The following is a 56178-nucleotide window of genomic DNA, read 5'->3' on the forward strand; positions in this document are numbered from 1 at the left end:
TCACCGGGGTATGCAAGCACAACACGACCGACAACGCACTTCTGCGACCAGCACTTTCGCAACAGACCCTAGGCGGGGAAGCGGCGGTCCACCAGGCGCCAGGCCAGCTCCAGGACCGCCGCTGCGGCCGCCGCGATGGCCACCGCTGCCCAGGGCATGGTCGTGCCCACCAGCTTCAGGGCGAAGAAGTCCTGCAGCCAGGGCACGATCAGCACGATCAGGAAGCCCGCACCCATCGTCGCGACCAGGCAGATCCGCCACCAGGTGTACGGGCGGGCGATGATCGCCAGGACCCACATGGAGACCAGGAACAGCGTGAGGGTGGCGGCGCTGGTCTCGGCGTCGAGCGCGCCCGGACCGCTGTAGTGGGAGCGGGACAGCAGATACGTGCCGAAGGTGGCCGTCGCCGCGATGGTGCCGGCCGGGATGGCGTACCGCATGACCCGGCGTACGAAGTTGGGCTTGGCGCGCTCCTTGTTGGGGGCCAGCGCGAGGAAGAAGGCCGGCACGCCGATGGTGAGGGTGGAGAGCAGGGTGAGGTGGCGGGGGAGGAAGGGGTACTCCACCTGGGAGCAGACCACCAGGATGGCGAGGAGGACGGAGTAGACCGTCTTCGTCAGGAAGAGGGTGGCCACCCGGGTGATGTTGCCGATGACCCGGCGGCCCTCCGCGACGACCGAAGGCAGCGTCGCGAAGCTGTTGTTGAGCAGGACGATCTGGGCGACGGCCTTCGTCGCCTCCGAGCCGGAGCCCATCGAGACGCCGATGTCGGCGTCCTTGAGCGCGAGGACGTCGTTGACGCCGTCGCCGGTCATCGCGACCGTGTGGCCGTGTGACTGAAGCGCGCCGACCATGTCCCGTTTCTGCTGCGGGGTGACCCGGCCGAAGACGGCGTTGGTGGCGAGGGCCTGGGCCATGTCGGCCTGCTCGGAGGGGAGGTGGCGGGCGTCGACCGTGTTTGCGGCGCCGGGCAGACCGAGTTTTCCGGCCACCGCGCTGACTGACACCGCGTTGTCGCCGGAGATGACCTTGGCGTGGACGTTCTGCTCGTCGAAGTAGCGCAGGGTGTCGGCCGCGTCGGGCCGCAGCCGCTGTTCGAGGACGACCAGGGCGGTGGCCCGCGCGCCGGTCACGACCTGCGGATCGTCGAGTTCACGGACGGTGCGGGCGAGGAGCAGTACGCGCAGGCCCTGCTCGTTGAGGTGGTCGATCTCGGTGAGGGTGGGGTCGTCCGCCGGCAGGAGTACGTCGGGGGCGCCGAGCAGCCAGGTGGAATTCTCGCCGTTGCCCTCGCTGAAGCTGGCGCCGCTGTACTTGCGGGCGGAGGAGAAGGGCAGCGACTCGGTGCACCGCCAGGTCTCGCTGTCGGGGTAGGCGTCGATGATCGCCTGGAGGCTGGCGTTGGGGCGCGGGTCGGACTCGCCGAGGGCGCCCAGCACCTGACGTACGTATGACTCGTCCGAGCCATTGCGCTGTGCGGCGGGGGCGGCCGCTCTGGCCTGGTCCGTGGCCGGCTCCGTGGCCGCGTCCGTGGCCTGCTGATGCTGGTCGGTGGCCTGGTCCGTGGCCTGGTCCCGGCCTTCGGCCGTGAGTGTGAGCACCCGCAGCTCGGTGACGTCCATACCGCCCTCGGTGAGCGTGCCGGTCTTGTCCAGGCAGACCACGTCCACCCGGGCCAGGCCCTCGATCGCGGGCAGCTCCTGCACGAGGCACTGCTTGCGGCCCAGCCGGATGACGCCGATCGCGAAGGCGACCGAGGTGAGGAGGACCAGGCCCTCGGGGATCATCGGGACGATGCCGCCGACGGTCCGCGCGACGGACTCCTTGAAGTGGGTGTCCTTCACCACGAGCTGGCTGATGATCAGGCCGATCGCGGTCGGGACCATCATCCACGTCACGTACTTGAGGATGGTGCTGATACCGCTGCGCAGCTCGGAGCTGACGAGCGTGAAGCGGGACGCCTCCTCGGCCAGCTGGGCGGCGTACGCCTCGCGGCCGACCTTGGTGGCGGTGAACCCGCCGCCCCCCGCCACGACGAAACTGCCCGACATGACCTGGTCGCCGCGTTGTTTCAGCACCGGGTCGGCCTCGCCGGTGAGGAGTGACTCGTCGATCTCCAGGCCGTCGGCCTCGGCGATCTCGCCGTCCACGACGACCTTGTCACCGGGCCCGAGTTCGACGAGGTCACCGAGCACGATCTCGGAGGTGGAGACCTCGGCGGCCACCCCGTCGCGGCGGACGGTGGGTCTGGCCTCGCCGATGAGGGCGAGACTGTCCAGGGTCTTCTTGGCGCGCAGCTCCTGGATGATGCCGATGCCCGTGTTGGCGATGATGACGAAGCCGAAGAGGCTGTCCTGGATCGGCGCGACGATCAGCATGATTACCCAGAGGACGCCGATGATCGCGTTGAAGCGGGTGAAGACGTTGCCGCGGATGATGTCGGCCGTGGAGCGGGAGGAGCGGACGGGGACGTCGTTGACCTCGCCGCGGGCGACTCGTTCGGCGACCTCCGCGGCGGTGAGCCCGGCGGGCCGGTGCCGTACCGGTAGCCGGACGGGATGCACCGGGTCCAGCTCGGATCCGGCGTCGATGGCCGGGCCGCCCGACTGCGGGCCGCCCGACTTGGATCCGCCAGGCTCCGGTCCGTCCGTGTCGATCTTCGCCCGCTGCGTCATGACTTCGACGGTACGGCGGGAGGCCGTGCTTCACCCGCCGAGTGCGACAGGAGGTCTGGCCGAGGTCTAGGCCGAGTTGGCGGCTTCCGTCGCCTTTGCGCGCTTGATCGCGGCGTCGCGCTTGCGGACGTACCAGATGCCGATCAGGCCAAGACCGCCGCCGGCCGCGCAGGTCCACACCCACCACAGCAGATCGCGGTCCTCGAACCAGCCGTAGAAGGGGAGCTGGACGACGAAGAGGACGAACCAGAGGATCGTGCCGCCGGTGATCGTGCCGACGACGGGCCCTTCCAGGGGCTCCGGCGCCTCGTGCTTGGGGGTCCACTTCGCCATGCGGACAGTGTAGGCGGCGGGCCTGCCGGCTCTCCGTGGTCCTTCCGTGGTCCTTCCGTGGGCCCTCCGTGGGCCTTCAGCCGCCGGTCTACGCGCGGAGATACCGATCTTCCCCTTTATATGTTCATACTGAAACGGTTTGCGTCCGACCGGTTTTGTTCGTATGAACACCCAAGAAATACCGACGAGGTTTCGCATGACCCCCACGGCCACCGCTCCTGTGGACGTCCAGCAGCCGCAGCGGCCCGACGGTCCCGGCGGCCTCGACCGCTTCTTCAAGATCTCCGAGCGCGGCTCCACCATCGCCCGTGAGGTCCGCGGCGGTTTCGCCACCTTCTTCGCGATGGCCTACATCATCGTGCTGAACCCGATCATCCTCGGCAGCGCGAAGGACATGTACGGCCACCAGCTCGACGGCGACCAGCTGGTCACCGCCACCGTGCTCACCGCGGCCTTCTCCACCCTCCTGATGGGCGTCATCGGCAATGTGCCGATCGCCCTGGCTGCGGGCCTCGGTGTGAACACGGTCGTCGCTCTGCAACTCGCGCCCCGGATGAGCTGGGCGGATGCCATGGGCATGGTGGTCCTCGCCGGATTCGTGGTGATCCTGCTGGTCGCCACCGGTCTGCGGGAGCGCGTGATGAACGCGGTACCGCTCGGGCTGCGCAAGGGCATCGCCATCGGTATCGGCCTCTTCATCATGCTGATCGGCCTGGTGGACTCCGGCTTCGTCTCCCGTATCCCGGACGCCGCCCACACCACCGTGCCGCTGCAACTCGGCGCGTCCGGGCATCTGGGCGGCTGGCCGGTGCTGGTCTTCGTCCTCGGCGCGCTGCTGACTCTGGCGCTGATCATCCGCAAGGGGCCGGGCGCGATCCTGATCTCCATCGTCGTGATGACACTGGTCGCCGTCCTGATCCAGCTGGTGGCCGGTCTGCCGGGCGAGGCCTGGGGCCTGACCGTGCCGGAGTGGCCGGGCAACCCGGTCGCCGCCCCCGACTTCGGGCTGGTCGGTGAGGTCAGCCTGTTCGGCGGCTTCGCGAAGGTCGGCTATCTGACCGGCGCGCTGTTCGTCTTCACCGTGCTGCTGTCCTGCTTCTTCGACGCGATGGGCACGATCCTCGGCGTCGGCGACGAGGCCAAGCTGATGCGCAAGGACGGCAGCTTCCCCGGCATCAACAAGGTCCTGATCGTGGACGGCATCGCGGTCGCGGCCGGTGGCGCCACCTCGTCCTCCGCCAACACCTGCTTCGTGGAGTCCACGGCGGGCGTGGGCGAAGGGGCCCGTACGGGTCTCTCAAGCGTCGTGACGGGCGGTCTCTTCGCGGCGGCGCTGTTCCTCACGCCGCTGGCCACGATGGTCCCGTCCCAGGCGGCGACCCCCGCCCTGCTGGCCGTGGGCTTCCTGATCCTGGCCGGTTCGGTCCGTGACATCGACTGGAGCGACTTCACGATCGCCGTGCCGGCCTTCCTGGCGATGGTGATGATGCCGTTCACGTACTCGATCACCAACGGCATCGGCATCGGCTTCATCAGCTTCTGCGTGCTGAGGCTCGCGGCGGGGCGCGGGCGCGAGGTGCCGACGGCGATGTACGCGGTGTCGGCGGTGTTCGTCTTCTTCTACGCGATGCCTGCGCTCGGCCTCACGTAGGTTTCGCGCATGCCTCGCGCAAGCCTCGGGCATGCCTCGCGCAAGCCATCAGGTGCGCCCGTAGAACTTCTCCGTCTCGTCGACGGCCGTCTTGAAACGTTCGTCGAAGTCATCGCGAATGAGCGTCCGGAGCACATAGTCCTGGACGCTCATTCCGCGTTTCGCGGCATGCTGCCGGAGGCGGTCGAGCAGGTCACCGTCTATCCGCAGGCTGAGCACGTCTGTCCCCATGCCCACAGGGTCGGGGGAGCGACGCGGCCGGTGCGTCACTTTCCGGCGCCGTCTCACTCATACGGGTGACACGTGCCGCATCACGGTTTGAGTGGTGGTATTTAGCATGGGTAATGAGTTACGCTAAGGAACATGCGTGACCTCTCCCATGGCGACGACGCTGCCGCCGTGAACTCCCTGCGCTCCGCCGTCATGCGGCTGGGGCGCCGCCTCAAGCACCAGCGCGTCGACGAATCGCTGAGCCCGACCGAGATGTCGGTGCTCGGCACCCTCGCTCGCTGCGGCTCGGCCACCCCCGGTGAGCTGGCCCGCAAGGAGCATGTCCAGCCGCCGTCGATGACCCGCATCGTGGCGCTGCTCGAGGCCAAGGGGCTGGTCCGGCTGGAGCCGCACCCCGACGACCGCCGGCAGAAGGTGGTCACCCAGACCGAGACGGCCGAGGCGATGCTCGAACAGAGCCGCCGCAAGCGCAACGCCTGGCTGGCGGGGCTCGCGGCCGAGCTCGATGACGAGGAATGGGCCAAGCTGCGCGCGGCCGCCCCCGTGCTGGAGAAGCTCGCACACCTGTAATCAACCTGATCGCCCGATCGTCCGATCACGTGATCTTCTGATCCCCTGATCACTCCATCACCGAACGCCTGCAAGGAGGCGAACGCTCTTGCGTACGGGACACGGAGCAGACTCCGCACCCGCACCCGCCCCTACCACCATGTTCAGCTCGCTGAAGATCCGTAACTACCGGCTCTTCGCCACCGGCCAGGTCGTCTCCAACACCGGCACCTGGATGCAGCGCATCGCGCAGGACTGGCTCGTGCTGAGCCTGACCGGATCCGCGTCCGCCGTCGGTATCACCATCGCGCTGCAGTTCCTGCCGATGCTGCTCTTCGGGCTGTACGGCGGAGTCCTCGCCGACCGCCTGCCCAAGCGGCGGCTGCTGCTGGCCACCCAGTCCGCGATGGGCCTGACCGGCCTCGCGCTGGCCGTCCTCACCCTCAGTGGACACGTCCAGGTCTGGCACGTCTATCTCACCGCCTTCGTCCTCGGCCTGGTCACGGTCGTCGACAACCCGGCCCGCCAGTCCTTCGTCTCCGAGATGGTCGGACCGGCCCAGCTCGCCAACGCGGTCAGCCTCAATTCGGCCAACTTCCAGTCCGCCCGGCTGGTCGGGCCCGCCGTCGCCGGTGTGCTCATCACGGCCGTCGGCAGCGGCTACGCCTTCCTGCTCAACGGACTCTCCTTCCTCGCGCCCCTCGCGGGCCTGCTGATGATGCGTACGTCCGAGCTGCACAAGGTGGAGCGCGCGCCGCGCGGCAAGGGCCAGCTGCGGGAAGGGCTGCGCTATGTCGCCGGCCGTCCCGAACTGATCTGGCCGATCGTCCTGGTCGGCTTCGTCGGCACCTTCGGCTTCAACTTCCCGATCTGGCTGTCCGCGTTCGTCGACGACGTCTTCCACGGCGACGCCGGCACATACGGCCTGCTCAACACCCTGATGGCGGCCGGCTCCCTGGCCGGAGCCCTGCTCGCCGCCCGGCGCGGCACCTCCCGGCTGCGGCTGCTCGTCGGCGCGGCCGTGCTCTTCGGCGTGCTGGAGATGGTGACGGCCGTCGCGCCGTCCTTCTGGCTGTTCGCGGCGCTGCTGGTGCCGATCGGGATGTTCGGCCTGACGGTCAACGTCACGGCCAACTCCAGCGTCCAGATGGCGACCGATCCCGCGATGCGGGGCCGGGTGATGAGCCTGTTCATGATGGTCTTCACCGGCGGCACGCCGCTGGGCGCCCCGCTCGTCGGCTGGATCACGGACACGTACGGGGCGCGGACCGGATTCGCCGCGGGCGGCGCGGTCTCCGCGCTGGCCGCGATCGGCGTCGGCGTGATGCTCTGCCGCGTGGGCGGCCTACGACTGCGGATCGACCTGCGCCGCGGGCGCCGGCACGTGGCGTTCGTACCGAGGGAGCAGCTGGCGACGGCGGCCTGACCGCGCCGACGGTTCCGCCGCCCGTGCCGGGCGGCGGGACGCGCGCGCACACTCGCGCGCATACTCGCGCCATGAGACTCTTCGCTGCCGTACTGCCGCCGGATGCGGCGCTGGCTGAACTCGGAGCGGCCGTCGCGCCACTGCACGCTCTTCCCGGCGCGGACCGGCTGCGCTGGACGGGGCGGGGAGGCGGACCCGGGGGCGGAGCCACTCACTGGCACTGCACCCTGGCCTTCATGGGCGAGGTCGAGGACCGGCTGCTGCCCGAGCTGCGGGAGCGGCTCGGCCGGGCCGCCCACCGGACCGATCCGTTCACGCTGCGCATCCACGGCGGCGGACGCTTCGACGGCAAGGTGCTCTGGGCCGGGACAGCGGGCAACCTCGACATGCTCCGACTGCTGGCGGAGCGCGCGGACGCGGCGGCGCGCCGCTCCGGGGTGCCGATGAGCGAGCACCGGAAATACTCCGCCCACCTGACCCTCGCGCGCAGCCGGGTGACGGCGGACCTGCGGCCGTTCGCCGAGGCGCTGGGCGCCTTCGAGGGGACGCCGTGGGAGGTGGCCGAGCTCAGTCTCGTACGCAGCAACCTGCCGGTGAGCGGGATGCGGGGCGAGCAGCCGCGGTACGAGGTGGTGGAGGCGTGGCCGCTGGGCGGCTGAGGTTACGCTCAATGGATGGACCCGAAGACCAGGAACCGGATCATGGCCGGTGTGCTTGTGCTGATGTTCGCCGTGATCGCCGTGGCGGCCGCGGTCGGGTAGCCGGGTCGGTTGCCGGTTGCTGATTGCCGGTACGCCCCCGCCGCGGCCGCGCCGGTGTGTCCGGCTGTCACGTCACCAGGCGAATGCCTCCGGGGACGGGCCCGGGCCCGGGAAGATCTCGTCCAGCGACGACAGCACCTCGTCCGACAGCTCCAGCTCCGCCGCGCGCAGCGCCGACGCCAGCTGGTCCGTCGTGCGCGGCCCGACGATCGGGCCCGTCACTCCGGGACGCGTGAGCAGCCAGGCCAGGGCGACCTCGCCGGGCGCCAGGCCGTGCTTGTCGAGCAGGTCCTCGTACGACTGGATCTGCGCGCGCACCGAGGTGTTCGCCAGCGCGTCCGCCGAGCGGCCGGTCGTACGGCGGGACCCCTCACTCTCCTTCTTGATCACACCGCCCAGCAGCCCGCCGTGCAGCGGCGACCACGGGATGACCCCGAGGCCGTATTCCTGCGCGGCCGGGATGACCTCCATCTCGGCGCGCCGCTCGGCGAGGTTGTACAGGCACTGCTCGCTGACCAGGCCGACCATGCCGCGCCGGGCGGCGGTCTCGTTGGCCTGGGCGATCTTGTAGCCGGGGAAGTTCGAGGAGCCGGCGTAGAGGATCTTGCCCTGCTGGATCAGTACGTGGACGGCCTGCCAGATCTCCTCGAACGGGGTCCGGCGGTCGATGTGGTGGAACTGGTAGACGTCGATGTAGTCGGTCTGGAGGCGGCGCAGGCTGGCCTCGACCGCCCGGCGGATGTTCAGCGCAGAGAGGCGGTCGTAGTTGGGCCAGGTCTCGCTCTCGCGGGACATGGAGCCGTAGACCTTGGTGGCGAGGACCGTCTTCTCGCGCCGGCCGCCGCCCTGGGCGAACCAGGTGCCGATGATCTCCTCGGTGCGGCCCTTGTTGTCGCCCCAGCCGTAGACGTTGGCGGTGTCGAAGACGTTGATGCCCGCGCCGAGCGCGGCGTCCATGATCGTGTGACTTGCGGCCTCGTCTGTCTGCGGCCCGAAGTTCATCGTCCCGAGGACGAGCCGGCTGACCTTGAGTCCTGTGCGTCCGAGCTGCGTGTACTTCATGAGTACACAGCCAACTTGTTGGAGCGCGCTCTAGGCAAGAGCGCCAGGCCCGGCCCGGTCAGCCGCGCGGGAATTCGTCGGTCTTCAGGGTGATGTCGACGATCGTGCCGGTGAGGTCGAGCTCGCCGCCGAAGGCAATGGCCAGGTCGCTCTTGTAGTCGCCGTCCTTGGGCTGGGTGTAGACGTGGCACTTGCCGACGTACGGGTCGGCGATCAGGTAGACGGGGACCCCGGCTGTGGCGTACGCGGTCTTCTTCGGCCCGTAGTCGTTGGGACCGGTGCCTCTGGAGATCACCTCGGCGACAAACTCCACGTCCTCGTAACGCCACAGGCCCTTGGGCGTCTTGGTGGCGTTCTCCGCGAACGCCGCCACGTCGGCGGCGAAGCCGTTGAGATGGCCGGGGAAGTCGATGCGGACGTCCGACGCGATGCGCTTCCGGGGATACCGGGCTCGCAGCTGCTCGACGATGTCCAGGATGATCTCCCAGTGGGTTTGCCTTTGCGGCGACATGTATACGGTCCCCTCGACGATCTCGACCTTGTATCCCTCGGGGACGGGCATGCGCTCGAGCGCCTCGAACATCTCGTCCAGGGTCAGCTCGTCGCTCGTGTCGCTCGTGTCGGCCATGTCGGTCCTGTCGTCGTCAAGTGCGATGGTCACCGTGCCGCTCCTCCCCGCTGCCGCTCAGTCGCATGCAGCCGCCAGTACAACGATACGCACGGTCAACCAGGACACGCCGTGGTGTTCGGGGTTGTTCAGGGGGCGCGAAGCTAGGAGGCGGCGGCGCGGTACGGCCCGCCCACGCCCCACGCCTGGTGCAGCGCGTCGGCGAAGGCGCCCGCGAGGCGGTGTTCGCCGGAGGCGTTGGGGTGGGTGCCGTCGTAGGTGTCGCGGTGGATGTCGTACGCCTCGGGTCGCGACGCCAGCAGCAGGGGCGCGGAGGGGCTGTCGAGGTCGGCGACCGCCTTCGCGAGCAGCACATTGAAGCGGTCGCACTCGGCGGCGAAGGGCGCGTCCGACTCGGCCCGTACGTTCGGTATCACCGGCAGGAGTACGGCGCGGATGTGCGGGTTCGCCTCGCGGGCCGCGGTGATGAAACGGCGGGCGTTGGCGGCGGTCTCGGTGCTGTCCGTGTAGAAGCCGAGGTCGATCAGGCCGAGGGAGACGAGGAGGATGTCGGCCCTGTGGGTTGCCACCGTCTCGCCGATGACCGGGGCCATGTGCTGCCAGCCTTCGCCCCAGCCGGCCAGATGTCTGCGGGCGTCCGGCGGGAAGCCGGGGTCCGCGTAGTCGTGCGAGACGGGTGCGTCGGGTGCCTCGGGTGCCTCGGCGAAGGTGTCGTACACCGCCGTGCGCGGCCCGACGATCTCGAACGGGCCGCCGAAGGACGCGCACAGGTGCTGCCACATCCGGTAGCGCCAGGTGTAGTCGCCGGCGCGTCCGATGGTCATGGAATCGCCGACGAACATGAAACGCATCCGGTCATCATCGCTGATCGTCTGTGCGGCCCGCCCTGTGACGCTGAACACGCGGGCGGGGTGGCAGGCTTGGGGCATGCGTTCGCTTCTGGGTGTGTCAGGTGCTGTTGCCGTGGCTGCTGCCGCGTCGGCCGTCGTGCTCGTGACGGCTGGTCCGGTGGCCGCGGCCGACGACTCCTTCACGATCAAGGATCCGCGGGTCACCGAGTCCAGCGGCCTGGCCGCCAGCCGCGCCCATCCCGGCGTCTACTGGACGCACAACGACAGCGACGATGGCCCGTACATCTACGCGGTCGACTCGAAGACGGGTCAGACGGTCGCGAGGATCACGATGACGGGCGTGGGCACGCCGCGCGATGTCGAGGGGATCTCCGTGGGCCCCGACGGCCAGGTGTACGTCGGCGACATAGGGGACAACCTCGACGGGTCCTGGGACCATGTGTGGATCTACCGTTTCCCGGAGCCGGAGGCGTTGGGCGACGCCACCGTGCGGGCGACCCAGTTCACCGTCCGGTACGCCGACGGGGCACGTAACGCCGAAGCGCTGATGGTCCACCCGAAGACGGGCCGGGTCTACATCGCCAGCAAGAACGAGGACAAGGGCGGCCTGTACGAAGGGCCGGCTCAGCTGACTGCCTCGGGCTCCAACACCTTCCGGCGGGTCGCGGACGTGCCGTGGGTGACCGACGGGGCCTTCTCCCCGGACGGAAAGCGGCTCGTGCTGCGGAGTTACTTCAGCGCCCGTACGTACGCGTGGCAGGGCGACGGCACGCTCGACGGCGGCGAGCGGGTGGACGCCCCGTTGCAGGGCCAGTCGGAGTCCGTCTCGTACACGGCGGACGGAACGGCCCTGATGTTCGGCTCGGAGGGCGCGAACAGCCGGGTGGTGCGGGTCGCGGTGGAGGGGGCGGGGGCGGCGGCGGGGGCAGACGGTGGCAAGGCGCCCTCGAAGGACGGCGGTTCGTCCTCGGCCGGGGGTGGCGGGGGTGCCGGGGGTGGCGCCGCGGCCGACGGGGACGGCCAGAACCTCACCGTCGGTGCGATTGCCCTGGGGGTCGCCACGGCGCTCGTACTCGGACTGAAGCGGCTGCTACGGCGAAGGTGAGGCCGACGCCGGCGCCCGCCGCGACCCGGCTACGGCCGGTCGATGCCGAACTCGTGGGCGACTTCCCACTGACTGCGCGATCCGGACGCGGGTGACATGGCAACGGGCGCCGGCCCACCAAGTCGGCCGCGCGCTGCTCGACGCCCGCGGCGGCAGTCGGAGAGACCTACGGCCATGTGCTCTGCATCACTACGGTGGGATCGAGTGGGCGCGATGATTTTGGGGCGGCGCGACAGTCTCTATTGCCGTACACCCGACGTGAGGAAGAGGAGCGAGTCCCATGCGCATCGTGATCAGTGAGTTCATGAGCTTGGACGGCGTCGTGCAGGCGCCGGGCGGACCCGAGGAGGACACCGACGGTGGCTTTGCCAACGGCGGCTGGACGCACCCGTTCTTCGATCCGGAGGTGGTGGGTGGTGCCTTCGACGACGCGCTGAGCAAGGCCGAGGCGCTGCTGTTCGGGCGCCGCACGTGGAAGGCGATGGCCGGGGCGTGGCCCGAGCGAGCCGGCGACCCGTTCGCCGACCGGATGAACGCCATCCCGAAGTACGTCGTGTCCCAGACGCTGCGCGACGACGAGCTGACGTGGAACAACACCACGCGCATTCCCGGCGACAAGGCCGTCGCCCGTGTCCGGGAGCTGCACGAGACCGACGGCGGCGACCTGTTGGTCATGGGGAGTCCCACGCTCGTGCGCACCCTCCTGAGCGAGGGCCTGGTCGACGAGCTCCGGCTCATGGTCATGCCGGTGCTCCTCGGCGGCGGCAAGACGATCTTCCCCGACGACGGTGCGCTGCGCACGCTCGAGCTGGTCTCGACCGTCATCAGCGGCACCGGCGTGCACGTGTGCACCTACCGGCCGGTCGCCAAGGGGTAGGAGCACGTGGCAGTCCCTGGACGACGAGTGAAGGGGACACCTCGAAAATCGGCGGGCGCTGGAAATGTCTTCCGCAGTACGGTCTGGCGATGGACGACGAGGACGGCTACTTCGGAGACCGTGTTGCCGCGACGTACGACGAGTCGTCTGCGGACATGTTCGAGCCGAGCGTCGTAGACGCGGCGGTCGACGTTCTGGCACGGCTCGCCGGCGGTGGCCGGGCCCTTGAGCTCGGCATCGGGACGGGGCGCATCGCGTTGCCGCTGGCACGCCGCGGTGTCCCGGTCCACGGCATCGATTTGTCACAGGCGATGGTTGCCCGGCTGCGTGCCAAGCCGGGCGGCGAGGCGATTGGCGTGACGATCGGCGACTTCGCGACGACGGGGGTGGACGGGCCGTTCTCCGTCGCGTATTTGGTCTTCAACACGATTATGAATCTGACGACGCAGGCGACGCAGGTGGCGTGCTTCCGCAACGTCGCGGCCCACCTCGAACCCGGAGGCTGTTTCGTCATCGAGGTCATGGTCCCCGAACTGAGAAAACTCCCTGCTGGGCAGAACGTCGTGCCGTTCCACGTGAGCCCGACGCGGTGGGCGTTTGACGCCTACGACGTCGCCACCCAGGCGATGAGTTCGAACTACGTCGAGGTCAGCGACGGTCGCGCTGAGTACAGATCAATCCCGTTCCGGTACGTGTGGCCGGCGGAACTCGACCTGATGGCCCAGATCGCCGGGCTGCGGCTGCGTGAGCGGTGGGACGGATGGGCGCGGGAACCTTTCACGAGCGAGAGCCGCCGGCATGTCTCGATCTGGGAGAAACCCGCCGACCTACCACCGATCAGCGCCGCGCTGCCCCCTGACGCAGTCGCTCGTAGACTTCTCGTGAGCCGAACCGGCATTGCCCGAGGAGGAGAGACTCATGACCACACCGAGTCCGGGAGCGGTGCCGGTCTTCCGCCGCCGGCCCGATCCGGCCGACAGCGTGATCTGGGAGCTCAGCGAGCGCTGGGTGCGCGGGACGAAGGGTGATGTCACGGTCGTCGACAGCCGTCGGCCGGTTCTGGTGTGGGAGCCGGGCCGTCCGGTACCCCTGTACGGCTTTCCCGCCGACGACGTCCGCACGGACCTGTTGCGAAAGACCGAGCGGGGCGCCACCCGGCGTCACGCGGGAGCGACGGTCTTCTACGACCTCGAGGCCGGCGATCAGACCGTCCCTGCGGCGGCATGGACCTATCCGGGCGAGGAGCTGGCCGGATACATCTGCTTCGAGTGGTTCGGGCGGGACGTGCTCGACCACTGGTACGAAGAGGACGAGGAGATTTTCGTCCACCCGCGTGATCCGCACAAGCGGGTGGACGCGCTGCCCAGCACCCGGCACGTCCAGGTCGAGATCCAGGGCACGGTCGTGGCGGACACGCACACACCCGTGCTGCTGTTCGAGACCCATCTGCCGGTCCGGTACTACATCCCGCGCGAGGACGTCCGCCTCGACCTGTTCACCCCCACCGATGCGCGGACGCGCTGCCCGTACAAGGGCGTGGCGACCGAGTACTGGTCGTGGGCGGGCGGCGGTGACGTGCGGCCCGATATCGCCTGGAGCTACCCCGACCCGCTGCCGGCCGTGAGTGTCATCAAGGACCGGGTGGCCTTCTACAACGAGTCCGTCGACATCATCGTCGACGGCGAGCCGCAGCGGCGGCCGGCCACCGTCTTCAGTATCCCGACGCGGTAGGCCCCCGCCAGGGCGGCCCCCTTCCCGAACCATCCGGCCCCGGCCCAGTCCGCCCCCCCTCCCGCCCAACTACCCCTCGTACGGGTACGGGTTCCTCAGGCGCAGCGGCCGGCGGGCCGGTTCGAGAACCTCTTCCGGAAAGCGTGGCCCGGGTACGTAGTAACGCGCCTTGGTGTTGCCCACCGGCTTGAGCAGGTCCGCCTCAACGAGGAAGCGGATGTCGCGTACAGCCTGCTGATTGCTCAGATTCTCGGCTCGCTGGTAGCGCGCCCTCCGCACGCGGCCCGCCAGCGCGGCGTCATGCAGCGCAGTCACCTGGCGTTCGTCGACGCCGCTGCGCTCCGCGTACGCGGCCAACTCGACCCAGCAGCGGGTGGAGCGGTCGATCCGGTGCTGCACCGACTGGGTCTGCTGGTGGTAGGCGAGCAGGTTGAAGCTGATCCACGCGGCGGTATCGCGGTCCGGGGACCAGACGGGTCCGCCGACCTGCTTGAGGACCTTGTAGTACTCCCACGTGTTGCCCGGCTTGCCGAGCCACGCCTCGATGGACGAGAACTCGGGAGCCAGGACACCACCGCGGGCGATCATCAGCGTCTGCAGGGAGCGGGACATGCGGCCGTTTCCGTCCGACCACGGATGGATCTTCACCAGGTTCAGATGTGCCATCGCCGCGCGGATCAGAACATGCGCATCCAGATCCCCTTCGTTGAGCCAGGCGACCAGTTCCGCGGTCAGCTCAGGGAGTACATCTGCGTCGGGCGCGACGTGGGCGGCAGAAGACGGATCCCCCGGTTCATTGATCCAGACGCCGCGCCGCCTCCACTGACCGGCGAGCCGGTCGGGATGGTGGTGGCCCTGGAGCATCCAGTGGAGCCCGTTGAGCAGCGACTTCTCGTAGACGAAGTCCTTGGCGTCGTGGATCGACTGGATATACGTCATGGCGTGCTGGTAGGCGAGCGTCTCCGCCTTGTTCTCGTCGGAGGCCGCGACCTCCTGCTCGCCGTCGATGAGATCCTCGACGTCGACAGGGTCGACGGTGTAACCCTCGATGGTGTTCGATCCCGCGATCGCCTGCGCGGTCAGCGTCTTCCGCAGGTCGGCTGTCCACTTGGCGGGGGTCCGCTGGACCTGGTGCCGCAGGGCCTCACGCATCGCGTCCACGTCGGCGAGGACTTCGTGATCCTCGGGCGTGAGCGCCGGGGTCTGATAGAGCATGACTCGATGATACCCACTGGGTGTCGTCTCGCGTCGCCCACGCGCCCGAGGCCCGAACGAAGCGGGCCCCTGGGTGGTCTCTCGTGGTCTCTCGCTGGGGGCCAGACTCGTTTACGTATCTACAGCTTCTCGATCACGTAGTCGACGCAGGCCGTCAGCGCCTGTACGTCCGACGGGTCGATCGCCGGGAACATCGCGACGCGCAGCTGGTTGCGGCCCAGCTTGCGGTACGGCTCCGTGTCCACGATCCCGTTCGCGCGCAGCACCTTCGCCACCGCCGAAGCGTCGATCTCGTCCGCGAAGTCGATCGTGCCGATGACCTGCGAGCGCTTGGCCGGGTCCGTCACGAACGGGGTCGCGTACTTCGACTCCTCCGCCCAGGTGTAGAGGCGGGACGAGGAGTCACCCGTGCGGCGCACCGCCCAGTCCAGGCCGCCCTGGCTGTTGATCCACTCGAGCTGCTCGTTGAGCAGGAAGAGGGTGGCCAGCGCCGGGGTGTTGTACGTCTGGTTCTTCAGGGAGTTGTCGATCGCCGTCGGCAGCGAGAAGAACTCCGGGATGTGCCGGCCGGACGCGTGGATCCGTGCCGCGCGCTCCAGGGCCGCGGGCGAGAACGCCGCGAGCCACAGGCCGCCGTCCGCCGCGAAGGACTTCTGCGGGGCGAAGTAGTAGACGTCCGACTCGGTGATGTCGACCGGCAGGCCGCCGGCGCCCGAGGTGGCGTCCACCAGGACGAGGGAGCCGGCGTCGGCGCCCTGCACCCGCTTGACCGGGGCGGCGACGCCCGTCGAGGTCTCGTTGTGGGTGTACGCGTAGACGTCCACGCCCGCCTCGGCCCGCGGGTCCGGGTGCGTACCCGGGTCGGAGGAGATCACGGTCGGCTCGGACAGCCAGGGCGCGAGCTTCGCCGCCTTGGCGAACTTGGAGGAGAACTCACCGAACGCAAGGTGCTGCGACTTCCGCTCGATGAGCCCGTGGGTCGCGATGTCCCAGAAAGCGGTGGAGCCGCCGTTGCCCAGGATCACTTCGTAGCCCTCGGGGAGGGAGAAGAGGTCGCGTACGCCTTCGCGTACCTTGCCGACCAGGTTCTTGACCGGAGCCTGGCGGTGAGAGGTGCCGAGGAGGGAGGAGCCGGTTGCGGCCAGGGCGTCCAGCGCCTCCGTACGCACCTTGGAGGGGCCCGCGCCGAAACGGCCGTCGGCGGGCTTGATGTCAGCGGGAATCTGGATCTCAGCCACGTCCGCAGCCTAGTCCGTCCCCAGGGGGCCTTCCGCCCGGCGTCCACCGGATGAGACGCGGGGCGGCGGTGTCCTGCGCGCCTGGCAGTCACGACGGTGTCGTGCGTGCCTGGCAGTCCGGACGCCGGAGTGGGCAGGCTGGGGCCATGGCGACTACGGCGTTGACTACGGCGGACGTACGGGACCTGGCGGCCGGCCTGCGGGCGGCCGTCCGGGGCGATGTGGACTTCGGGGCCGGCGCGCGGGCCCTGGTGACCATGGACGCCTCCAACTACCGGCGCGTGCCGCTCGGCGTGGTCGCGCCGCGCGAAGCGGAGGATGTGGCGCAGGCGCTGCGGGTGTGCCGGGAGGCCGGGGTGCCGGTGGTGCCGCGCGGCGGCGGGACCAGCATCGCCGGGCAGGCGACGGGCACGGGTGTCGTCCTCGACTTCACCCGCCATATGAGGGGTGTGGTGTCCGTGGATCCGGCCGCCCGTACGGCTGTGGTCCAGCCCGGGGTGGTGCTGGATGTGCTGCGGGACGCCGTACGCCCGTACGGGCTGACCTTCGGGCCCGATCCGTCCACCCACGGCCGCTGCACGCTCGGCGGGATGATCGCGAACAACTCGTGCGGCCCGCATTCCGTGGCCTGGGGGACGACGGCCGACAACGTGCGGGAGCTGTCCGTCGTCACCTACGGCGGCGCCTCGCTGCGGCTCGGGCAGGGGTGGGCAGGAGCGCCCGAAGGACTGCGGGAGCTGGTGGATGAGAATCTGGCGCTGCTGCGGACCGGCTTTCCCACCGGGCTGCCGCGCCGGATCTCCGGGTACGCGCTGGACGCGCTGCTGCCGGAGCGGGGGGTGGACCTGGCCCGCGCGTTCTGCGGCAGCGAGGGAACGCTCGGGGTGGTGAACGAGGCAGTCGTACGCCTGGTGGAAGCGCCGCGTGCGCGGGCGCTCGCCGTACTCGGGTACGCCGACGAGAGCGCGGCGGCGGACGCGGCCGCAGGGCTGCTGCCGTACGGGCCGCTGACCGTGGAGGGCATGGCCCAGGACCTGGTGCCGGACCCGGGCGGACTGCCGCGCGGGGGCGCCTGGCTGTTCGTCGAGATGGGCGGCCGGAGCGCGGACGAAGCGCGGGCGCGCGCCGAAGAGCTGGTGCGGGCGGCCGATGCGTTGGACGGGACGGTGGTCACGGATACGGCGGCGCAGCGGGTGCTGTGGCGCGTACGGGAGGACGCGGCCGGCACCGCGACCCGCATGGCCGACGGCAGCGAGGCCTGGCCGGGGTGGGAGGACTGCGCCGTGCCGCCGGCCCGGCTCGGCGCGTATCTGCGGGAGTTCCGGGGGCTGCTGGCGGCCCATGGGCTGCGCGGCACGCCGTACGGGCACTTCGGTGACGGCTGTATCCATGTGCGGATCGACTTCGATCTGCTGAGCGCGGCGGGGGTGGGCCGCTTCCGCCGGTTCTCGGAGGAGGTGGCGGAGCTGGTCGTGGCGCACGGCGGGTCGCTGTCGGGCGAGCACGGCGACGGGCAGGCGCGCGCCGAGCTGCTGCCGAAGATGTACGGCGAGGATGTGGTGCGGCTCTTCGGGCGGTTCAAGGACGTGTGGGACCCGGCCGGCGGGATGAATCCGGGGATGCTCGCCCGGCCCGCGCGGCTGGACGAGAACCTGCGCTTCGAGGTGCTCCCGAAACGGAAGGTGGACGTCGAGTTCGGCTATCCGCAGGACGGCGGCGACTTCACGGCGGCGGTGCGGCGGTGCGTCGGCGTCGCCAAGTGCCGTAATACGGACGCCGGGGCGGGGGTGATGTGCCCGTCCTTCCGGGCCACGGGGGAGGAGCAGCACTCGACGCGCGGGCGCGCACGGCTGCTGCACGAGATGCTCGCGGGCGAGGTCGTCACGGACGGCTGGCGCTCGACGGAGGTGCGGGACGCGCTGGATCTGTGCCTGTCCTGCAAGGGGTGCCGCAGCGACTGCCCGGTGGGCGTGGACATGGCGACGTACAAGGCGGAGTTCCTGCATCACCACTACGCGGGCCGGCTACGGCCCGCCGCCCATTACGCGATGGGCCGGCTGCCGCAGTGGCTGCGGGCGGCTTCCGCGTTGCGGCTCGCGCGTGTGCTGAACGCGGCGGGGCGGGTGGGGCCGCTGGCCGCCCTCGCGAAGCGGGTGGGCGGGATCGCGCCGGAGCGGCGGATTCCGGAGCTGGCGCGGGTGCCGTTCAGCCGTTGGTGGCGGCGCGGTGCGGCGGGGCGGCGCGGCACGGCGGGGGAGGGGCGGCCGGTGGTGCTCTGGCCGGACACGTTCACCAACTACCTGAGCCCCGCCGTGGGCCGCGCGGCGGTGGCGGTGCTGGACGATGCCGGGCTGCGTGCGGAGCTGCCGGCGGGGCGGGTCTGCTGTGGGCTGACGTACGTGTCCACCGGGCAGCTGGACCTGGCCCGTACGGTCATGCGCCGCACACTCGATGCGCTGGAGCCGGCCCTGGCCTCGGACGATCCCGTCGTCGTACTGGAGCCGAGCTGTGCGGCCGCGCTGCGGACCGACCTGCCGGAGCTCCTCGCCGATGACCCGCGCGCGGGGCGGCTGGCGGACCGGGTGCGGACCTTCGCGCAGGTACTGGAGGAGTACGCGCCCGAGTGGCAGCCGCCGGTCATCGGCCGGGCGGTGGCCGGCCAGACCCACTGCCACCAGCACGCCGTGCTGGGCGAGGCGGCCGAGCGCAGGCTGCGCGGCAAGGCCGGGCTCACGGGCGAGCTGAGCGGCGGCTGCTGCGGACTCGCGGGGAACTTCGGCTTCGAGCGAGGCGGCGGCCACTACGAGGTGTCCGTGGCCTGCGCGGAGGAACAACTGCTGCCGGCGGTACGGGCCGCGGGCGAGGAAGCGGAGCTCCTGGCGGACGGCTTCTCCTGCCGCACACAACTGGACGAGCTGGCGGGCCGCCCAGCCAGGCACCTGGCGGAGGTACTGGCGGAAGGCTTGGGGGAGGGGCCGTCGGAAAGGCCGCCGGAGGGCCTGGGCCTGGGGCGGGGGTGAGTCGTGGGGACTGGGGGCCCCAGCCGTGGGGCGGAAGGGCGAGCCCCGCCGCCGCAGCTCGCCGGTCGCGTCGAGTTCGGCGTAGAGCGCGAGGCTCGCCGTTGGCGTCCATGGCGTGCCCGCCGGTCCTGCACACGGGCTCGGCGCGGCGCGCGGGCGTGGGCCGCCGGGTGGCGGCGGCTGTGGCTTGGACGCCTTGTAAGGGAGAGCGGGCGTTCGGACCCCTTACTGTGGAGAGATGAGCAAGCCCACCCCTTCCGCCTCCCCCACCGCTCCCACCGGCTCCGTCCGCCCCGCTCCCGGCGGCACCGGCGGCACCGGCGACACCGGCGGGACAGGCGACACCGACGGCCACCCCGCCGCCTCGCGTGCGACGCGCCTCGGGCCGGTCGCGCTGGTGGTCGCGGCCGGGGTGTCCGTGCAGTTCGGCGCGGCCATCGCGGTGCTGCTCATGCCCCGCGCCGGGGCGGCCGGTGTGGTGGCGCTGCGGCTCGCCGCCGCCGCGCTGGTGCTGCTCGTACTGTGCCGGCCCAAGCTGCGCGGGCACTCGCGGTCCGACTGGGGCACCGTATGCGCCTTCGGCGTCGCGATGGCCGGCATGAACGGCCTCTTCTACCAGGCCGTCGACCGGATTCCGCTGGGCGCGGCCGTCACCCTGGAGGTACTGGGCCCGCTCGTCCTGTCGGTGATCGTGTCGCGGCGGCTGGTGAACCTGCTCTGGGCCGGGCTGGCACTCGCGGGTGTGGCCCTGCTGGGCTGGGGCGGCTTCGGCGGACTGGACCCCGTGGGTGCGGCGTTCGCGCTGGGGGCGGGTGCCATGTGGGCGGCGTACATCGTGTTCAGCGCCAGGACCGGACGGCGCTTCCCACAGGCCGACGGGCTCGCGCTCGCGATGGCGGTCGCGGCGGTGCTCAGCCTGCCGCTGGGTATCGCGGAGGCGGGCGGCAAGCTGCTGGTGCCGGGCACGCTCGCGCTGGGGGTCGCGGTCGCGGTGCTGTCGTCCGTCCTTCCGTACACGCTGGAACTGCTCGCGCTGCGCCGGCTTCCGGCCTCCACCTTCGCCGTCATGATGAGCCTGGAACCGGCGATCGCGGCGACCGCCGGATTCCTGGTGCTGCACCAAGCCCTCTCGCTGACCGACGCGTTGGCGATCGCGCTGGTCATCGCGGCCAGCATGGGCGCGGTCCGGTCGCAGACGTCGCAGACGAGGAAGCTCGCGCCGGAATCTCTCCTCAACGAATAATGCAAGCACGCTTGCTTGTTTCTCTTGGCGGTGCCACGCTTCGGTCCACGCCGTGGTACCCCGAGGGGAGCGCACCGTGTCCGATCCGTCCGCCGTGCTCGACGATCTGCGCAGCGAAGGGGATGAACTCGACCGCCTCGTAGGCGAGTTGAGTTCCGACGACTGGGCGCGGGGCACACCCGCCGCGGGCTGGACCATCGCCCACCAGATCGCCCACCTCGCCTGGACGGACACGGCCGCGCTGCTCGCCGTCACCGATGCCGACCGGTTCGCGGGCATGGTCGAGCAGGCCCTCGCCAACCCCGACTCCTTCGTCGACGAGGGTGCCGAGGCGGGCGCGGTGCTGCCGCCCGTCGAGCTGCTGGTCCGCTGGCGGACCGGGCGCGAGGAGCTGCAGCGCGCGCTGCGCGCCGCCCCGGAGGGCGCGCGATTCCCCTGGTACGGGCCGCCGATGAGTACCGCCTCCATGGCGACCGGGCGGCTGATGGAGACCTGGGCGCACGGTCAGGATGTCGCGGACGCGCTCGGTGTGCGCCGCACACCCACCGACCGGCTCCGGCATGTCGTGCGCATCGGGGTCCGGGCGCGTGACTACGCGTACTTCGTACGGGGCGAGGTCCCGCCCGCCGAGGAGTTCCGGGTGGAGCTCACCGGACCCGGTGGGGACCTCTGGACGTACGGGCCGCAGGACGCCGCACAACGGGTGACCGGGACCGCGCTGGACTTCTGCCTGCTGGTGACCCAGCGGGCGCACCGCGACGACGTGGCCGTACGGGCGAAGGGCCTGGACGCGGACCACTGGCTGGACATCGCGCAGGCCTTCGCCGGGCCGGCGGGTACGGGCCGCCCGCCCAAGGGAGACGCGTGACGGCCGGTACGGACGGCGGCGCGCGCGCGGGCGTGCTGCGGATCGGGAACGCCTCCGGCTTCTACGGCGACCGTTTCGAGGCCGTACGGGAGATGCTCACCGGCGGCCCCCTCGACGTCCTCACCGGGGACTATCTCGCCGAACTGACCATGCTCATCCTCGGCCGGGACCGGCTGAAGGACCCCCGCCTCGGCTACGCCAAGACGTTCCTGCGCCAGCTCGAGGAGGGGCTCGGGCTCGCACACGACCGCGGGGTGAAGATCGTCGCCAACGCGGGCGGGCTGAACCCGGCGGGACTCGCCGACGCGGTACGGGAGCTTGCCGACCGGGTCGGCGTACCGGTGGCCGTCGCCCATGTGGAGGGCGACGCCGTGCCCGTACCGGAGGGTGCGCTGACGGCCAACGCGTATCTCGGCGGAGCCGGGATCGCCGGGTGCCTGCGGGCCGGCGCGGATGTGGTCGTGACCGGACGGGTGACGGACGCCGCCCTGGTCACCGGGCCGGCGAGCGCGCGCTTCGGCTGGGGCGCGGACGACTTCGACCAGTTCGCCGGGGCAGTCGTCGCCGGGCACGTGCTGGAGTGCGGGACCCAGGCGACGGGCGGCAACTACGCGTTCTTCGCCGACCTTGGCCACGGGCACGACGTTCGCCGTCCCGGCTTCCCGATCGCCGAAATCCACGCCGACGGGTCGTCGGTCATCACCAAGCACGACGGGACGGGCGGCGTCGTCGACGTCGGAACGGTCACCGCGCAGCTCCTGTACGAGACGGGCGGCGCCCGGTACGCCGGGCCCGATGTCACGGCGCGGCTCGACTCCGTACGGCTGGATCAGGCCGGGCCCGACCGGGTGCGGATCAGCGGAGTGCGGGGCGAGGCCCCGCCGCCCACCCTCAAGACCGGGGTCACCAGGATCGGCGGCTGGCGCAACGAGGTCGTGTTCGTACTGACCGGGCTGGACATCGAGGCCAAGGCGGCACTGGTCCGCGGTCAGCTGGAGGACGCGCTGGGGCGTGCGAAGCGGCGCCCGGCGGAGGTCCGCTGGGAGCTCGCCCGCACCGACCGGCCCGACGCGGACACGGAGGAGACGGCGAGCGCGTTGCTGCGGCTGGTGGTACGCGACAGCGACCCGGACGCGGTCGGGCGCGCGCTCAGCGGGGCCGCCGTCGAGCTGGCGCTGGGCAGCTACCCCGGCTTCCATGTGACGGCCCCGCCCGGGAAGGGCGCGCCGTACGGGGTTTTCGAGGCGGCGTACGTGGACGCGTCGGAGGTCGCGCACACGGCGGTGCTTCCGGACGGGCGGCGGGAGGCGGTACCGGCTCCGGCCCGTACGCGCGTACTGGAGCCCGTCCCGCAGCCGCAGTTGCCCGAGCCGCTGCCGCCGGGGCCGGTGCGGCGGGTGCCGCTGGGGCGGGTGGCCGGCGCGCGCAGTGGCGACAAGGGCGGCAGCGCGAACGTCGGCGTGTGGGCGCGCACGGACGACGCGTGGCGCTGGCTCGCCCACGCGCTGACCACCGACCGGCTGCGCGAACTGCTGCCGGAGACGCGGGGCCTGGCGGTCACGCGCGAGGTTCTGCCGAACCTGCGGGCGCTCAACTTCGTCGTGGAGGGACTGCTGGGAGAAGGGGTCGCGGCGCAGCACCGGTTCGACCCACAGGCGAAGGGCCTGGGGGAGTGGCTGCGCTCCCGCCACATCGACGTCCCGGAAAGCGTGCTGGACGGCCGGCCGTCGGGCGGTGACCCGTTGGGCCCTGGACCGGCTGACGGGCGGTGACCGGAATGGCGGCCCACCCGAAGCGATCGCCGCGCGATGAACAACAGCCCAGGAAGGAACGCACCGTGCGACAAGAACGCCCCCCAGGCGCCGACCCCGGCGGCAACCCCGGACACGCGCGACACACCGCCCCCGGCGGCGACACCGGAGTACGACCCGCCGGCACCGGCGTCGGCAGCGGCAGCGGCAGCGGAACGTGCCTCGTCAGCGCCACCGGCGCGGGCGTGCGGCACACCGGGAGCGGCACCCGCGGCGCCACCGCCGGCGCCCGCACAGGCACCCGCCCCGGTGTACGCCACACCGGCGCCCGCGCGAGCAGCGGGACCTGCACCCGCACCGTCAGCGGCATCGGCGCGGGCGGGTGGCACACCGGCACCGGCACCTGCGTCGGCAGCGGCACCTGCACCCGCGTCGGCAGCGGCATCGGCGCGGGCGGGTGGCACACCGGCACCGGCACCCGCAGTGCCACCCGCACGTGCACGGGCACCGGCACCAGCACCGGGGTGCGACACACCGGCGCCCGCGCGGGCGCGCACGCGTGCACCGCCACCAGCACCGGGGAGGCGTTGTGACCGTCGTCGCCACGGCCGTTGATTCGCAGAGCCCCGAGTACGTCTCCCACCGCGAGGCGATGCTCGCCAGGCTCGCCGACCTCTCCGCCGAGCACGCCAAGGCGCTCGCCGGCGGAGGCGAGAAGTACACCGCCCGGCACCGCGCACGCGGCAAGCTGCTCGCCCGCGAGCGGGTCGAGCTGCTGCTCGACCCCGACACCCCGTTCCTCGAACTGTCGCCGCTCGCCGCCTGGGGCAGCGACTACCGGGTCGGCGCCTCGATGGTCACCGGCATCGGCACCGTCGAGGGCGTCGAGTGCCTGATCACCGCCAACGACCCGACCGTGCGCGGCGGCGCCAGCAACCCGTGGACGCTGAAGAAGGCGCTGCGCGCCAACGAGATCGCGTACGCCAACCGCCTGCCCTGCATCAGCCTGGTCGAGTCCGGCGGCGCCGATCTCCCCTCCCAGAAGGAGATCTTCATCCCCGGCGGGGCGATCTTCCGCGACATCACCCGCCTCTCGGCGGCCGGCATCCCGACCATCGCCGTGGTCTTCGGCAACTCCACGGCGGGCGGGGCGTACGTACCCGGCATGTCCGACCACACCATCATGATCAAGGAGCGTTCGAAGGTCTTCCTCGGCGGCCCGCCGCTCGTGAAGATGGCCACGGGCGAGGAGAGCGACGACGAGTCCCTCGGCGGAGCCGAGATGCACGCCCGCACCTCCGGCCTCGCCGACTACTTCGCCCTCGACGAGGAGGACGCCCTGCGCCAGGCGCGTCGCGTCGTCGCCCGCCTCAACTGGCGCAAGGCGCACACGCAGGCGCACGCGCACGCGCACGCGCACGCCGATCCCGGCCCCGCCGAACCGCCCAAGTACGACGAGGAGGAACTCCTCGGCATCGTCCCCGGCGACCTGAAGACCCCCTTCGACCCCCGCGAGGTCATCGCCCGGATCGTCGACGGCTCCGACTTCGACGAGTTCAAGCCGCTCTACGGGACGAGCCTCGCCACCGGATGGGCGCGGCTGCACGGCTACCCGGTGGGCATCCTCGCCAACGCGCAGGGCGTCCTCTTCTCCCCCGAGTCCCAGAAGGCCGCCCAGTTCATCCAGTTGGCCAACCAGCGCGACATCCCGCTGCTCTTCCTCCACAACACCACCGGCTACATGGTCGGCAAGGAGTACGAGCAGGGCGGGATCATCAAGCACGGCGCGATGATGATCAACGCCGTCTCGAACTCGAAGGTCCCGCACCTGTCGGTCCTGATGGGCGCGTCGTACGGCGCCGGCCACTACGGCATGTGCGGCCGCGCCTTCGACCCGCGCTTCCTCTTCGCCTGGCCCAGCGCCAAGTCCGCGGTGATGGGCCCGCAGCAGCTCGCCGGCGTGCTCTCGATCGTGGCCCGCGCCTCGGCGACGGCCAAGGGACAGCCGTACGACGACGAGGCCGACGCGGCGCTGCGCGCCATGGTCGAGCAGCAGATCGAGTCCGAGTCCCTGCCGATGTTCCTGTCCGGGCGGCTGTACGACGACGGGGTCATCGACCCCCGCGACACCCGCACCGTGCTCGGCCTGTGCCTGTCGGCCCTCCACAACGCGCCCGTCGAGGGCGCGCGTGGCGGCTTCGGCGTCTTCCGGATGTGAGGCGGAAATGACCACGGAATTGACTCCGGACATGACCCCGCACACGCCCCCGGAAATGATCGGCTCCGTTCTTGTCGCCAACCGGGGCGAGATCGCCTGCCGGGTCTTCCGCACCTGTCGCGAACTGGGCCTGGCCACCGTCGCCGTGTACTCCGACCCGGACGCGCGCGCCCTGCACGTACGGGAGGCGGACGCGGCGGTACGGCTGCCGGGAGCCGCGCCCGCGGACACGTACCTGCGTGGCGATCTGATCGTCAAGGCGGCCCTCGCGGCGGGCGCGGACGCCGTACACCCCGGCTACGGATTCCTCTCCGAGAACGCCGAGTTCGCGCGCGCGGTACAGGACGCGGGCCTGGTCTGGATCGGCCCTCCGCCGGAGGCGATCGAGGCCATGGCCTCGAAGACGCGCGCCAAGGAACTCATGGCGGCGGCCGGGGTCCCCCTGCTGGCCCCGGTGGATCCGGAGGGGGCCACCGAGGCCGACCTCCCGCTCCTCCTCAAGGCCGCCGCGGGCGGCGGCGGCCGCGGTATGCGGGTCGTCCGCGACCTCGCCGCGTTGCGCGCGGAACTGACCGCCGCCGCCGCCGAGGCGCGGTCCGCCTTCGGCGACGGCGAGGTCTTCGCGGAGCCGTACGTCGAACGCGGCCGCCATGTCGAGATCCAGATCCTCGCGGACGCGCACGGCACGGTGTGGGCCCTCGGCACCCGCGACTGCTCGCTCCAGCGCCGGCACCAGAAGGTCATCGAGGAGGCCCCGGCGCCCGGCCTGCCCGGTGAACTCCGGGCGGCTCTCCACGAGTCCGCCGTGGAGGCGGCGCGGGCCATCGGCTACCGGGGCGCGGGAACGGTCGAGTTCCTCGTCGCCGAGGACGGCCGCCCGTACTTCCTGGAGATGAACACCCGCCTCCAGGTCGAACACCCGGTGACGGAAGCGGTGTTCGGCCTCGATCTCGTCGCGCTCCAGATCCGGGTCGCCGAGGGCGTCCCGCTGCCGCCGCTGCCGCCCGACCCGGTGGGCCACGCGGTGGAGGCACGGCTGTACGCGGAAGACCCGGCCCGCGACTGGCAGCCCCAGACGGGCCCACTGCACCACTTGTCGGTGCCGGGCGCGTCGAACGCGGTCGCGGCCCCTCGCCCCCCGGCCTGGCGCTCGGCTCCGCCGCCGCCGGCGGGCCGGCCGGAGTCCGCTGGGCCGTGGCTGCGGCTCGACGCCGGGTACGGCGACGGGGACGTCATCGGCGTGCACTACGACTCCATGGTGGCCAAGGTCATCGCCTGGGCGCCCACCCGCGCCGAGGCCATCCGCAAGCTGGCCCACGCCCTGGAACGGGCCCGCGTCCACGGGCCGGTCACCAACCGCGACCTGCTGGTACGGTCCCTGCGCCACCCGGACTTCGTGGCCGGGCGCCTGGACACGGGCTTCTACGACCGGCACCTGCCGGCCCTCACGCAGGCAGACGCCACGCCGGCTCCCACCGACGGCCGGCCGCAGCCGGTGGCGCTCGCCGCGCTCGCCGCCGCTCTCGCGGACGCCGCCGCGCGGCGCGCCGGAGGTGACGCGCTGCCCGCCCGTATCGGCGGCTGGCGCAACGTCCCTTCCCAGCCCCAGGTCAAGCGCTACCGCGCCGAGCCCGACGGCACCGAGCACGAGGTCCGCTACCGCCTGACCCGCGACGGGCTGGACGCCGAGGGGTTCCCGGGCGTACGGCTCATCGAGGCGTGGCCCACCCGCGTGACGCTCGAAGTCGACGGCGTACTACGCCGGTTCGACGTGACGACGTACGCCAACCCGGCCGCCCACGGCGGTGGCCCGTACGCGGGCACCGCGCCCGCCACCAGCCCGTACGCGGGCACCGCGCCGGGCGTCGCGTCGCCCACCGTGTACGTCGACACCCTTACCGGCGCCAACGACACCCACCGCGCCGCCAACGACACCCACCGCGCCGCCAACGACACCCACCGCACCCGCCCCACCCACCCCGCGCACGCCACCCTCACCGCACTCCCCCGCTTCCCCGACCCGCAGGACCGCGCCGAACCCGGGTCCCTTCTCGCGCCCATGCCCGGCGTCGTCGTGCGGGTCGCCGACGGGCTTGTGCCCGGCGACCGCGTCACCGCCGGGCAGACCTTGCTGTGGCTGGAGGCCATGAAGATGGAGCACCGCATTTCCGCTCCCGCCTCCGGCACGCTCACCGCACTCCACGCCGCCCCCGGCCGCCAGGTCGAGGTCGGTGCCCTGCTCGCCGTCGTCAACGAAGTAATGGCGGAAGCCACACAGGAGGAACCGCAGTCATGAGCACCGTCCTCGAAACCGAAGAGCACCAGGCCCTGCGTGCCGCCGTCGCCGCCCTCGGCCGACGCTACGGACGCGACTACCTCACCCGCGTCGTACGCGACGGGGGCCACCCGGAGGAGCTGTGGGCCGAGGCCGCCAAGCTCGGCTACCTCGGCGTCAACCTCCCCGAGGAGTACGGCGGCGGAGGCGGCGGCATCGCCGAACTCTCCATCGTGCTGGAGGAGTTGGGCGCCGCCGGCTGCCCCCTCCTCATGATGGTCGTCTCGCCCGCGATCTGCGGCACGGTCATCGCCCGCTTCGGCACCGAGCAGCAGAAGCGGCAGTGGCTGCCGGGTCTCGCCGACGGCACCCTCACCATGGCCTTCGGTATCACCGAGCCCGACGCCGGCTCGAACTCCCACCGGATCACCACCACCGCCCGCCGCGACGGCGGCGACTGGCTGCTCACCGGCCGCAAGGTCTTCATCTCCGGCGTGGACATCGCGGACGCGACCCTGATCGTCGGACGCACGGAAGATGCCCGGACCGGACGCCTCAAGCCGTGCCTGTTCATCGTCCCGCGCGAGACCCCCGGCTTCAGCCGCTCGCAGATCGACATGGAACTCGCCGCCGCCGAGAAGCAGTTCGGGCTCCTTCTCGACGACGTACGCCTGCCCGCCGACGCGCTCGTCGGTGGGGGCACCTCCCACGCCGAAGGCTGTGGGGGAGAGGACGCCGGCCTGCTCCAGCTCTTCGCCGGCCTCAACCCCGAGCGCATCATGACCGCCGCGTTCGCCCTCGGCATGGGCCGGTACGCCGTCGGCAGGGCCGTCGAGTACGCCAAGACCCGCGAGGTGTGGAAGCAGCCCATCGGCGGGCACCAGGCCATCGCCCACCCCCTGGCCCAGGCGCACATCGAGCTCGAACTCGCCCGCCTGATGATGCAGAAGGCCGCGCACCTCTACGACGCGGGCGACGACCTCGGCGCGGGCGAGGCGGCCAACATGGCCAAGTACGCGGCCGCCGAGGCGTGCGTGAGGGCCGTCGACCAGTCCGTACACACCCTCGGCGGCAACGGCCTCACCCGCGAGTACGGCCTCGCCTCCCTCATCACCGCCGCCCGCGTCGCCAGGATCGCCCCGGTCAGCCGGGAAATGATCCTGAACTTCGTCTCACACCAGTCCCTGGGTCTCCCCAAGTCGTACTAGCAGGAGGGATTCTGGGCCGTCAGCACGTACGCCGTCGAAGGGATCGTGGTCATGGTGTTCCACAGCGAGTACCCGGCAGTGCCCGTCGTCGATCTGCCCATCCACGACGCCGTACTCGGCCGGGCCGCCGAGTACGGCGACGCCGTCGCCCTGGTGGACGGAGTCGACGGCGCCACCCTCACGTACGCACAACTGGACGGCTTCACCCGCAAGATCGCCGCCGCGCTCGCCGAGTCGGGGCTGCGCAAGGGGGACGTACTCGCCCTGCACAGCCCCAACACGATCGCCTACCCGGCCGTCTTCTACGGTGCGACGCGGGCCGGCGCGTCCGTCACCACCGTGCATCCGCTGTCCACGCCGGAGGAGTTCGCCAAGCAGCTGCGGGACTCCGCGTCCCGCTGGATCGTGACCGTCTCCCCGCTGCTCGAAGTGGCCCGCAGGGCGGCCGAACTGGCCGGCGGGGTGGACGAGATCTTCGTCTGCGACCAGGCCGACGGCCATCGGTCCGTCCTCGAGATGCTCGCGACGACCGCCACCGCACCGGACGTCGTGATCGACCCCGGCGAGGACGTCGCCGCCCTGCCCTACTCCTCGGGCACCACCGCAAGCCCCAAGGGCGTGATGCTCACCCACCGCAGCATCGCCACCAACCTCGACCAGCTCTACCCGCTCCTGCCGATGGGCCCCGGCGACCGGATCCTCGCCGTACTGCCCTTCTTCCACATCTACGGCCTCACGGCCCTGATGAACGCACCCCTGAAACGCGGGGCCACGGTCGTCGTCCTGCCCCGCTTCGACCTCGACCAGTTCCTGTCGGCGATCGAGAAGCACCGCATCACCGGCCTGTACGTCGCCCCGCCGATCGTCCTCGCGCTCGCCAAGCACCCGGCGGTCGCCGGACACGACCTGTCCTCGCTGCGGTACATCGTCAGCGCCGCCGCCCCGCTGGACGCCGCCCTCGCCCAGGCCTGCTCGCGCCGGCTGGGCCTGCCGCCGGTCATGCAGGCGTACGGGATGACCGAACTGTCCCCCGGTACGCATGTGACCCCGCTGGACGCGGCCGGCTCCCCGCCCGGAGCGGTCGGCAAGCTCCTGCCCAACACCGAGATGCGGATCCTCTCCCTCGCGGAGCCCGGCAAGGAGCTGGGTGTGGGGGAGGAGGGCGAGGTCGCGATCCGCGGACCGCAGGTGATGAAGGGCTACCTCGGCCGCCCGGACGAAACCGCCGCGATGATCGACAGGGACGGCTGGGTGCACACGGGCGACATCGGCCGGGTGGACGCCGACGGCTGGCTCTTCGTTGTCGACCGGGTGAAAGAACTGATCAAATACAAGGGGTACCAGGTCGCCCCGGCCGACCTCGAAGCGCTCCTCCTCACCCACGAGGGGATAGCGGACGCGGCGGTCGTCGGCGTGAACGACGCGGAGGGCAACGAGATACCGAAGGCGTACGTCGTCCGCCAGCCGGCGACGGACGGCCTGACGGAGGAGGACGTGATGGCGTACGTCGCCGAACGCGTCGCCCCGTACAAGAAGGTGCGTCGTGTCGAATTCACCTCCCAGGTGCCACGCGCGGCATCCGGCAAGATCCTCAGGCGCGAACTGCGCGCGAGGGAAAGGAACTCCGACAGCGCATGACGCCCGTACAACTGGTACAGACCGCGCACGAGCGCGGCATCACCACCCTCACGCTGAACTCGCCGGCGAACCGCAACGCGCTCTCGGCGGCCCTGGTCGCCGAGCTGACCGAGGCACTGTCCGCCTGCGCGGAGGACCCGGCGGTCAGGGCGGTGGTCCTGACCCACACGGGCGCGACGTTCTGCGCGGGAGCAGACCTGAAGGAAGCCACCGGCGTGCCGCCCGCTGCGGAGGGATCGGCACCCGGCCCGGCGGGCTCGGGCGTGGGGTCCGCTGCCGGGGCCGCTCAGGTGGCTTCCGGGACCGGCCCGGCGGGCGACTCCGCCGCCGCGGGCCGCGACGGTGCGGGCGCCTCCGGCGTGGGGTCCGCAGCTGCGGGCGCTCCCGGTTCCGTCGGCCCGGCGGGCTGGGGCGCGGGGTCCGCTGCCGAGGGGCAGCCTGCCGGGGCCGCCCACGCGGCCGCCGGTGGCACCGGCCCGGCGGGCGGCTTTGCCGCCGTGGGCCGCGACGGTGCGGGCGCCTCCGTGGGGTCCGCCGCTTACGTCCTCGTTCGGCTCATGCGTGCCATCGTTGAGCTGCCCAAGCCCGTCGTCGCCCGGGTGAGTGGGCATGTGCGGGCCGGGGGGCTCGGGTTGCTTGGGGCTTGCGACATATCCGTTGCCGGGCCCGGCGCGAGTTTCGCCCTTACCGAGGCCCGGCTCGGGCTCGCGCCCGCCGTGATCTCGCTGCCGCTCCTGCCCCGGCTGGACCCCCGCGCCGCCGCCCGCTACTACCTCACCGCCGAACGCTTCGACGCGCCCGAAGCCGCCCGCATCGGGCTCATCACCCTCGCCGCGGACGACCCCGACGCCGCCCTCGCCCCCGTACTCGACGCGCTGCGCGCCGGATCCCCGCAGGGCCTCGCCGAGACCAAGCGGCTGCTCACCGCCGAGGTGCTGCGCGTCTTCGACCGCGACACCGACGACCTCGCCGCCCTCTCCGCCCGCCTCTTCGCTTCCGACGAGGCCCGCGAGGGCATGACCGCGTTCCTCCAGCGCCGGGACCCCGTATGGGCTCGGTGACTGCCCCCAAGCAGGACCGCAGCCGCGCCACCCGGCAGCGCCTCCTCGAAGCCGCCGTCTCCTGCCTCGCCGAACACGGCTGGGCCGGCTCCACCGTCTCCGTCGTCGCCGAACGCGCCGGCGTCTCGCGCGGCGCCGCCCAGCACCACTTCCCCACCCGCGAGGACCTGTTCACCGCCGCCGTCGAATACGTCGCCGAGGAGCGCTCCACCGCCCTGCGCGCCCTGCCCGTGCAGGACCGCACCGCCGTCGTCGGCGCCCTCGTCGACCTCTACACCGGCCCGCTGTTCCGGGCCGCACTCCAACTCTGGGTCGCCGCGTCCAACGAGGACCAACTACGCCCCCGCGTCACCGAACTCGAAACTCGCGTCGGACGCGAAACCCACCGCATCGCGGTCGCCCTCCTCCGCGCCGACGAATCCGCCACCGGCGTCCGCGAAACCGTCCAGGGCCTCCTCGACATGGCCCGCGGCCTCGGCCTCGCCAACGTCCTCACCGACGACACCGCCCGCCGCGCGCGCGTCGTCGCCCAGTGGGCCCGGCTGCTGGACGACGCCCTCGGGGTACCGGTGTGAGCCCCGTCACTTCCCTCGCGGCCCGGTCGGCGTAGCCTTGGCGCATGCTTGCGCTCGTACGACGCCGCCACGTGGACTACGTCCGCGTAACGAGCATGGGCTGTCGGCGCTCCGCCTGATCCCCGCCCCCGCCGCCCCCCTCTCCACCCCGCCCGGTCACCGGCGCGCACCGCCCCACCCAGGCTGCCGCCGCGGCGCACGTACCCCGGCCCACACCGGCGGTACGCGACCGGGCCCACACACCCGCGGATGCACCCATGTCGTACCTGCAGCTCCCCGTCATCGACCTCTCCGCCGCCGACCGCGGCCCCCAGGCACGGGCCCTTCTGCACGCCCAGCTCCACAGCGCCGCCCACGACGTCGGCTTCTTCCAGCTGACCGGCCACGGCATCACGGAGACCGAGACGGACACCCTGATGTCCGCCATGCGCGCCTTCTTCGCCCTCCCCGAGGCCGACCGGCTCGCCATCGGCAACATCAACTCCCCGCACTTCCGCGGCTACACCCGAACCGGTGACGAACACACCGGCGGCAGCCGCGACTGGCGCGACCAGCTCGACATCGGCGCCGAACGGCCCCCGCACGTCCCCGGACCGGGCGAGCCTGCCTACTGGTGGCTGGAAGGCCCCAACCAGTGGCCCGCCGGCCTCCCCGTCCTGCGCGCCGCCGCCCTCGGCTGGATCGACCGGCTCAGCGAGGTCGCCGCCCGGCTGCTGCACGAACTGCTCACCGCCATCGGCGCGCCGCCCGACTTCTACGACGACATCTTCGCCGACCACCCCCACCTGCACCTCAAGCTGGTCCGCTACCCCGGCAGCGCCCCGGACGCAGCGGCCGAAAGCCCCGGCCAGGGCGTCGGCGCGCACCAGGACTACGGCTTCCTCACCCTGCTCCTCCAGGACCAGGTGGGCGGCCTCCAGGTCCAGCGCGGCGACGGCGAGTTCCACGAGGTCCCGCCGATCCCCGGCGCGTTCGTCGTCAACCTCGGCGAACTCCTCGAAGTCGCCACCAACGGCTACCTCAAGGCCACCAACCACCGCGTCGTCAGCCCGCCCGGCGCGACCGAGCGCTACTCGGTGCCTTTCTTCTACAACCCGCGCCTCGACGCCCGCATCGAACCGCTGCCCTTCCCGTACGCGGCCCAGGCACCCGGTGTCACCAGCGACCCGGCCAACCCGCTCTTCGCCGAGTACGGCCGAAACGAACTCAAGGGCTGGCTGCGCGCCCACCCCAAGGCCGCCGCCCGGCACCACGCCGACCTGGTCGAGCAGCCACTCGTACCGGCCCGCTGACGCACCCGCCCCACCACACGACTGCGCGCGGCGCCGCACCCGGAAGAAAACGGGTGCGGCGCCGCGCGCAGTCGCGTCGCGTACGTCAGTCGTTACGTCAGCCGGCGATGTCGCCGTAACCCACGATGTCCTGCGGGCTCCGCGACCCCGGACCCACGTACCGCGCGGACGGCCGCACCAGGCGCCCCGTCCGCTTCTGCTCCAGGATGTGCGCCGACCAGCCGGCCGTACGCGCACAGGTGAACATCGACGTGAACATGTGCGCCGGCACCTCCGCGAAGTCCAGCATGATCGCCGCCCAGAACTCCACGTTCGTGGCCAGCACCCGGTCCGGACGGCGCGCGTGAAGCTCCTCCAGCGCCGCCTTCTCCAGTGCCTCCGCCACCTCGAAACGCGGCGCCCCCAGCTCCTTCGCGGTACGCCGCAGCACCCGCGCCCGCGGGTCCTCCGCCCGGTACACCCGGTGGCCGAAGCCCATCAGACGCTCGCCCTTGTCCAGCGCCTGCCTCACATACGCGGTCGCGTCACCCGTGCGCTCGATCTCCTCGATCATCCCGAGCACACGGGACGGCGCACCACCGTGCAGCGGCCCCGACATGGCACCCACGGCCCCGGACAGGGCGGCAGCCACATCGGCCCCCGTCGAAGCGATCACCCGCGCCGTGAAGGTGGAGGCGTTCATGCCGTGCTCGGCGGCCGACGTCCAGTACGCGTCGACGGCCTTGACGTGCTTCGGGTCCGGCTCCCCGCGCCAGCGGATCATGAACCGTTCGACCACCGACTGCGCCTTGTCGATCTCCCGCTGCGGCACCATCGGCAGCCCCTGCCCGCGCGCCGACTGGGCGACGTACGACAGCGCCATCACGGCGGCGCGCGCCAGGTCGTCACGCGCGGTCTGCTCATCGATGTCGAGCAGCGGTTTCAGGCCCCACACGGGCGCGAGCATCGCCAGCGCCGACTGCACGTCGACCCGGATGTCACCCGAGTGCACCGGGATCGGGAACGGCTCCGCGGGCGGCAGACCGGGGTTGAACGCCCCGTCGACGAGCAGGCCCCACACATTCCCGAAGGACACGTGCCCGACCAGGTCTTCGATATCGACACCCCGATAGCGGAGAGATCCGCCCTCCTTGTCGGGTTCGGCGATCTCCGTCTCGAACGCGACGACCCCTTCGAGGCCGGGTACGAAGTCGGACATCAGGCGGCTCCTCATGATGTGTGCGACAAGCGGCGTGAAAACCGGGTGTCAAAGCAGGTGGCGAAATCTCTCGGCGCCGGCACGGATCCGCGGTCGTATGCGCACGACTCGCGGTCCGGACCCGTCACCCCGTGGCTGCCCCGTACGGCCGGTGGTCACCCAACCGCCCGTGGAGCAGGCACGATATCCCGTCATGTACGGAGGCCACAGAGGCCCAGCCCAAGATTTTGGCGGGTTCGGCCGATGCGGGGAAGCGTGATGTCCGGCACACTGGCCCATTTCGTTCGGGAAGGATTAACGGCACTCCGTGCCGGGCAGACTGGGGCCTGCGGCAGGATGGGCCCTGTGGAGAACCAGGACCTCGACCTTGACCCCGCCGACTTCGATCCCGCCGTCATGCGCAAGCAGTACCGCGCCGAGATCGTCACGGAGGACTCTTTCGCCGCCGAGCCGATGGCACAGTTCGCCCGCTGGTTCCAGCAGGCGGTGAACAGCGGCCTCTTCGAACCGAACGCGATGGTGGTCGCCACCGCCACCCCCGACGGCCGGCCCAGCACCCGCACGGTGCTGCTGAAGGCGTTCGACGCCCGCGGCTTCGTCTTCTTCACCAACTACGGCTCCCGCAAGGGCCTCGAAATCGCCGCGAACCCGCACGTCTCGCTGCTCTTCCCCTGGCACCCGATCGCCCGCCAGATCATCGTCACGGGCACCGCGGCCCGTATCGGCCGCGACGAGACGGCGTCGTACTTCCGCTCCCGTCCGCACGGCTCCCAGCTCGGCGCCTGGGCGAGCGACCAGTCCGAGGTGATCGCCTCCCGCGAGGAACTCGACCGCCGCTACGCGGCCCTGGCGGCGCGCTACCCGGAAAACGAACAGGTCCCGGTCCCCCCGGAGTGGGGCGGCTACCGGATCGCACCCGAGGAGATGGAGTTCTGGCAGGGCCACGAAAACCGTCTGCACGACCGGCTGCGGTATGTGACGGAGGGCGCGGGCGACGGCGCCTGGCGCCTTGAGCGCCTGTGCCCGTAGGGCCCTGACGCGCAGACGACCCGCGGGCTCGGGTCCCTCCTGGCGGAGGGAGCCGGCCGGACGCACCGGCGAGCCCACGGGTCGGGTGACTGCTTGGGATTGGCCGGCGTTCCGCCGGCACCGCACTGGGTGCGACAACGGGCGCTAGCCCGCAGTCACCTCACGAGTCCGAAATGAAATCACTTCGGGAACACCTCCTTTCGCGTGTGCCCACACCCTAGGAATCGCCTCGGCGTCCCGACAAGCGATTTATTCTGGGGAAAGTGGTGTGTGCTGCGTCACGTTCCAGTTGAATGATCTGACGTGCAGCACACGCGAACACCTGCAGGGGGTGCCAGGTGAGTGCTTCCCGAAGTAGTGAGACCGCCGATGCCGTGGGGCCACAGGAACCGGAGCGGGAGGGTCCCGGGTCCGATCTGCTGGCCGCGCTTCTCGATGGGATGGATGCCGCGCTGTGCGCGTTCGACGCGGATGGTGTGGTCACTCATTGGAATCGTGAGGCCGAGCGGATTCTGGGCTGGTCCGCGGCCGAGGCCGTGGGGCGGAGCGGGTTTGCCGGGTGGGCCGTGCGGACCGCCGATGCCGAGGACGTGCAGCGGCGGCTGATGGCCGCCATGGACACGCCTGGCCGCCAGGTGCACGAGTTCGCGCTGGTGACGAAGGACGGCGGGCGGGTGCTCGTACGGACGCAGTCCGCCGGGGTGCGGGGTGCGGACGGGAAGCCGGCCGGGGTGTACTGCGCGTTCAGCGAGGTGCATGCGCAGATCGACCTCGAGCGGTCGATCGCGCTCAGCGAGGCGCTGCTGGAGGACGCCTCCTGGGGCGTGGTCCTGGTGGATGTCGATCTGCGCCCTGCGGTCGTCAACGCGCATGCGGCGCGCGCGCTCGGCTCGGGGCGTACGGCGTTGCTCGGGCGCCCGCTGGGTGAGCTGATCACGCAGGGAGTGGAGGAGCTGGAGGGTGCGCTGCAGCATGTGCTGGCGGAGGGTGCGCCGCCGGCGCCGGTCGAGCTGTGGGTGACGCTGCGGACGGGGGAGGGAGAGCGCAGGCGGTGCTGGCGCTGCGGTTTCCTGCGGCTTGCCTCGCCGCTTGCGGAGGAGCCGGTTCCGCTGGGGGTGGGCTGGCTGTTCCAGGACATCACGGAGGCGCGGCAGGCCGAGTCGGACACGGCCCAGCTGCGGTTCCGTACGAATCAGCTGCATCGGGCGGCCCGGGCGGCGGGGGAGTGCGACGACCCGCTCGAAGCGGCGACGGTCCATCTGGACTTCGCGCTGGCCGGTTTCGCCGACCATGCGCTGCTGGACCTCGCGATGGGTGATCCGCCCCATCTCGTACGGTCGGCCTCGACGCCGTCCGGGTCGCCCGGCCCGAGCCTGCCGGCGCCGGGGTCCATTCCGGTGCGGTACGTGGAGGGGCATCCGGCGCTGCAGTCGATGGACCGGATCGGCTCGGTCCGGGCGAGCGCGCCGTCCAGCGCGCAGGCCGGGGCGGCGGCGTCGTGGGCGGCGCCCCGCCAGTGGCCGGAGGGCACGGTGCACGCCCTGTGCACGGTGCTGCGCAGCCGCGGCCGCACGCTGGGGGTGGTGACGTTCCTGCGCGGCTCCAGCCGCCCCGCGTTCGAGCGCCCGGACGCGGTGTACGCGGAGGATGTGGCGGCCCGGGTGGCGGCGGCGCTGGACCTGGCCCTGGTGCTGGGCGGTCGGTGACCGAAAGCCCGCGACCGGAGTCAGTGGGCGACCGGAGTCAGTGGCGGAAGAAGATGCGGTCGCGGTATTCCGTCATCACGCGGCCGTTCCACTCGTGCCCGCCGTCGACGTTGCCGGACCGCAGCAGCGGCGGTTCGATGCCGCGCTGGGCGAGCTCGCCGGCTGCGGCTGCCATGACGGCCTGCATCACCGCGCTGGTGACGACGGTGGAGGCGGGGGCGAAGGGTGCCTCGATTCCGTCGGCGGTCAGCTCCGCGTCGCCGACCGCGATCTTGCTGTCGAGGACGACGTCGCAGTGGTCCTTGAGGAAGGTGCCGGAGGCGTGCCGCGGCTTGGTCTCGGTCGCGTAGGCCACCGAGGTCAACCCGATGACCTTCAGGCCGAGCGCGCGGGCGTTCATCGCCATCTCCACCGGCAGTGCGTTGCGCCCGGACAGCGAGATGATCACCAGCGTGTCGCCTTCGGTGGCGGGGCTGCTGTCGAGTACGGCGCCCGCGAGGCCGTCGACGCGTTCCAGGGCGCTGCCGAGGGTGGCGGGCATGACGTCGACGCCCACCGTGCCGGGGACCGCGAGCAGGTTCATCAGGGCGAGGCCGCCGGCCCGGTAGACGACGTCCTGGGCGGCGAGCGAGGAGTGGCCGGCGCCGAACGCGAAGAGCCGGCCGCCGGCGGCGACGGTGTCGGCGATCAGGGTGCCGGCCGCGGCGATGTTCCCGGACTCCTCGTCCCGTACGCGCTGCAGCAGTGCGATGGCGGCGTCGAAGAACTGACCGGCCAGCTTGCTCTCGCTCATCGCGGGGGCCCTTTCCAGTGGGGGGTGTGTCCGGGTTCCGCCGATCACGGTGCGGTCTGGACCACACGCCTGTCAATACGCGGCATCCCTGGTACGGCACGGTTGTCGGCGCTATGCGTCAGAATTGGGGTCAGGGCCAGCGCACGACAATCGAGGGGCACGTATGTCCGGACTGATCGACACCACGGAGATGTATCTCCGCACCATCCTCGAGCTGGAAGAGGAAGGCGTGGTCCCCATGCGCGCCCGGATCGCGGAGCGGCTCGATCAGAGCGGTCCGACGGTCAGCCAGACGGTGGCGCGGATGGAGCGTGACGGGCTGGTGACCGTCGCGGGCGACCGGCATCTCGAGCTGACCGAAGAGGGCCGCCGGCTGGCGACGCGCGTGATGCGCAAGCACCGGCTGGCCGAGTGTCTGCTGGTCGACGTGATCGGCCTGGAGTGGGAGCAGGTGCACGCGGAGGCCTGCCGCTGGGAGCACGTGATGAGCGAGGCGGTGGAGCGGCGGGTGCTGGAGCTGCTGCGCCACCCGACCGAGTCGCCGTACGGGAACCCGATTCCGGGCCTGGAGGAGCTGGGCGAGAAGGCCGAGGCGGACCCGTTCCTGGACGACAGCATGGTGAGCCTGGCCGATCTGCACGCGGGCGCGGAGGGCAAGACGGTGGTCGTCCGGCGGATCGGCGAGCCGATCCAGACGGATGCCCAGCTGATGTACACGCTGCGGCGCGCGGGTGTGCAGCCCGGTTCGGTGGTGAGTGTCACGGAGTCGCCGGGCGGCGTGCTGGTGGGCAGCAGCGGGGAGGCCGCGGAGCTGGACGCGGAGGTCGCTTCGCACGTCTTCGTCGCCAAGCGCTGACTTCCCGCGGAATGACAGCCTCCGCCCAGGGTCGCGTGCGAGGCTGTCGCTGAGGCATATGACCCGAGGGTCCGGCTGTGTGCGCACAGCGGGTCGGGGAGGGGCAGGGGAATGCGCCCGTCGCGCTGGTCTTTTCGTTCTGATCGTTCGGACGGTTCTGCCGGTACATGTTCCGCCGGTGCGGAGGGTCCCGGCGCCCTGGGGCGCCGGGACCTGTCCTCCCCTTCGCTGACCCGGAGCCCCGAGCTCCCAGGGTCAATCCCCTCGGACCGTCTTCCCCGAGCGGCCCGCCTCCCGTTGAAGATCTCCCCTCGGCTGCGGCCGTCAATCCTTGAGCGGCGTCACTCGAACGAGGGGTCTTGCCGGGGAGAACCCCGTTTTCGAATACGGGTTCGATAGTCTGGCCGAGCCCAACCGCTCGGGACGGATGGACGGACCGAAGACGACTGAAGGGGGTGCCAGGACATTGGTGCGGCGCATCGACGTGACACGGGCCGACGGAGTGCGGCTCGCCGCCTGGGAGTTCGCCGACCCGCCCAAGGGCGGGACGGACACCGAGGACGCCCCCGGCGTGCTCTTACTGCACGGGCTCATGGGCCGCGCCTCGCACTGGGCGCCCACGGCCCGCTGGCTCTCCGAGCGGCGCCGCGCGATCGGCCTCGACCAGCGGGGCCACGGCCGCAGCGAGAAGCCGGCCGACGGCCCGTACACGCGTGAGGCGTACGTGGCCGACGCCGAGGCCGCCGTCGAACAGCTCGGCCTCGCCCCCGTGACCCTCATCGGCCACTCCATGGGCGCCCTCACCGCCTGGCAGCTCGCGGCCCGCCGTCCCGACCTCGTCCAGGCCCTGGTCATCTGCGACATGCGCGCCTCGGCCCTCGGGGCCGCGTCGCAGCGCGAGTGGGACGACTGGTTCCGCGCCTGGCCCGTGCCCTTCGCGACGCTCGCCGACGTACGCAAGTGGTTCGGTGAGGACGACCCGTGGGTGGAGCGCCCCAGCCCGGCCCGCGGCGAGTTCTTCGCCGAGGTGATGGCCGAGCGCGCGGACGGCTGGCGTCCGGTCTTCTCGCGCCGCCAGATGCTCAAGTCCCGGGAGACCTGGGTCTTCGACGCGCACTGGGACGAGCTGGCCCAGGTCCAGTGCCCGGCCCTGGTGGTCCGCGGCCTGGACGGCGAACTGGGCCGCGCCGAGGCGCAGGAGATGGTCCGGGTCCTGCCCCGGGGCCGCTACGCGGAGGTCCCGGACGCGGGCCACCTGGTCCACTACGACCAGCCGGAGGGCTGGCGCACGGCGGTGGAGCCGTTCCTGGACGGTGTCCTCACGCCGTAAGACACCCGGGCGCAGACCGGCGCGCTCGGCCCTGCGGCGCCCTCCGGCGCGCTCGCGCGCTCACCCCTTGCTCACCGCCGTCAGGATCTCCGGGAGCCGGCTCGCCGTCGTCGGCGCCGCGACGCACAGGCCCGCCCAGGTGATCAGCGCGCCGTAGGCCGTGCCCGCCGGGAGAATCAGCCAGAGCCAGTGGTGGGCGCCGGTCACATGGAGCGAGATGGCCAGCGCCAGCAGCGGTGCGCACAGCAGGGCCGAGGCGATCATGCCGCCGAAGATGCTGATCCAGGCCAGGCCCGCCTGCCCCGGCGCCACGTTCTTGTACGCGCTGTCCTGCGGGATCGAGTACGGGAAGCGGGCCGAGGCCACCGCCCCCGTCGCCAGCATCGCGCCCAGCAGCGCGAACGAGAGGCCCAGCGCCTCTGGCAGGGCCCGCCAGTTGCCGACCATGGCCGCCGTGACCACGGTGACGAACACCGAGTACGGCAGGGTGATCACCAACAACGCCAGCGCCCGCGCCCGCAGTTCCAGGTAGGCGTCGCGCTTCGAGGACATCGTGAGGGCCACTGTCCAGAAGGCGGAGGTGTCCTGGCCGAACTGGTTGTACATCTGGATGCCCAGCATCCCGGCCGCGAAGCACGCGAAGTAGATCGTCCCGGTGCCCTGGAGCGCGTTGAACGCCGGCACGATCAGGCCGATGGCCAGCGAAGTGACCCATGCCGCCTTGGTCTTCGGATCCCGCCACACATACCGCAGGCTGCGCTGCATGACCGTGCCCGTGCGGCCCCCGGGGAGTAGGCGGGCCAGGCCCGTGGACGACGACTCCTTCCGCGCGGGCTCCGCCGCCTGGAGGGTCGAGCCGTCCGGCGTGGTCATCAGCTTCGTCAGGCTGCGCTGCCAGGACCACAGCAGGAGCACCAGGGCGACGGCGGTCAGCAGGAGTTGACCGGCGCCGCGCCCGTACGCGCCCTCGCTCACCGCGTCCACCGCGCCGATCGCCGAGGCCGGCGGCAGCCAGCGCACCACGTCCGCCGCCGGATCCAGCGCGGTCAGCCCGCCGGCTTCGCTGAGCCGCTGGCCGCCGAAGTTCACCACCTGGATGCCGACCGCGATCACCAGGCCGCTCAGTACGGCGAGATCGCGGCCCTTACGGCTGGTGAGCAGCCGGATGTTGGCGGCCGCGACGGCCCGCGCGAGCGCCACGCACACCAGCAGCGTCAGGGGTATGGCGAGCACCCCGACCGCCACGGCGGTCCCGCCGTGCGCCACCGCGACCACCGAACCGGCGGCCAGGCACAGCGTGAACAGCGGGCCGATGCCGACCAGGGAGGCGGTGAGCAGCGCCACGATCAGCGGCCGCGGCCGCAGCGGGAGCATCACCAGCCGGGTCGGGTCGAGGGTCTCGTCCCCGCCGGGGAAGAACAGCGGCATCACGGCCCAGCCGAGTGCCAGTACGCCCGTCAGCAGGACTACGACGGTCGCCGCGTGTCCGCTGCCGCGCAGCGCGATGAGCCCGACGAGCTGGAGTGCCGCGAAGAGCAGCGTGATCACGACGGAGGCGATGTAGGCGGCCCTGCGGCCGGACGACTGGCGCAGGCCGTTGCGCAGCAGGGACAGCTTGAGACGGACGAAGACCGGGGTGATCCCGGCAGCGGACGTGTTCCCGGCCGTACGGGTGGCCGTGCTCGTGCTCGTGGGCGCGCTCATCGGCCGGCCCCGCCGCCCAGCCAGTCCAGGGAGTCGCCGTGGTCCCGCCCGCCCGCGCCGACCAGTTCGAGGAAGGCGCTCTGCAAGGAGGGCGCGTCGCCCCGCACCTCGGCGAGAGTGCCGTGCGCACGGATCCGGCCCGCCGCCATGACCGCGACCCAGTCGCACAGCGACTCGACGAGCTCCATCACATGGCTGGAGAACACGACGGTCGCACCCGAGACGGTGTACCGCTCCAGCACCCCGCGGATCGTCTGCGCGGAGACCGGGTCGACGCCCTCGAACGGCTCGTCCAGGAAGAGGATTTCGGGATTGTGGAGGAGCGCGGACGCCAGGCCGATCTTCTTCCGCATGCCGGTGGAGTAGTCGACGACCAGCTTGTGCTGCGCGCCCGCCAGGTCCAGTACGTCCAGGAGCTGCGTCGCCCGCTTGTCGACCTCGTCGCCGGGCAGCCCCCGCAGCCGCCCGGTGTACGCGAGGAGTTCGCGCCCCGAGAGGCGCTCGAAGAGCCGTAGTCCCTCGGGCAGTACGCCGATCCGCGCCTTCACCTCCGCCGGGTCCCGCCAGACGTCCCGGCCGGTGACCTCGACCCGCCCATGGTCGGGGCGGAGCAGCCCGGTCACCATCGACAGCGTGGTCGTCTTGCCCGCGCCGTTCGGTCCGACCAGGCCGATGAACTTGCCCGCGGGCAGCTCCAGATCGATCCCCGCGACGGCGATCTGCTCCCCGAAGCGCTTCCACAGACCCTCTACCCGCACGGCGGCGGGCGGCGCCGTACGCGCTCCGCCCGCCTCATCAGCTGCCCGGTCCGGCATCTGCCCCGCCTCTCGGTGTCCCCGTGGCCGGTCAACAGACGCAGCCTGGGGACACCTTACGAGTCCTGGGCTCGCCGGGTCCGTGCGTCGGCGGCCTCCCGCCCGCACGCGTACGCCAGCGGGCTGATCAGTTCCTCGGCGTCCGGAAGCCAGCGGTTGGCCGGTGTGGGCCGCCGGGCCCACTGCACCGCGCCGTGGCTTCCGACGCGGGTCGGCGGCGCAGCGACGTAGTCTCCCTCGCCGCGGGCCGTCAGGTCGACCACGGCGGGTGACCACCCCAACTTCCGTACCAGATCGGGAACTTTGAGACCGGCGCCCGGCAGGACGAAGAACAGCATCCGGCGGTCCGGGGTGCAGGTGACCGGGCCGAGCGTCAGGTCCATGCGCTCCATCCGCGCCAGCGCCAGGAACCCGGCCGTCTCGGATACGTCGATCGCGTCGAACGTCCGGCCCGTCGGCAGCAGGATCGACGCCTTCGGCTGCGTCGACCAGAGCCGGCGCGCCTGCACCGCGCTGCCCGTCGCCTGCGACTCCCAGTCCTGGCGGACCGGGTGGGCGCCGGGCGCGGAGCAGGCGGTGTCGCCGCACGAGCACTGCTCCTTGCCGTCCTCGGCCTCCAGCCAGGTGCCGGGGAACACGTCCCAGTGGCGCTCTTCCGCGTACCGCACGGCGTGATCCAGCAGCTGGTCGGCTCGCTGCTGGGGGATGGGTGCGGCTTCCGTGACTCCGATGGTCTCTTCCACGGTGAACTCAACTCCCGCCGTCACCTCGGGTTACGGGCGGGGCCGGTGAGGTGCCGGGAGCATCGATCCTGCATGTCCGGCACGTGGGGCGCACCGGTGCACGGCCGGGGGCGCGCGGGGGGACGGGGAGTGGCCGGCGGGTAGTCACAAGCGTGGAACAACACCCGCATTCTTTGCATATCCGCCGGGCAGTGATCAATTCAGTGATCATTGCAGCCTCAGGGGGTAGTCATGGCAGCCAGGCCGCTCGTCGCCCGCCAGCCGAATGAACGGCTGCAGGCGCTCATCCAGGAAGCCGGGTGCTCCAATGCCGGGCTGGCTCGCCGCGTGAACATGTGCGGGGCGGAGCACGGTCTCGATCTCCGGTACGACAAGACGTCGGTGGCCCGCTGGCTGCGCGGGCAGCAGCCGCGCGGCCGGGCCCCCGGGATCATCGCCGAGGCGCTGGGCCGCAAGCTCGGCCGTACGGTCACGATCGAAGAGATCGGGATGGCGAACGGCAAGAACCTCGCATCGGGGGTCGGCCTGCAGTTCTCCCCCACTGTGGTGGGCGCCATCGAGCAGGTCTGTGAGCTGTGGCGCAGTGATGTCGGCCGGCGTGACTTCCTCGCCGGATCGAGCGTCGCCGCCTCCGCGCTGGTGGAGCCCAGCCGCGACTGGCTGATCACCGGAGCGGACGCGCAGGTGGCGCGGTCGGCGGGCGCGCGGGTCGGGGCCTCGGACGTCGACGCGGTTCGGGCGACGACCGAGGCGCTGATCGAGCTGGACCACCGGTTCGGCAGCGGCCATGTCCGCCCGATCGTCGTCCACTACCTCAACAGCGTGGTGTCCGGGCTGCTGGCCGGCTCGTACCGTGAATCGGTCGGCCGCGCGCTCTTCGCCACCGTGGCGCGGCTCACGGAGCTGGCCGGCTACATGGCCGTCGACACCGGTCAGCCCGGGCTCGCCCAGCGCTACTACATCCAGGCGCTGCGGCTGGCGCAGGCGGCGGGCGACCGGGGTTACGGCGCCTATGTGCTGGCCGCGTCGATGAGCCACCTCGCCGCGCAGCTCGGCAACCCGCGCGAGATCGCCCAGTTGGCGCGGGCGGCGCAGGAGGGCGCGCGCGGTCAGGTGCCGCCGCGTGCGGAGGCGATGTTCCTCGCGGCGGAGGCGCGGGGGCACGCGCTGATGGGCGACGCGCGTGCCACGCAGGTGGCGGCGGGCCGGGCGCTGGGTGCGCTGGAGCGTACGGACGCGGCCGCGGGGGACGATCCGGCGTGGATCGCCCACTTCGACGCGGCCTACCTCGCCGACGAGCTGGCGCACTGCCACCGCGACCTCGGCCAGGCGGAGGCGGCGGGCCGGCGGGCGGAGGAGGCGCTGGACGGGCTGCCGGAGACTAAGGCCCGGCGCCGCGCGATCGGCCTGGTGCTGCTGGCCACGTCCCAGGTCCAGCGCCGCGAGGTCGAGCAGGCCTGTCACACGGGGACGCGCGCGGTGGAACTGCTGGATACGCTGCGGTCCAACCGGGGCGCCGAGTACCTGGACGACTTCCAGCAGCGCCTGGAGCCGTTCCGGGACGAGCCGGCGGTATGTGAGTTCAGTGCGCGGCTGGAGATCAGCGCGGCGTAGCGGGCGCTCCTGGTGCCCCCTAACAGCGTCTTGAGGACCCTTCTTGTTACTGCTTTCGGGAGCGTGGCAGGGGGGCTCCGGGACCCGGTAGCGTGAACCGACGGTTCCGTAGGTATACACGTAGGAGTCCCGGTGACGCAGAGCGGACAGGGCGACGAGCCGCAGTATCCCGCGGCCCGGCCTGCGCACGAGGGTGTCGTGCTGCCCGCGGACGGTAGTGGCCCCTGGATACCGGGCGTCTCGGGGGAGCAGGTCGCCCCGGCGGGTGGACAGCCCTGGGGGCAGCCGTGGGGGCCGGGCCCGCAGCAGGCGCAGGCATCGCAGCCGGTGTCGCAGCCGCTGCCGCCGTATGCCGGAGCCGGGGCGGACGCCACCCAGTACCTGCCGCCGGTGGCCGCCGCGCCCGTCGGACTGCCGCCCGAACGTCCCGCCGAGTCCACCCAGTACCTGGGCACGGGCCACGGCCAGAGCCACGGCCAGTGGGCGCCGCAGGGCCCGGATGCGCAGGCGACGCAGTACATCGCGCCGGTACCGGCCGGGGACGCGCAGGCGACGCAGTACATCGCGCCGGTACCTGCCGGGCCCGCCGGGCCCGCCGGGCCGCACGGCCCGGATGCGCAGGCGACGCAGTACATCGCGCCCGTTCCGGCCGCGCCCGCCGGGGCTCCGTACGGCATCAGGCCCGGCACTCCGGAGGACCGTCAGCCGCCCGCCGAGTTCGACAGCCTCTTCCGTACCGACGCCGGGCCCGAACGCCCCGACTCCACCCAGCAGTTGCCCCGTTTCGACGGGCCGCAGCAGCGCCGGCCGCAGCGGCCGTACGCCCCCGCCGCCGCCGCACCGCACGCACAGCCCGAGTCGCCCCGCCGCCGGTCGTCCCCGGCCGCCCTCATCGCCGCGGGCGTGGTCGGCCTCGCCGTGGTGGGCCTCGGCGTGGGCGCCCTGCTGAGCGGCGGCGACGAGGACAACAAGGGCCAGGACGACAGGACGGTCGTCACGGCGGACTCGTCGCCCACCACCGGGACCTCGGCCGAACCGGCCGCCGATCCGGCCAAGGCGCAGGCCGAGGGGCTGGACAAGCTGCTCGCGGACAGCAACAACAGCCGGGCGTCGGTGATCCGTTCGGTCGAGAACATCAAGAAGTGCGACAACCTCGGCCAGGCGGCCGTCGATCTGCGGGCCGCCGCCGTACAGCGCGAGAACCTGGTGACCCGCCTGCAGGGGCTCCCCGTCGACAACCTGCCGGAGAACGCACGGCTGTCGGCCGCCCTCACCAAGGCGTGGAAGTCGTCCGCGTCCGCGGACAGCCACTACGCCGCGTGGGCCGACCAGGTGGCCGGCAAGAAGGGCTGCAAGGACGGCCGCGCCCGCCAGACCGCCCAGACGGGGGCGGCCAACCGCGCCAGCGGCGAAGCGACGCAGGCCAAGCAGGAGGCGGCGGCCCTGTGGAACACGATCGCCGGCCAACACGGCCTGACCAAGCGCGACAGAACCCACCTCTAGCCAGGCATCCGGCCCCCGAAGGCCGCCCGGCGTGTCGCCCAGCGGCCGCATGCCCCAGGCCGGTTCGCACGCGGCCGCGGCCGCCGGCCGCGAGGCTAGCTTGCTCGTGGAGCGCCTTCCAGGGTTGCTGTCATGTCTCGGGAGCCCTTTTCCAGGGCTACCAGGCGGCCTTCGCGGACCACCTGGAACGTCACCCGGCCGTTGACGATCCTCGGAAAGCCCCGGACCGCGCGCATGTCCTCGTACCGCCAGCTCAGCTTCGGCGTGAGGCCGCCCATGTCGATTCCGGGGGTGCGGTCGAGGGCCTGGGCCACCCGCGGTGCGCTGACGTTCTCACCCAGCGAGCGGACGATGTCGGTGAACACCGTGTACGCGATCCAGGTGGTCTGGATGCCGGTGTCGGCCGGGTCGATCCGGTCGTCGCCGAAGGCGTGCTCGCTGATCACCTTGCGCATCGGCTCCCACAGCGGGTCGCTCGCCACCGGGTACCAGCCGGTGACGTACGCGCCCTCGAAGGGGCCCTCCTTGCCGCCGGTGCGGTTCACCAGGCCCTGGCTGACGCTGCCGAGCACCGAGGAGATCCGGACCTTCTGGAGGTCCTTCTGGACCCGCCGGAAGGAGTCGAAGAACGTCTCCGTCCGCTCGCCGAGCACGGCGGTGACGCAGCCCTTCGACGCCCGTTCCGTCGCCGCGGCGGCACCGATGACCCCCGGCAGGGACGGGTCTGCGCCCGCCTCCTTCAGCGCCTCGCGCGCCTTCGCGCTGTAGTCGCCCGCGTCCTCGGCGGCGCGGACATCGGCGGCCTCGGCCCGCTTGCCCGCCACCAGGCCCGAATTGAGAAGTATCGGCATCGTGTCGCCCGCGACGGTGTCGGGACGGACCAGGGAGACGCGCTCGCAGTCCTGGGCGAGCTGGCGCCCGTTGCCCGCGAGAAGGACCGGCTGGCCGCCGTTCACCGGGTACGAGAGCGTGCTCTGGAACTCCTCGTCGGAGACGCCGTAGCCGCCGATGAACGGGATGCCCGCGGTCTCCAGCGGGGCCATGAAGGCCCGGCCGTGCTGGCTGTACGAGCCCACGACCGCGACGGCGTTCGCGGTGACCGCCTGCCGTGCGCAGTCGCCCGCGCCGACCGGGGTGTTGTGCTCGTTGCAGGTGATGACCTTCAGATCCCGGCCGTTGATGCCGCCGCGGCTGTTGATCCAGCGCGCGTAGGCGCTCGCCATGGCCGGCATGCCCGCCATGTTCGTGGCCTGGGTTCCGTCCGGCGCGAAGGTCATCACGGTGAGGGGCTCCCTGGAACCCCCCGAGTCTCCAGGGAGCACACCGCATCCCCCGATGAGTGACGCACAGACCGCCGTACACAGCGCGGTGATCAACGCGGTAGGGGTAGGGCGGAGGGAGGAGGTACGTCGCCGACCGGTCATGACTCTGCACAATTCCGCCCCACGGGTAACACCCGAGTGAGCTTTGCTCAACGTTCGGTGACGTAAAGATGAATTGCAGGGGTGCGTACGCATCCGCGAAACGGGAACGTACGATCGGCAACCGTGCAAGGTTCGGAGAACTCTTCCCGTCGCGGCCGTCGCTCCCCCACCATGGGCGGCATGCCGCTCAACGACATGCCGTGGTGGCGCTGGCGCAGCAATGTGCGCTCGGCGCTGCACATGCTTTCCGACCCCGCCTTCCAGCAGGAGTGCTGGCTGGCCGGCCTCGACGGCTACGGTGACGTCACCGACGCCGTGTACCGGCTGGTCGAGGACACCTGGCTGGACAACTGGTCCGCCGAGAAGTACGTCGGGACGGTCTTCCGTGACTTCCAGGAGGCCGCCCTCGTGGACACCGCCGTCCTGCGGGTGCTGCGCATCATGCACCAGGTCGGGGCGGACGCTCCCGTGTCCGCGTACATCGAGCACCACGCCTGGCCCGAGGCGGTACGGGCAGCCCGTGACGCCCACGTACGCCTCGCGACGAGCGACGGCGACGACCCGGACGCCGCTCCGCGCTCGCTGGATGTACTGCGGATCATGACGCGGTCGGCGTGAGCCCGCGCGGGTGTGGAATCCTTTGGGTTCATGAGCGCCCCGCAGCCTGAGCCGCAGCCTGAGCAGTACGTCCTGACGGTGACCTGCCCCGACAAGCAGGGCATTGTGCACGCCGTGTCGAGTTACCTGTTCATGACCGGCTGCAACATCGAGGACAGCCAGCAGTTCGGCGACCACGGCACCGGGCTCTTCTTCATGCGGGTGCACTTCTCCGCCGAGCCGCCCGTCACGCTGGAGAAGCTGCGCGCCAGTTTCGCCGCCATCGGGGACACGTTCCGGATGGACTGGCAGATCCACCGCGCGTCCGAGCGGATGCGGATCGTGCTGATGGTCTCGAAGTTCGGCCACTGCCTGAACGATCTGCTCTTCCGCTCGTCGATCGGCGCGCTGCCGGTCGAGATCGCCGCGGTCGTCTCCAACCACACGGACTTCGAAGAGCTCGTCGGCTCGTACGGCATCCCCTTCCACCACATTCCGGTCACCAAGGACACCAAGGCGGCGGCCGAGGCGCAGCTGTTGGAGCTGGTCCGGGCCGAGAGCGTGGAACTGGTCGTCCTCGCCCGCTATATGCAGGTGCTCTCCGACGATCTGTGCAAGCAGTTGAACGGCCGGATCATCAACATCCACCACTCCTTCCTGCCGAGCTTCAAGGGCGCGAAGCCGTACCACCAGGCGCACGAGCGCGGCGTGAAGCTGATCGGCGCGACGGCGCACTATGTGACCGCCGACCTCGACGAGGGCCCGATCATCGAGCAGGAGGTCGAGCGCGTGGGGCACGAGGTGACGCCGGAGCAGCTGGTGGCGGTCGGCCGCGATGTGGAGTGCCAGGCGCTGGCGCGCGCGGTGAAGTGGCACAGCGAACACCGCGTGCTGCTCAACGGCCGCCGTACGGTCGTCTTCGCCTAGCACCTCTAAACTCGGGCCAGCGTTGGGATGCCGGGGAGGATCGGCCGTAAATGGCCATGACCTGCGGAGACGTGCGTTTCATGGCGTTGCTGATGTTGCGCATTTGATGGGCCCCGCACTCCCCAGACTCCCCAGGAAACGCGGTGAAACGGCCTCCGTCCGGCCCCTCTGACCAGGGTGGGACGGCGGCCGTACGTTGGAACAAGTTCCCAGTGAATCTGGCGAATTTCCGGCTCCCATCGCAAGCGGAACAGAGAACCGCCCCGTACAGCTCAGATGGCTGCACGGGGCGGTGCTGAGCGAAGCGGCGGGCCGGCTGGTCAGGAGTGGTCGCCCTGTGCCGCCCGCCTCAGAATGTCTCGTTCCATTGCGGTTTGTCCTCGTGGCTCGTGGCTCGTGACGGGCATGTCGCCGTCAGGCTTTGCACGTTGTGCCGCGCCGTAACCGTCGCTTGCTCTGACCAGCACCCGCCGGTCCGGCAGGAGCAGGCCAACACTGGATCAGGTACCACTCCACGATCTCTTCCACTGCGACGTCGACGGCGGTGTCCCGGCCGCGGGCGTGGACGCGGAGCCGGTAGTCACCCGCCCCGCTCGCAGCCAACGTCGGCACGTCCGCCTCGTCGCCCATGAGCGCGTGGACGATGACTTTGCCGGAGGGAGAGTGCAGGGAGATCTCGGCGATCTCCTCCCAGTTCCCGGCTGCGGGCTCAGGCTCGTGTTCGCATCGGGCGACTGTGAGGTCGACCTCGCCGGTGTGAATGCCGGTCATGATCTCGATGCTGCCGTCGGTGGCCATGACGAGCCCGTTGTCGGTCCCATCCACGTCGTCGGCCACCACCGGCCCCGCCGGATCACTGATCCGGAAGAGGTGGTACTCCGCGAACACGGTCGCCCTCGCTGTCTCAACGTGATCACTCAACGCCTGTCCCTATCGGAGAGTGCCGACGAGCTCGGGAAGTTGGGCGCGGGGAAAGTGGAGGAGGGCGGTGGCGGCGAGGCCATCCGGTTCGAGAGGGACGTTCACGCGCCATGAGCCGGGTCGCCAGGGATGGCGTACTCGGTCGCCGAAGCCAGTGGTGTCTGCGAGCAGCGCGACCAGTCGCTGGGCATCGGCGACCGGCATCTTCAAGAGTGCGTAGCCGCGGTGGTAGGCGATGAAGCCGTCGCCGCCGTAGCCGAGCGGGGGCTCGCGCTGGGCGCGGACGTCGGCGGTGGCTTCGCCGACGTCCTGGCAACAGGTCACGGTGGTGAAGCCGAGGCGCCATAGTTCGCGGATGACGGGGACCATCTCCGTGTCGATGTCGGCCTGTTCCCCGTCGGGAGTGGTGAGCGTCTCGTACGGGTGGATGGGCGGGTCGGTGGCCATCATCGTTCCCTTCGTCCGCCGCGCCTATGGGCGGCCCATTGGGCGGCGGCGTCGGCGAGGTTACGCTTCCAGGGGACGTCGGGGGCGTCCACCGCGATGCCGTTCCACAGCCGTTGTTGGGCCGTGGCGAACACGTCGAGGGCGCGAGCGGGCGCGTCGGCCCAGCCCGGAGTCTTCGCGGCCCACTGTTCGGCGTCATGGGCGGTGTGGCCGGAGGCGATGAGCCAGACCGTCCAGCACGCGGCGTCGATCCAGGCGGCTCCCCGAGTCGGCCAGGCCCAGTCGACCACGCGGGCGGCGCCGTCGACGATCAGTACGTTGTCCGGGGTCCAGTCGGTGTGGAGCAGGGTGTTCCCGCGGAGGAGCCGGCCGTCGTCGGAGTTGTCGAGGTAGTCGGCGAAGCGCTGTTCGATCTGCTTGAGCTCGAAGTCCACTGGGGCGCGGACGGCGGCGAGCGCCGTGATCGCGTCAGCGATGAGAGCGAGATCGGCGGAGCCCGGGCTGTAGTCGGCAGGGCGGCCGTCGAGGTACTCGAAGCCGAGGAGGTTCCACTCGCCGTCGTCGATCTGCCAGAGCAGGCGCGAGGCGAGCGGGGCGACGTGCGGGTTGATGGTGGCCTCGCGTTGCTGGGTCCAGACGCGGGGGTGATCGCAGCGCAGCCCCTTGACGAAGACGCGTCCGGCGCCGGTTTCCAGGGTTGCGGCGATCTCGCTGTTGAGGCCCTTGTCCACGGTCGTCGCCGCGTGGATGGGACCGGTACGGGCGGCGACAGCGTCGCGGGTGGCGGTGGGGAGGTCGTTCCAGTGCAGTCTCATGTTCACCACGGCGAGAGTGTAGGAGCGGGAGCGAGCTGCGGGGCCGCCCGCACGCGGCGAGCGGCCCCGATGTGGATTCGGCTTAGTACGGGTTGTCGTTTCCGCAGCCGAGCATGACCTCGGTGCCGGAGATGGCGTCGAGGTCGTCGACGAACTCGATCTCCTCCTCTTCGGCCTGCGGCCGAGGGGAGATCTCTACTGCGACGAGTGACATAGCGGGTGTCACCTCCCTTCCCTGTCGGTGTGCTGGCAGTAGCGGCTCAGGGGCGCCTTGGCCTTGCGGTACAAGGCCGCGAGCGGCATGCAGGTGCTGCACGACTCGCTGAGGGTGCAGCCGGCGCAGCCGCCTTGGCGCCCCAGCGCCCGGTCGGCGATGTGCCCGAGCCGGGACAGTCCCGCGACCCCTTCGGTCACAAGGGGGATCGGGTTGTCGCGGGAAACCTTGCAGACGCTGGCCATGCCGTGGGAGTCCACGTGCAGGGAGGTGTGGCCGGCGTCGCAACCGGTGAAGGGTTTCCGCTTGCCCAGGTAGGTCGTCGCCTGGGAGGGCAGGGACTCCGCTCCGCCGTAGATGGTGGGTGACATTTGTGAGTACTCGCGCGTCACCGCGCCGTACCGCTCGCCGAGGGCGTGCATCGCGTCGACCTCGTGGACGTTGTCCTCGGTGACGATGACGGTCAGCTCCAGCGGCAGCCCGGCCTCATACGCCGCGTCCAGCCCGCGCGTGAACTGCTTCCAGGCGCCGCGTCGCTGGGTGAGACCGTCGTAGCTCTCCTCGGTGGCGCCATAGACGCTGAGCGTCAACCGGTAGGGACGGCGGGCCATGAGGAGATCGAGGATCAGCGGGTTGTGGAGACGGGAGCCGTTGGTCAGAACCTCGATCATCATGCCGAGGTCGTAGGCGAGCGAGTAGACCGCCGCGAAGAGCGGGTCGATGGTGGGCTCGCCGCCGGTGACCTGGAGCCAGACGACGCCCGCGTCCCGGAGCGCGTACAGGAGCCTCTCCCGCTCGGGCCAGTCGAGACCGGCGAACTCCTTCAGCCCCAGATAGCAGTGCTTGCAGGCCCAGTTGCATCCAAGATTCAGCTCGTACGAGGCCCGGCCGTGGCCGTGCGGAGACGGATCACGCACCAACAGGGCAGCGTCCGCCGTGGATCTGCTCAAGTCCAGACCCCATTGGCGCTTCACGGGGCGGTGCAACCACGTCGGGACCTCGGCGTCGGCCGTGGCGGCCTGCTGGAGTTCGAGGTATCGATGCGCCGGGATCTTCATCCCCTTCGCACTTCCGGGGCGTAAAACGAGGTGGTCGCCCAGGAACGGGGCGACGATCAGGTCATGCACGGGATCCTCCCAGCCTTCGGGGCGTCGTAGTCGATGCCCATGGATGCGAGCGCGAGTGCGGTCCGACGCTCGCGCTGAAGACCTCGCGGTGGCCCTACACAGGCGGTGCCCCTGGCTTGATGGAATGCCGTGGACGATCGGCGCGGGTCTTACCGAGTAGGAGCCGCCCCTGCGTCGCGCGCTCGGTGATGTACGCGTCGACGACTTCAAGCGACGAGCTGACGGGGAGCGGGTCCAGACCGACCACGACAGTGACGGTTCCCCCGTCGCAGACGAAGCGCGCCCAGCCACCGCCGATGGGTACGTGGAGCAAGTAGTCGCAACCGTCGAGCCTGAGCAGCGCGTCCGACTCCCGGTGCATGAAGAGCCGCGGACCGATGTCGGGGAGGAGCGCGGCCGGCTCGGCCAGCGTGAGGGCGTCGGCGAGGCCCCGCATCCGCGCCTCGACCATCTGTGGCGACTCTCCCGGGCGGCGACCGGGCGGGTGCGCGATCAGCAGGAAGGCGACGTGACCGACCTTCGTGGGATCGATCCAGAACCATGCGGCCACCGAGGCGAGCAGTCCGGCGCTCGGCGTGATCGTGGCGGGCTGCGTCAGCATGGGATCACCCCCGCCGCTGGTTCCTGCCGGATTTCGATCTTGAACTCGGTCCATACGGTCTTGCCGCACGGAACGCGCGGCTCTACACCCCATCCGTCCGCGAGGGCGTCCACGAGCAATAAGCCACGTCCGGACACGTCGTCCGCCTCCGGGCACTTGACGCGCGGCAGCAGGCCGGACTGGTCATGGACCTCAATGCGCAGGCGGCCGTCGATGAGGGATGCCTTGACGAGGAAGTATCCGCCCTGCGGGACCCCGTGCCGAATCGCGTTCGTCGCGAGTTCCGAGAGGCAGAGCACAGCGTCGTCGAAGCGGTCGATGATGTCCCACTCGCTCAGCACATGGCGTAAGAATGAACGCGCCTCGGGCACCGCTGCATCGGCTCGGGAGAACCTTTGCGCCGCTGGTCTTGGCATGTGAGTGCAACTCCCTTGCCTGCACGGTTGGTTCGTTCATCCAGGCAACCTCGGGGGCGCGTCCGGGGGTACCGTCGGAAGGGGTGGCAAGGGGTGGCACTTGAACTACCGGCCGTGGCGAAGGGGTAGGAACTCAACATGACGTCACCGAACACGGATCTCGCACGGTGGCTTGAGCGGTCGGGTATGAGCAACAAGGAGTTGGCCCGCCGCGTCAAAGCCGCAGCTCAGGTGTGGGGTCAGCCGCATATTCAGACGGACGCCACGGCCGTGAGGCGCTGGCTGGCCGGCCTCCAGCCACGCCCTCCGGTGCCCGAGATCATGGCCGACGTGATCTCGGCGAGCGTCGGATTTCGGGTCACAACGTACGACCTTGGCTTCGCCGAGGGCGGCACCGCGGATCGTTCGCTCGCCTACAACTCGTCTTTCGCCGTTACGGTAGAAGCCGTCGCCGACTTGGGGAGAGCGGACGTGGATCGTCGAAAGTTCCTGGCAGCGGCACCTTTCGCCGCGGTCGCAGCCGTTGGGCCCTCGCGCGACTGGCTGCTCAACACCATTGATCAACGCCCGGATCCCGGCCCGCGCGTACGCCTTGAAGACGTCACCGCAGTGAAGAACATGTTCGGCGAGTTCCAGAGAATGGACGTACTGCAGGGCGGCGGCTCGGGACGTCTCATCCTCGCCGAGTACGTGAACCAGCACGTCTACCCGCTGCTCCGCCGAACGCATTCGGACGAGGTGCGACGGGCGCTGTGCGAAGCAGCGGCCGAGCAGACCTATCTCCTCGGATGGATGGCGTACGACACCGGAGAACATGGCACTGCCCAGCGGTATTTGATCCAGTCGCTGCGCCTGGCGGAGGAGTCGAAGAACGCGGCGCTCGGCGCGCACGTCCTCGCGGGAATGGCCGACCAGGCGACGCTGCTCGGCGACCCGGCGGAAGGCCGGCGGCTCGCGCAGGCCGGCCGCGCCGGGCTGGGCAAGAACACCTCCCCCGCGTGCCTCGCTGATCTGTGGGCCCTGGAGGCTCGTGCCCTGGCGAAGCTCGGTGACAAATCCGACGCGGCTCGTGCTGTGACGCAGTCCGAGACGGCTTACGGCCGCGTACGGCTGGAGGACGAGCAGGAGTGGGCGGCGTTCATCGACCCCGCGTACCTGCACGGCGAGCACGCGAACACCTTCCGGGACCTCGGCCAGGCCGAGACCGCCGAGCAGCACGCGCGCCAGTCCATCGACCACGCCCGCAAGCAGCGTCGCGCCCGCCGGGGTGCCATGTCGCATGCCGCGCTCGCTGTCTCCCACTTGCAGCGGCGTGACCTCGAGGCGGCGCTCTCAGCGGGACTGCGGACGCTCTCACTGTCGCGGCAGGTCAAGAGCTCGCGGTGCGTCGAGGCTGTGCAGGACTTGCAGCGACGCATGGAGCCGTTCGGGACGCATCGACTCGTCGCCGACTTCAACGAGCGGGCGCGCGAGCTGGTCGCCGCGGCGTAGCCACCGCGCTCAACGACAAAGGCGCCCCACCTCGGCATCAGCCGAGGTGGGGCGCGGTGCATCACGAGGGCCTGGGGCGAAGGTGCGGATGCCGCGCTCTGCGGTAGCGGCCCAGAATGGTGTGTTGGTGATGGTGGCCATACGGTATCTCCTTGATCAGTTGGTGACGGTGAAGCGGCGGCTGTACAGGAGGTTGCCGAGGTTGCCGATGCCGTTGGAGATCATCCCGGCAGGCTGCACGCCGCTGAGGCCCACGCCTTCCTCGGAGAGGGCCGTGAATGCGAGCGAGCTCTGGCGGGGGCGGAACGGCATCTGGAACAGGCCAACAGCTCTGACGCCGCCCATGTCCCCCACACACTTCGGACGACTGGCGGGCTCCTGTTACCTCACCCTCGGCGACTACCGCAAGGCCCAGCGGCTCCTTG

52 protein-coding genes and 1 pseudogene (1 of these 53 only partly in view) are annotated in these 56178 nt (G+C 71.2%); 30 read left to right on the top strand and 23 right to left on the bottom strand.

The window, feature by feature from the left end; translation table 11 throughout:
* Positions 1 to 68: 68 nt before the first annotated feature.
* Together NLX86_RS28315 and NLX86_RS28320 are read right to left on the bottom strand one after the other, a co-directional pair.
* Complete coding sequence (locus NLX86_RS28315) at positions 69 to 2675, bottom strand: HAD-IC family P-type ATPase (protein WP_254374647.1); 2607 nt, start codon at positions 2673 to 2675, stop codon at positions 69 to 71.
* 66 nt (positions 2676 to 2741) lie between these two features.
* Positions 2742 to 3008 (bottom strand): DUF2530 domain-containing protein, encoded by a 267-nt coding sequence (locus tag NLX86_RS28320; protein ID WP_254374648.1) that lies wholly within the window; start codon positions 3006 to 3008, stop codon positions 2742 to 2744.
* Between the two features lie 196 nt (positions 3009 to 3204).
* Between NLX86_RS28320 and NLX86_RS28325 the strand changes: the two genes are divergently transcribed.
* The gene (locus NLX86_RS28325; RefSeq protein ID WP_254374649.1) at positions 3205 to 4659 is read left to right on the top strand and encodes an NCS2 family permease; all 1455 of its coding nucleotides are present in this window, start codon (positions 3205 to 3207) and stop codon (positions 4657 to 4659) included.
* Between the two features lie 48 nt (positions 4660 to 4707).
* On the opposite strand, the gene NLX86_RS28330 is transcribed toward NLX86_RS28325, so the two are convergent.
* Complete coding sequence (locus tag NLX86_RS28330) at positions 4708 to 4890, bottom strand: BrnA antitoxin family protein (RefSeq protein WP_254374650.1); 183 nt, start codon at positions 4888 to 4890, stop codon at positions 4708 to 4710.
* Positions 4891 to 5022: 132 nt separating this feature from the next.
* Here NLX86_RS28330 and NLX86_RS28335 point away from each other — a divergent pair, with 132 nt between their 5' ends.
* From NLX86_RS28335 to thpR, 3 genes are all read left to right on the top strand, one after another.
* The gene (locus NLX86_RS28335) at positions 5023 to 5460 is read left to right on the top strand and encodes a MarR family winged helix-turn-helix transcriptional regulator (RefSeq protein ID WP_254374651.1); all 438 of its coding nucleotides are present in this window, start codon (positions 5023 to 5025) and stop codon (positions 5458 to 5460) included.
* An 88-nt stretch (positions 5461 to 5548) separates the two neighbouring features.
* Positions 5549 to 6865: an MFS transporter gene (locus NLX86_RS28340; protein WP_254374652.1), complete on the top strand. Its 1317-nt coding sequence runs from the start codon at positions 5549 to 5551 to the stop codon at positions 6863 to 6865.
* Positions 6866 to 6936: 71 nt separating this feature from the next.
* A complete protein-coding gene (gene thpR, locus NLX86_RS28345; protein ID WP_254374653.1) occupies positions 6937 to 7524 on the top strand; it encodes an RNA 2',3'-cyclic phosphodiesterase in 588 nt (195 codons plus the stop codon).
* A gap of 8 nt (positions 7525 to 7532) precedes the next feature.
* Here thpR and NLX86_RS28350 read toward each other — a convergent pair whose 3' ends face one another.
* From NLX86_RS28350 to NLX86_RS28365, 4 genes are all read right to left on the bottom strand, one after another.
* Positions 7533 to 7697, bottom strand: a complete 165-nt coding sequence (locus NLX86_RS28350) for a hypothetical protein (RefSeq protein WP_254374654.1) — start codon at positions 7695 to 7697, stop codon at positions 7533 to 7535.
* A 1-nt stretch (position 7698) separates the two neighbouring features.
* Positions 7699 to 8688, bottom strand: coding sequence for an aldo/keto reductase (locus NLX86_RS28355; protein WP_254374655.1), 990 nt, complete (start codon positions 8686 to 8688; stop codon positions 7699 to 7701).
* A gap of 58 nt (positions 8689 to 8746) precedes the next feature.
* Complete coding sequence (locus NLX86_RS28360; RefSeq protein ID WP_254374715.1) at positions 8747 to 9316, bottom strand: Uma2 family endonuclease; 570 nt, start codon at positions 9314 to 9316, stop codon at positions 8747 to 8749.
* 143 nt (positions 9317 to 9459) lie between these two features.
* Positions 9460 to 10167, bottom strand: a complete 708-nt coding sequence (locus NLX86_RS28365) for a GDSL-type esterase/lipase family protein (protein ID WP_254374656.1) — start codon at positions 10165 to 10167, stop codon at positions 9460 to 9462.
* Positions 10168 to 10243: 76 nt separating this feature from the next.
* Here NLX86_RS28365 and NLX86_RS28370 point away from each other — a divergent pair, with 76 nt between their 5' ends.
* The 4 genes and pseudogenes from NLX86_RS28370 to NLX86_RS28385 all read left to right on the top strand — a co-directional run bounded on the left by NLX86_RS28370 (position 10244) and on the right by NLX86_RS28385 (position 13880).
* Entirely contained in the window at positions 10244 to 11272 is a 1029-nt protein-coding gene (locus NLX86_RS28370; protein WP_254374657.1) for a WD40 repeat domain-containing protein, read from the top strand.
* Between the two features lie 280 nt (positions 11273 to 11552).
* Complete coding sequence (locus tag NLX86_RS28375) at positions 11553 to 12149, top strand: dihydrofolate reductase family protein (protein ID WP_254374658.1); 597 nt, start codon at positions 11553 to 11555, stop codon at positions 12147 to 12149.
* A gap of 89 nt (positions 12150 to 12238) precedes the next feature.
* Positions 12239 to 12973: pseudogene (locus tag NLX86_RS28380) on the top strand (class I SAM-dependent methyltransferase); the annotation flags it as partial.
* A gap of 94 nt (positions 12974 to 13067) precedes the next feature.
* Positions 13068 to 13880 carry a DUF427 domain-containing protein gene (locus NLX86_RS28385; protein ID WP_254374659.1) on the top strand — a complete coding sequence of 271 codons (813 nt, stop codon included), beginning with the start codon at positions 13068 to 13070 and terminating at the stop codon, positions 13878 to 13880.
* A 69-nt stretch (positions 13881 to 13949) separates the two neighbouring features.
* Here the strand turns inward: NLX86_RS28385 and NLX86_RS28390 are convergent, their stop codons facing one another.
* Together NLX86_RS28390 and serC are read right to left on the bottom strand one after the other, a co-directional pair.
* Positions 13950 to 15095: a Fic family protein gene (locus tag NLX86_RS28390; RefSeq protein WP_254374660.1), complete on the bottom strand. Its 1146-nt coding sequence runs from the start codon at positions 15093 to 15095 to the stop codon at positions 13950 to 13952.
* A 119-nt stretch (positions 15096 to 15214) separates the two neighbouring features.
* Complete coding sequence (gene serC, locus NLX86_RS28395; protein WP_254374661.1) at positions 15215 to 16333, bottom strand: phosphoserine transaminase; 1119 nt, start codon at positions 16331 to 16333, stop codon at positions 15215 to 15217.
* 146 nt (positions 16334 to 16479) lie between these two features.
* Here serC and NLX86_RS28400 point away from each other — a divergent pair, with 146 nt between their 5' ends.
* The 12 genes from NLX86_RS28400 (at position 16480) to NLX86_RS28460 (ending at position 33482) form a co-directional block, all read left to right on the top strand.
* Positions 16480 to 19353 (top strand): FAD-binding and (Fe-S)-binding domain-containing protein, encoded by a 2874-nt coding sequence (locus NLX86_RS28400; RefSeq protein WP_254374662.1) that lies wholly within the window; start codon positions 16480 to 16482, stop codon positions 19351 to 19353.
* A 238-nt stretch (positions 19354 to 19591) separates the two neighbouring features.
* The gene (locus tag NLX86_RS28405; protein ID WP_254374663.1) at positions 19592 to 20596 is read left to right on the top strand and encodes a DMT family transporter; all 1005 of its coding nucleotides are present in this window, start codon (positions 19592 to 19594) and stop codon (positions 20594 to 20596) included.
* 76 nt (positions 20597 to 20672) lie between these two features.
* Positions 20673 to 21464 (top strand): TIGR03084 family metal-binding protein, encoded by a 792-nt coding sequence (locus tag NLX86_RS28410; protein ID WP_254374664.1) that lies wholly within the window; start codon positions 20673 to 20675, stop codon positions 21462 to 21464.
* Complete coding sequence (locus NLX86_RS28415) at positions 21461 to 23236, top strand: acyclic terpene utilization AtuA family protein (protein WP_254374665.1); 1776 nt, start codon at positions 21461 to 21463, stop codon at positions 23234 to 23236. The genes NLX86_RS28410 and NLX86_RS28415 overlap by 4 nt, the downstream gene beginning before the upstream one ends.
* Before the next feature lie 65 nt (positions 23237 to 23301).
* On the top strand, positions 23302 to 23808 hold the full coding sequence (locus NLX86_RS28420; protein WP_254374666.1) for a hypothetical protein: 507 nt from the start codon (positions 23302 to 23304) through the stop codon (positions 23806 to 23808).
* On the top strand, positions 23805 to 25433 hold the full coding sequence (locus NLX86_RS28425) for a carboxyl transferase domain-containing protein (protein WP_254374667.1): 1629 nt from the start codon (positions 23805 to 23807) through the stop codon (positions 25431 to 25433). Before NLX86_RS28420 ends, NLX86_RS28425 begins: the two co-directional genes overlap by 4 nt.
* 55 nt (positions 25434 to 25488) lie before the next feature.
* Entirely contained in the window at positions 25489 to 27729 is a 2241-nt protein-coding gene (locus tag NLX86_RS28430) for a biotin carboxylase N-terminal domain-containing protein (RefSeq protein ID WP_254374716.1), read from the top strand.
* Positions 27726 to 28916, top strand: a complete 1191-nt coding sequence (locus tag NLX86_RS28435; RefSeq protein WP_254374668.1) for an acyl-CoA dehydrogenase family protein — start codon at positions 27726 to 27728, stop codon at positions 28914 to 28916. Before NLX86_RS28430 ends, NLX86_RS28435 begins: the two co-directional genes overlap by 4 nt.
* 51 nt (positions 28917 to 28967) lie before the next feature.
* A complete protein-coding gene (locus NLX86_RS28440) occupies positions 28968 to 30554 on the top strand; it encodes a 4-coumarate--CoA ligase family protein (protein WP_254374669.1) in 1587 nt (528 codons plus the stop codon).
* On the top strand, positions 30551 to 31615 hold the full coding sequence (locus NLX86_RS35190; RefSeq protein WP_374213982.1) for an enoyl-CoA hydratase family protein: 1065 nt from the start codon (positions 30551 to 30553) through the stop codon (positions 31613 to 31615). Before NLX86_RS28440 ends, NLX86_RS35190 begins: the two co-directional genes overlap by 4 nt.
* Entirely contained in the window at positions 31603 to 32190 is a 588-nt protein-coding gene (locus NLX86_RS28455; protein WP_254374670.1) for a TetR/AcrR family transcriptional regulator, read from the top strand. Before NLX86_RS35190 ends, NLX86_RS28455 begins: the two co-directional genes overlap by 13 nt.
* A 257-nt stretch (positions 32191 to 32447) precedes the next feature.
* Complete coding sequence (locus NLX86_RS28460) at positions 32448 to 33482, top strand: isopenicillin N synthase family oxygenase (protein ID WP_254374671.1); 1035 nt, start codon at positions 32448 to 32450, stop codon at positions 33480 to 33482.
* Between the two features lie 97 nt (positions 33483 to 33579).
* On the opposite strand, the gene NLX86_RS28465 is transcribed toward NLX86_RS28460, so the two are convergent.
* Entirely contained in the window at positions 33580 to 34680 is a 1101-nt protein-coding gene (locus NLX86_RS28465) for a citrate synthase 2 (RefSeq protein ID WP_254374672.1), read from the bottom strand.
* A 336-nt stretch (positions 34681 to 35016) separates the two neighbouring features.
* On the opposite strand from NLX86_RS28465, the gene pdxH reads away from it, so the two are divergent.
* Both pdxH and NLX86_RS28475 read left to right on the top strand, forming a co-directional pair.
* Complete coding sequence (gene pdxH, locus NLX86_RS28470) at positions 35017 to 35709, top strand: pyridoxamine 5'-phosphate oxidase (protein WP_254374673.1); 693 nt, start codon at positions 35017 to 35019, stop codon at positions 35707 to 35709.
* Positions 35710 to 36047: 338 nt separating this feature from the next.
* Positions 36048 to 37415 carry a PAS domain-containing protein gene (locus tag NLX86_RS28475; RefSeq protein WP_254374674.1) on the top strand — a complete coding sequence of 456 codons (1368 nt, stop codon included), beginning with the start codon at positions 36048 to 36050 and terminating at the stop codon, positions 37413 to 37415.
* 37 nt (positions 37416 to 37452) lie between these two features.
* Here the strand turns inward: NLX86_RS28475 and NLX86_RS28480 are convergent, their stop codons facing one another.
* Positions 37453 to 38208 carry an SIS domain-containing protein gene (locus NLX86_RS28480; RefSeq protein ID WP_254374675.1) on the bottom strand — a complete coding sequence of 252 codons (756 nt, stop codon included), beginning with the start codon at positions 38206 to 38208 and terminating at the stop codon, positions 37453 to 37455.
* 163 nt (positions 38209 to 38371) lie between these two features.
* On the opposite strand from NLX86_RS28480, the gene NLX86_RS28485 reads away from it, so the two are divergent.
* Positions 38372 to 39064, top strand: coding sequence for a metal-dependent transcriptional regulator (locus NLX86_RS28485; RefSeq protein WP_254374676.1), 693 nt, complete (start codon positions 38372 to 38374; stop codon positions 39062 to 39064).
* 466 nt (positions 39065 to 39530) lie between these two features.
* Positions 39531 to 40394, top strand: coding sequence for an alpha/beta fold hydrolase (locus tag NLX86_RS28490; RefSeq protein ID WP_254374717.1), 864 nt, complete (start codon positions 39531 to 39533; stop codon positions 40392 to 40394).
* A 60-nt stretch (positions 40395 to 40454) separates the two neighbouring features.
* On the opposite strand, the gene NLX86_RS28495 is transcribed toward NLX86_RS28490, so the two are convergent.
* From NLX86_RS28495 to NLX86_RS28505, 3 genes are read right to left on the bottom strand one after another with little or no spacing between them, the layout of a single operon-like run.
* Positions 40455 to 42098: a transporter gene (locus tag NLX86_RS28495; protein WP_254374677.1), complete on the bottom strand. Its 1644-nt coding sequence runs from the start codon at positions 42096 to 42098 to the stop codon at positions 40455 to 40457.
* Complete coding sequence (locus NLX86_RS28500) at positions 42095 to 42913, bottom strand: ABC transporter ATP-binding protein (protein ID WP_254374678.1); 819 nt, start codon at positions 42911 to 42913, stop codon at positions 42095 to 42097. Before NLX86_RS28500 ends, NLX86_RS28495 begins: the two co-directional genes overlap by 4 nt.
* 56 nt (positions 42914 to 42969) lie before the next feature.
* The gene (locus NLX86_RS28505; protein WP_254374679.1) at positions 42970 to 43656 is read right to left on the bottom strand and encodes a bifunctional DNA primase/polymerase; all 687 of its coding nucleotides are present in this window, start codon (positions 43654 to 43656) and stop codon (positions 42970 to 42972) included.
* Positions 43657 to 43887: 231 nt separating this feature from the next.
* Here NLX86_RS28505 and NLX86_RS28510 point away from each other — a divergent pair, with 231 nt between their 5' ends.
* Both NLX86_RS28510 and NLX86_RS28515 read left to right on the top strand, forming a co-directional pair.
* Complete coding sequence (locus NLX86_RS28510) at positions 43888 to 45270, top strand: transcriptional regulator (protein ID WP_254374680.1); 1383 nt, start codon at positions 43888 to 43890, stop codon at positions 45268 to 45270.
* Between the two features lie 132 nt (positions 45271 to 45402).
* Positions 45403 to 46773: a hypothetical protein gene (locus NLX86_RS28515; protein ID WP_254374681.1), complete on the top strand. Its 1371-nt coding sequence runs from the start codon at positions 45403 to 45405 to the stop codon at positions 46771 to 46773.
* Between the two features lie 95 nt (positions 46774 to 46868).
* Here the strand turns inward: NLX86_RS28515 and NLX86_RS28520 are convergent, their stop codons facing one another.
* On the bottom strand, positions 46869 to 48197 hold the full coding sequence (locus NLX86_RS28520) for an ABC transporter substrate-binding protein (RefSeq protein ID WP_254374682.1): 1329 nt from the start codon (positions 48195 to 48197) through the stop codon (positions 46869 to 46871).
* A 171-nt stretch (positions 48198 to 48368) separates the two neighbouring features.
* Here NLX86_RS28520 and NLX86_RS28525 point away from each other — a divergent pair, with 171 nt between their 5' ends.
* Entirely contained in the window at positions 48369 to 48815 is a 447-nt protein-coding gene (locus tag NLX86_RS28525) for a hypothetical protein (RefSeq protein WP_254374718.1), read from the top strand.
* 30 nt (positions 48816 to 48845) lie between these two features.
* Positions 48846 to 49721 carry a formyltetrahydrofolate deformylase gene (purU, locus tag NLX86_RS28530; protein ID WP_254374683.1) on the top strand — a complete coding sequence of 292 codons (876 nt, stop codon included), beginning with the start codon at positions 48846 to 48848 and terminating at the stop codon, positions 49719 to 49721.
* Positions 49722 to 50135: 414 nt separating this feature from the next.
* On the opposite strand, the gene NLX86_RS28535 is transcribed toward purU, so the two are convergent.
* The 7 genes from NLX86_RS28535 to NLX86_RS28560 all read right to left on the bottom strand — a co-directional run bounded on the left by NLX86_RS28535 (position 50136) and on the right by NLX86_RS28560 (position 54217).
* The gene (locus NLX86_RS28535; RefSeq protein ID WP_254374684.1) at positions 50136 to 50642 is read right to left on the bottom strand and encodes a hypothetical protein; all 507 of its coding nucleotides are present in this window, start codon (positions 50640 to 50642) and stop codon (positions 50136 to 50138) included.
* Between the two features lie 9 nt (positions 50643 to 50651).
* Positions 50652 to 51092, bottom strand: a complete 441-nt coding sequence (locus NLX86_RS28540; RefSeq protein ID WP_254374685.1) for a hypothetical protein — start codon at positions 51090 to 51092, stop codon at positions 50652 to 50654.
* Positions 51089 to 51904, bottom strand: a complete 816-nt coding sequence (locus NLX86_RS28545; protein WP_254374719.1) for an aminoglycoside phosphotransferase — start codon at positions 51902 to 51904, stop codon at positions 51089 to 51091. Before NLX86_RS28545 ends, NLX86_RS28540 begins: the two co-directional genes overlap by 4 nt.
* A gap of 82 nt (positions 51905 to 51986) precedes the next feature.
* Positions 51987 to 52118, bottom strand: coding sequence for a hypothetical protein (locus tag NLX86_RS34585; protein WP_302061879.1), 132 nt, complete (start codon positions 52116 to 52118; stop codon positions 51987 to 51989).
* Positions 52119 to 52126: 8 nt separating this feature from the next.
* A complete protein-coding gene (locus tag NLX86_RS28550; RefSeq protein WP_254374686.1) occupies positions 52127 to 53245 on the bottom strand; it encodes a radical SAM protein in 1119 nt (372 codons plus the stop codon).
* Between the two features lie 94 nt (positions 53246 to 53339).
* On the bottom strand, positions 53340 to 53846 hold the full coding sequence (locus NLX86_RS28555; RefSeq protein WP_254374687.1) for a hypothetical protein: 507 nt from the start codon (positions 53844 to 53846) through the stop codon (positions 53340 to 53342).
* Positions 53840 to 54217 carry an ATP-binding protein gene (locus NLX86_RS28560; protein ID WP_254374688.1) on the bottom strand — a complete coding sequence of 126 codons (378 nt, stop codon included), beginning with the start codon at positions 54215 to 54217 and terminating at the stop codon, positions 53840 to 53842. Before NLX86_RS28560 ends, NLX86_RS28555 begins: the two co-directional genes overlap by 7 nt.
* Positions 54218 to 54400: 183 nt before the next feature.
* Here NLX86_RS28560 and NLX86_RS28565 point away from each other — a divergent pair, with 183 nt between their 5' ends.
* The gene (locus tag NLX86_RS28565; protein ID WP_254374689.1) at positions 54401 to 55753 is read left to right on the top strand and encodes a transcriptional regulator; all 1353 of its coding nucleotides are present in this window, start codon (positions 54401 to 54403) and stop codon (positions 55751 to 55753) included.
* Between the two features lie 156 nt (positions 55754 to 55909).
* Here the strand turns inward: NLX86_RS28565 and NLX86_RS28570 are convergent, their stop codons facing one another.
* A complete protein-coding gene (locus NLX86_RS28570) occupies positions 55910 to 56065 on the bottom strand; it encodes a hypothetical protein (RefSeq protein WP_254374690.1) in 156 nt (51 codons plus the stop codon).
* Between the two features lie 31 nt (positions 56066 to 56096).
* Here NLX86_RS28570 and NLX86_RS28575 point away from each other — a divergent pair, with 31 nt between their 5' ends.
* Positions 56097 to 56178, top strand: the 5' end (the start) of a protein-coding gene (locus NLX86_RS28575) for a tetratricopeptide repeat protein (RefSeq protein ID WP_254374691.1). Its footprint extends 263 nt past the window's final position; only the first 82 of its 345 coding nucleotides appear in the window; its start codon is at positions 56097 to 56099; its stop codon lies beyond the right edge, outside the window.

The organism is Streptomyces sp. A3M-1-3 (genome assembly GCF_024213665.1).
GTDB lineage: Bacteria > Actinomycetota > Actinomycetes > Streptomycetales > Streptomycetaceae > Streptomyces.

Bases quoted from the DNA above. Each gene is read 5' to 3' on its own strand.
- pdxH (WP_254374673.1), top strand. From the start codon at position 35,017: ATGGGCCCTGTGGAGAACCAGGACCTCGACCTTGACCCCGCCGACTTC.
- NLX86_RS28460 (WP_254374671.1), top strand. From the start codon at position 32,448: ATGTCGTACCTGCAGCTCCCCGTCATCGACCTCTCCGCCGCCGACCGC.
- NLX86_RS28355 (WP_254374655.1), bottom strand. From the start codon at position 8,688: ATGAAGTACACGCAGCTCGGACGCACAGGACTCAAGGTCAGCCGGCTC.
- NLX86_RS28565 (WP_254374689.1), top strand. From the start codon at position 54,401: ATGACGTCACCGAACACGGATCTCGCACGGTGGCTTGAGCGGTCGGGT.
- NLX86_RS28360 (WP_254374715.1), bottom strand. From the start codon at position 9,316: ATGGCCGACACGAGCGACACGAGCGACGAGCTGACCCTGGACGAGATG.
- NLX86_RS28485 (WP_254374676.1), top strand. From the start codon at position 38,372: ATGTCCGGACTGATCGACACCACGGAGATGTATCTCCGCACCATCCTC.
- NLX86_RS28540 (WP_254374685.1), bottom strand. From the start codon at position 51,092: ATGATGGCCACCGACCCGCCCATCCACCCGTACGAGACGCTCACCACT.
- NLX86_RS28390 (WP_254374660.1), bottom strand. From the start codon at position 15,095: ATGCTCTATCAGACCCCGGCGCTCACGCCCGAGGATCACGAAGTCCTC.
- purU (WP_254374683.1), top strand. From the start codon at position 48,846: ATGAGCGCCCCGCAGCCTGAGCCGCAGCCTGAGCAGTACGTCCTGACG.
- NLX86_RS28480 (WP_254374675.1), bottom strand. From the start codon at position 38,208: ATGAGCGAGAGCAAGCTGGCCGGTCAGTTCTTCGACGCCGCCATCGCA.
- NLX86_RS28525 (WP_254374718.1), top strand. From the start codon at position 48,369: ATGGGCGGCATGCCGCTCAACGACATGCCGTGGTGGCGCTGGCGCAGC.
- NLX86_RS28465 (WP_254374672.1), bottom strand. From the start codon at position 34,680: ATGTCCGACTTCGTACCCGGCCTCGAAGGGGTCGTCGCGTTCGAGACG.
- NLX86_RS28320 (WP_254374648.1), bottom strand. From the start codon at position 3,008: ATGGCGAAGTGGACCCCCAAGCACGAGGCGCCGGAGCCCCTGGAAGGG.
- NLX86_RS28545 (WP_254374719.1), bottom strand. From the start codon at position 51,904: ATGAGACTGCACTGGAACGACCTCCCCACCGCCACCCGCGACGCTGTC.
- NLX86_RS28500 (WP_254374678.1), bottom strand. From the start codon at position 42,913: ATGCCGGACCGGGCAGCTGATGAGGCGGGCGGAGCGCGTACGGCGCCG.
- NLX86_RS28440 (WP_254374669.1), top strand. From the start codon at position 28,968: ATGGTGTTCCACAGCGAGTACCCGGCAGTGCCCGTCGTCGATCTGCCC.
- NLX86_RS28370 (WP_254374657.1), top strand. From the start codon at position 10,244: ATGCGTTCGCTTCTGGGTGTGTCAGGTGCTGTTGCCGTGGCTGCTGCC.
- NLX86_RS28510 (WP_254374680.1), top strand. From the start codon at position 43,888: ATGGCAGCCAGGCCGCTCGTCGCCCGCCAGCCGAATGAACGGCTGCAG.
- NLX86_RS28555 (WP_254374687.1), bottom strand. From the start codon at position 53,846: ATGCTGACGCAGCCCGCCACGATCACGCCGAGCGCCGGACTGCTCGCC.
- NLX86_RS28495 (WP_254374677.1), bottom strand. From the start codon at position 42,098: ATGAGCGCGCCCACGAGCACGAGCACGGCCACCCGTACGGCCGGGAAC.
- NLX86_RS28430 (WP_254374716.1), top strand. From the start codon at position 25,489: ATGATCGGCTCCGTTCTTGTCGCCAACCGGGGCGAGATCGCCTGCCGG.
- NLX86_RS28315 (WP_254374647.1), bottom strand. From the start codon at position 2,675: ATGACGCAGCGGGCGAAGATCGACACGGACGGACCGGAGCCTGGCGGA.
- NLX86_RS28570 (WP_254374690.1), bottom strand. From the start codon at position 56,065: ATGCCGTTCCGCCCCCGCCAGAGCTCGCTCGCATTCACGGCCCTCTCC.
- NLX86_RS28335 (WP_254374651.1), top strand. From the start codon at position 5,023: ATGCGTGACCTCTCCCATGGCGACGACGCTGCCGCCGTGAACTCCCTG.
- NLX86_RS28520 (WP_254374682.1), bottom strand. From the start codon at position 48,197: ATGACCGGTCGGCGACGTACCTCCTCCCTCCGCCCTACCCCTACCGCG.
- thpR (WP_254374653.1), top strand. From the start codon at position 6,937: ATGAGACTCTTCGCTGCCGTACTGCCGCCGGATGCGGCGCTGGCTGAA.
- NLX86_RS28435 (WP_254374668.1), top strand. From the start codon at position 27,726: ATGAGCACCGTCCTCGAAACCGAAGAGCACCAGGCCCTGCGTGCCGCC.
- NLX86_RS28365 (WP_254374656.1), bottom strand. From the start codon at position 10,167: ATGCGTTTCATGTTCGTCGGCGATTCCATGACCATCGGACGCGCCGGC.
- NLX86_RS28330 (WP_254374650.1), bottom strand. From the start codon at position 4,890: ATGGGGACAGACGTGCTCAGCCTGCGGATAGACGGTGACCTGCTCGAC.
- NLX86_RS28375 (WP_254374658.1), top strand. From the start codon at position 11,553: ATGCGCATCGTGATCAGTGAGTTCATGAGCTTGGACGGCGTCGTGCAG.
- NLX86_RS28400 (WP_254374662.1), top strand. From the start codon at position 16,480: ATGGCGACTACGGCGTTGACTACGGCGGACGTACGGGACCTGGCGGCC.
- NLX86_RS35190 (WP_374213982.1), top strand. From the start codon at position 30,551: ATGACGCCCGTACAACTGGTACAGACCGCGCACGAGCGCGGCATCACC.
- NLX86_RS34585 (WP_302061879.1), bottom strand. From the start codon at position 52,118: ATGTCACTCGTCGCAGTAGAGATCTCCCCTCGGCCGCAGGCCGAAGAG.
- NLX86_RS28385 (WP_254374659.1), top strand. From the start codon at position 13,068: ATGACCACACCGAGTCCGGGAGCGGTGCCGGTCTTCCGCCGCCGGCCC.
- NLX86_RS28405 (WP_254374663.1), top strand. From the start codon at position 19,592: ATGAGCAAGCCCACCCCTTCCGCCTCCCCCACCGCTCCCACCGGCTCC.
- NLX86_RS28455 (WP_254374670.1), top strand. From the start codon at position 31,603: ATGGGCTCGGTGACTGCCCCCAAGCAGGACCGCAGCCGCGCCACCCGG.
- NLX86_RS28325 (WP_254374649.1), top strand. From the start codon at position 3,205: ATGACCCCCACGGCCACCGCTCCTGTGGACGTCCAGCAGCCGCAGCGG.